The organism is Brevibacillus agri (genome assembly GCF_004117055.1).
GTDB lineage: Bacteria > Bacillota > Bacilli > Brevibacillales > Brevibacillaceae > Brevibacillus > Brevibacillus agri.
Genome location: NZ_CP026363.1, coordinates 1,059,045 through 1,115,665, shown reverse-complemented (window position 1 = coordinate 1,115,665; position 56,621 = coordinate 1,059,045). Strand labels below are relative to the sequence as shown.

60 protein-coding genes, 2 pseudogenes and 1 riboswitch (2 of these 63 cut by a window edge) are annotated in these 56,621 nt (G+C 51.8%); of the genes and pseudogenes, 9 read left to right on the top strand and 53 right to left on the bottom strand.

Annotated features, from left to right (window positions below):
- The 12 genes from BA6348_RS05580 to BA6348_RS05525 all read right to left on the bottom strand — a co-directional run.
- Positions 1-394: the beginning of an argininosuccinate synthase gene (locus BA6348_RS05580; RefSeq protein WP_005829883.1), read on the bottom strand. Its footprint begins 866 nt before the window's first position; only the first 394 of its 1,260 coding nucleotides appear in the window; its start codon is at positions 392-394; its stop codon lies beyond the left edge, outside the window.
- 54 nt (positions 395-448) lie between these two features.
- The gene (locus BA6348_RS05575; RefSeq protein ID WP_141333637.1) at positions 449-745 is read right to left on the bottom strand and encodes a hypothetical protein; all 297 of its coding nucleotides are present in this window, start codon (positions 743-745) and stop codon (positions 449-451) included.
- Positions 746-859: 114 nt separating this feature from the next.
- On the bottom strand, positions 860-2,197 hold the full coding sequence (locus tag BA6348_RS05570) for an HD-GYP domain-containing protein (RefSeq protein ID WP_025844290.1): 1,338 nt from the start codon (positions 2,195-2,197) through the stop codon (positions 860-862).
- Positions 2,181-2,732, bottom strand: a complete 552-nt coding sequence (locus tag BA6348_RS05565; RefSeq protein ID WP_025844288.1) for a DUF5317 domain-containing protein — start codon at positions 2,730-2,732, stop codon at positions 2,181-2,183. Before BA6348_RS05565 ends, BA6348_RS05570 begins: the two co-directional genes overlap by 17 nt.
- Positions 2,733-3,165: 433 nt before the next feature.
- Positions 3,166-4,137, bottom strand: coding sequence for an ornithine carbamoyltransferase (gene argF / locus BA6348_RS05560; protein WP_005829874.1), 972 nt, complete (start codon positions 4,135-4,137; stop codon positions 3,166-3,168).
- Positions 4,082-7,324: a carbamoyl-phosphate synthase (glutamine-hydrolyzing) large subunit gene (gene carB / locus BA6348_RS05555; protein ID WP_122952582.1), complete on the bottom strand. Its 3,243-nt coding sequence runs from the start codon at positions 7,322-7,324 to the stop codon at positions 4,082-4,084. The genes argF and carB overlap by 56 nt, the downstream gene beginning before the upstream one ends.
- Positions 7,317-8,423, bottom strand: a complete 1,107-nt coding sequence (locus BA6348_RS05550) for a carbamoyl phosphate synthase small subunit (protein WP_025844280.1) — start codon at positions 8,421-8,423, stop codon at positions 7,317-7,319. Before BA6348_RS05550 ends, carB begins: the two co-directional genes overlap by 8 nt.
- Positions 8,424-8,628: 205 nt before the next feature.
- The gene (locus BA6348_RS05545; RefSeq protein ID WP_007777983.1) at positions 8,629-9,810 is read right to left on the bottom strand and encodes an aspartate aminotransferase family protein; all 1,182 of its coding nucleotides are present in this window, start codon (positions 9,808-9,810) and stop codon (positions 8,629-8,631) included.
- A gap of 13 nt (positions 9,811-9,823) precedes the next feature.
- Positions 9,824-10,624, bottom strand: a complete 801-nt coding sequence (gene argB / locus BA6348_RS05540) for an acetylglutamate kinase (protein WP_122952581.1) — start codon at positions 10,622-10,624, stop codon at positions 9,824-9,826.
- 13 nt (positions 10,625-10,637) lie between these two features.
- Positions 10,638-11,678 (bottom strand): N-acetyl-gamma-glutamyl-phosphate reductase, encoded by a 1,041-nt coding sequence (gene argC / locus BA6348_RS05535; RefSeq protein WP_007777988.1) that lies wholly within the window; start codon positions 11,676-11,678, stop codon positions 10,638-10,640.
- Between the two features lie 189 nt (positions 11,679-11,867).
- Positions 11,868-12,233, bottom strand: coding sequence for a cytochrome c551 (gene cccB, locus BA6348_RS05530; RefSeq protein WP_025844275.1), 366 nt, complete (start codon positions 12,231-12,233; stop codon positions 11,868-11,870).
- A gap of 81 nt (positions 12,234-12,314) precedes the next feature.
- Positions 12,315-12,584 (bottom strand): YciI family protein, encoded by a 270-nt coding sequence (locus tag BA6348_RS05525; RefSeq protein ID WP_005829860.1) that lies wholly within the window; start codon positions 12,582-12,584, stop codon positions 12,315-12,317.
- A 140-nt stretch (positions 12,585-12,724) separates the two neighbouring features.
- Here BA6348_RS05525 and BA6348_RS27155 point away from each other — a divergent pair, with 140 nt between their 5' ends.
- The 3 genes and pseudogenes from BA6348_RS27155 (at position 12,725) to BA6348_RS27145 (ending at position 13,720) form a co-directional block, all read left to right on the top strand.
- Positions 12,725-12,877 (top strand): PAS domain S-box protein, encoded by a 153-nt coding sequence (locus tag BA6348_RS27155; RefSeq protein ID WP_235694635.1) that lies wholly within the window; start codon positions 12,725-12,727, stop codon positions 12,875-12,877.
- Positions 12,878-12,915: 38 nt separating this feature from the next.
- Positions 12,916-13,296: pseudogene (locus BA6348_RS27150) on the top strand (histidine kinase dimerization/phospho-acceptor domain-containing protein); the annotation flags it as partial.
- Positions 13,297-13,339: 43 nt separating this feature from the next.
- Positions 13,340-13,720: an ATP-binding protein gene (locus tag BA6348_RS27145; RefSeq protein ID WP_235694634.1), complete on the top strand. Its 381-nt coding sequence runs from the start codon at positions 13,340-13,342 to the stop codon at positions 13,718-13,720.
- A 6-nt stretch (positions 13,721-13,726) separates the two neighbouring features.
- Here the strand turns inward: BA6348_RS27145 and prfB are convergent.
- The 4 genes from prfB to hpf all read right to left on the bottom strand — a co-directional run bounded on the left by prfB (position 13,727) and on the right by hpf (position 19,029).
- Positions 13,727-14,840 (bottom strand): peptide chain release factor 2 gene (gene prfB, locus BA6348_RS05515; RefSeq protein ID WP_122952580.1). Its coding sequence is split into 2 segments (ribosomal slippage): positions 13,727-14,758 and positions 14,760-14,840, totalling 1,113 coding nucleotides; the frame shifts between segments, so codons are not numbered across the junction.
- A gap of 136 nt (positions 14,841-14,976) precedes the next feature.
- Positions 14,977-15,426 (bottom strand): hypothetical protein, encoded by a 450-nt coding sequence (locus BA6348_RS05510; protein ID WP_005829851.1) that lies wholly within the window; start codon positions 15,424-15,426, stop codon positions 14,977-14,979.
- A gap of 334 nt (positions 15,427-15,760) precedes the next feature.
- On the bottom strand, positions 15,761-18,280 hold the full coding sequence (gene secA, locus BA6348_RS05505; RefSeq protein ID WP_005829848.1) for a preprotein translocase subunit SecA: 2,520 nt from the start codon (positions 18,278-18,280) through the stop codon (positions 15,761-15,763).
- 194 nt (positions 18,281-18,474) lie between these two features.
- Positions 18,475-19,029 (bottom strand): ribosome hibernation-promoting factor, HPF/YfiA family, encoded by a 555-nt coding sequence (gene hpf / locus BA6348_RS05500; RefSeq protein WP_005829846.1) that lies wholly within the window; start codon positions 19,027-19,029, stop codon positions 18,475-18,477.
- A 207-nt stretch (positions 19,030-19,236) separates the two neighbouring features.
- Between hpf and BA6348_RS05495 the strand changes: the two genes are divergently transcribed.
- Positions 19,237-20,289, top strand: coding sequence for an HD-GYP domain-containing protein (locus BA6348_RS05495; protein WP_005829844.1), 1,053 nt, complete (start codon positions 19,237-19,239; stop codon positions 20,287-20,289).
- Between the two features lie 59 nt (positions 20,290-20,348).
- On the opposite strand, the gene BA6348_RS05490 is transcribed toward BA6348_RS05495, so the two are convergent.
- The 5 genes from BA6348_RS05490 to BA6348_RS05470 all read right to left on the bottom strand — a co-directional run bounded on the left by BA6348_RS05490 (position 20,349) and on the right by BA6348_RS05470 (position 24,131).
- Positions 20,349-20,546 (bottom strand): cold shock domain-containing protein, encoded by a 198-nt coding sequence (locus BA6348_RS05490; RefSeq protein ID WP_005829843.1) that lies wholly within the window; start codon positions 20,544-20,546, stop codon positions 20,349-20,351.
- Between the two features lie 92 nt (positions 20,547-20,638).
- Positions 20,639-21,313 carry an amino acid ABC transporter permease gene (locus BA6348_RS05485; RefSeq protein ID WP_007778010.1) on the bottom strand — a complete coding sequence of 225 codons (675 nt, stop codon included), beginning with the start codon at positions 21,311-21,313 and terminating at the stop codon, positions 20,639-20,641.
- An 81-nt stretch (positions 21,314-21,394) separates the two neighbouring features.
- The gene (locus BA6348_RS05480; protein WP_007778013.1) at positions 21,395-22,216 is read right to left on the bottom strand and encodes a basic amino acid ABC transporter substrate-binding protein; all 822 of its coding nucleotides are present in this window, start codon (positions 22,214-22,216) and stop codon (positions 21,395-21,397) included.
- A 303-nt stretch (positions 22,217-22,519) separates the two neighbouring features.
- Complete coding sequence (locus tag BA6348_RS05475) at positions 22,520-23,329, bottom strand: OmpA family protein (protein WP_005829838.1); 810 nt, start codon at positions 23,327-23,329, stop codon at positions 22,520-22,522.
- Positions 23,322-24,131: a motility protein A gene (locus BA6348_RS05470; protein ID WP_025844263.1), complete on the bottom strand. Its 810-nt coding sequence runs from the start codon at positions 24,129-24,131 to the stop codon at positions 23,322-23,324. Before BA6348_RS05470 ends, BA6348_RS05475 begins: the two co-directional genes overlap by 8 nt.
- 150 nt (positions 24,132-24,281) lie before the next feature.
- Here BA6348_RS05470 and BA6348_RS05465 point away from each other — a divergent pair, with 150 nt between their 5' ends.
- A complete protein-coding gene (locus BA6348_RS05465; protein WP_005829834.1) occupies positions 24,282-24,473 on the top strand; it encodes a putative motility protein in 192 nt (63 codons plus the stop codon).
- 54 nt (positions 24,474-24,527) lie between these two features.
- Here the strand turns inward: BA6348_RS05465 and BA6348_RS05460 are convergent, their stop codons facing one another.
- The 28 genes from BA6348_RS05460 to BA6348_RS05325 all read right to left on the bottom strand — a co-directional run bounded on the left by BA6348_RS05460 (position 24,528) and on the right by BA6348_RS05325 (position 51,628).
- Positions 24,528-24,773 (bottom strand): helix-turn-helix domain-containing protein, encoded by a 246-nt coding sequence (locus BA6348_RS05460; protein ID WP_005829832.1) that lies wholly within the window; start codon positions 24,771-24,773, stop codon positions 24,528-24,530.
- 89 nt (positions 24,774-24,862) lie between these two features.
- Positions 24,863-25,159 carry a flagellar protein FliT gene (locus BA6348_RS05455; RefSeq protein ID WP_005829831.1) on the bottom strand — a complete coding sequence of 99 codons (297 nt, stop codon included), beginning with the start codon at positions 25,157-25,159 and terminating at the stop codon, positions 24,863-24,865.
- A gap of 93 nt (positions 25,160-25,252) precedes the next feature.
- Positions 25,253-25,633 carry a flagellar export chaperone FliS gene (gene fliS, locus BA6348_RS05450; protein WP_005829829.1) on the bottom strand — a complete coding sequence of 127 codons (381 nt, stop codon included), beginning with the start codon at positions 25,631-25,633 and terminating at the stop codon, positions 25,253-25,255.
- 21 nt (positions 25,634-25,654) lie between these two features.
- Positions 25,655-27,208: a flagellar filament capping protein FliD gene (fliD, locus tag BA6348_RS05445; RefSeq protein ID WP_122952579.1), complete on the bottom strand. Its 1,554-nt coding sequence runs from the start codon at positions 27,206-27,208 to the stop codon at positions 25,655-25,657.
- Positions 27,209-27,224: 16 nt separating this feature from the next.
- Positions 27,225-27,584, bottom strand: coding sequence for a flagellar protein FlaG (locus tag BA6348_RS05440; RefSeq protein WP_025844246.1), 360 nt, complete (start codon positions 27,582-27,584; stop codon positions 27,225-27,227).
- 152 nt (positions 27,585-27,736) lie between these two features.
- Positions 27,737-29,431, bottom strand: a complete 1,695-nt coding sequence (locus BA6348_RS05435) for a flagellin N-terminal helical domain-containing protein (RefSeq protein WP_122952578.1) — start codon at positions 29,429-29,431, stop codon at positions 27,737-27,739.
- 232 nt (positions 29,432-29,663) lie between these two features.
- Positions 29,664-30,554 (bottom strand): hypothetical protein, encoded by an 891-nt coding sequence (locus BA6348_RS05430; RefSeq protein WP_122952577.1) that lies wholly within the window; start codon positions 30,552-30,554, stop codon positions 29,664-29,666.
- Positions 30,554-31,345: an ImmA/IrrE family metallo-endopeptidase gene (locus BA6348_RS05425; RefSeq protein WP_122952576.1), complete on the bottom strand. Its 792-nt coding sequence runs from the start codon at positions 31,343-31,345 to the stop codon at positions 30,554-30,556. Before BA6348_RS05425 ends, BA6348_RS05430 begins: the two co-directional genes overlap by 1 nt.
- A 20-nt stretch (positions 31,346-31,365) precedes the next feature.
- Entirely contained in the window at positions 31,366-31,752 is a 387-nt protein-coding gene (locus BA6348_RS05420; RefSeq protein ID WP_005829806.1) for a hypothetical protein, read from the bottom strand.
- A gap of 180 nt (positions 31,753-31,932) precedes the next feature.
- A complete protein-coding gene (gene csrA / locus BA6348_RS05415) occupies positions 31,933-32,172 on the bottom strand; it encodes a carbon storage regulator CsrA (protein WP_122952575.1) in 240 nt (79 codons plus the stop codon).
- 7 nt (positions 32,173-32,179) lie between these two features.
- Complete coding sequence (gene fliW / locus BA6348_RS05410; RefSeq protein ID WP_122952574.1) at positions 32,180-32,599, bottom strand: flagellar assembly protein FliW; 420 nt, start codon at positions 32,597-32,599, stop codon at positions 32,180-32,182.
- Positions 32,600-32,615: 16 nt separating this feature from the next.
- Positions 32,616-33,197 (bottom strand): DUF6470 family protein, encoded by a 582-nt coding sequence (locus BA6348_RS05405; RefSeq protein ID WP_005829801.1) that lies wholly within the window; start codon positions 33,195-33,197, stop codon positions 32,616-32,618.
- Positions 33,198-33,221: 24 nt separating this feature from the next.
- Positions 33,222-34,115, bottom strand: a complete 894-nt coding sequence (gene flgL, locus BA6348_RS05400) for a flagellar hook-associated protein FlgL (RefSeq protein WP_039970915.1) — start codon at positions 34,113-34,115, stop codon at positions 33,222-33,224.
- A gap of 37 nt (positions 34,116-34,152) precedes the next feature.
- Complete coding sequence (gene flgK / locus BA6348_RS05395; protein WP_005829797.1) at positions 34,153-35,688, bottom strand: flagellar hook-associated protein FlgK; 1,536 nt, start codon at positions 35,686-35,688, stop codon at positions 34,153-34,155.
- A gap of 12 nt (positions 35,689-35,700) precedes the next feature.
- Complete coding sequence (locus tag BA6348_RS05390; protein ID WP_025844215.1) at positions 35,701-36,192, bottom strand: flagellar protein FlgN; 492 nt, start codon at positions 36,190-36,192, stop codon at positions 35,701-35,703.
- A 37-nt stretch (positions 36,193-36,229) separates the two neighbouring features.
- Complete coding sequence (gene flgM, locus BA6348_RS05385; RefSeq protein ID WP_007778085.1) at positions 36,230-36,505, bottom strand: flagellar biosynthesis anti-sigma factor FlgM; 276 nt, start codon at positions 36,503-36,505, stop codon at positions 36,230-36,232.
- A 132-nt stretch (positions 36,506-36,637) separates the two neighbouring features.
- A complete protein-coding gene (locus tag BA6348_RS05380; RefSeq protein WP_025844210.1) occupies positions 36,638-37,069 on the bottom strand; it encodes a TIGR03826 family flagellar region protein in 432 nt (143 codons plus the stop codon).
- 85 nt (positions 37,070-37,154) lie between these two features.
- Positions 37,155-38,273 (bottom strand): ComF family protein, encoded by a 1,119-nt coding sequence (locus tag BA6348_RS27140; protein ID WP_242507451.1) that lies wholly within the window; start codon positions 38,271-38,273, stop codon positions 37,155-37,157.
- Positions 38,270-40,450, bottom strand: coding sequence for a helicase-related protein (locus BA6348_RS05370; RefSeq protein ID WP_122952573.1), 2,181 nt, complete (start codon positions 40,448-40,450; stop codon positions 38,270-38,272). The genes BA6348_RS27140 and BA6348_RS05370 overlap by 4 nt, the downstream gene beginning before the upstream one ends.
- Positions 40,451-40,594: 144 nt before the next feature.
- Positions 40,595-40,975, bottom strand: a complete 381-nt coding sequence (locus tag BA6348_RS05365) for a hypothetical protein (RefSeq protein ID WP_005829786.1) — start codon at positions 40,973-40,975, stop codon at positions 40,595-40,597.
- Positions 40,976-41,042: 67 nt separating this feature from the next.
- Complete coding sequence (locus BA6348_RS05360; protein ID WP_005829784.1) at positions 41,043-41,750, bottom strand: response regulator; 708 nt, start codon at positions 41,748-41,750, stop codon at positions 41,043-41,045.
- A 34-nt stretch (positions 41,751-41,784) separates the two neighbouring features.
- Positions 41,785-42,927: a sensor histidine kinase gene (locus BA6348_RS05355; protein WP_007784919.1), complete on the bottom strand. Its 1,143-nt coding sequence runs from the start codon at positions 42,925-42,927 to the stop codon at positions 41,785-41,787.
- The gene (locus tag BA6348_RS05350) at positions 42,924-43,940 is read right to left on the bottom strand and encodes a polysaccharide deacetylase family protein (RefSeq protein WP_005829780.1); all 1,017 of its coding nucleotides are present in this window, start codon (positions 43,938-43,940) and stop codon (positions 42,924-42,926) included. Before BA6348_RS05350 ends, BA6348_RS05355 begins: the two co-directional genes overlap by 4 nt.
- A gap of 145 nt (positions 43,941-44,085) precedes the next feature.
- A complete protein-coding gene (gene metK, locus BA6348_RS05345; RefSeq protein WP_007784923.1) occupies positions 44,086-45,297 on the bottom strand; it encodes a methionine adenosyltransferase in 1,212 nt (403 codons plus the stop codon).
- A 132-nt stretch (positions 45,298-45,429) separates the two neighbouring features.
- A riboswitch (SAM riboswitch) is annotated at positions 45,430-45,530 on the bottom strand.
- A gap of 204 nt (positions 45,531-45,734) precedes the next feature.
- Positions 45,735-48,302 (bottom strand): S8 family peptidase, encoded by a 2,568-nt coding sequence (locus tag BA6348_RS05340; RefSeq protein ID WP_007784924.1) that lies wholly within the window; start codon positions 48,300-48,302, stop codon positions 45,735-45,737.
- 291 nt (positions 48,303-48,593) lie between these two features.
- Positions 48,594-49,589, bottom strand: a complete 996-nt coding sequence (locus tag BA6348_RS05335; protein ID WP_007784926.1) for an SLAP domain-containing protein — start codon at positions 49,587-49,589, stop codon at positions 48,594-48,596.
- Positions 49,590-49,632: 43 nt separating this feature from the next.
- Positions 49,633-50,592 (bottom strand): SLAP domain-containing protein, encoded by a 960-nt coding sequence (locus BA6348_RS05330; RefSeq protein ID WP_005829772.1) that lies wholly within the window; start codon positions 50,590-50,592, stop codon positions 49,633-49,635.
- 88 nt (positions 50,593-50,680) lie between these two features.
- Entirely contained in the window at positions 50,681-51,628 is a 948-nt protein-coding gene (locus BA6348_RS05325) for an accessory Sec system S-layer assembly protein (protein ID WP_007784928.1), read from the bottom strand.
- Between the two features lie 472 nt (positions 51,629-52,100).
- Between BA6348_RS05325 and BA6348_RS27805 the strand changes: the two genes are divergently transcribed.
- The 4 genes and pseudogenes from BA6348_RS27805 (at position 52,101) to BA6348_RS26510 (ending at position 53,127) form a co-directional block, all read left to right on the top strand.
- The gene (locus BA6348_RS27805; protein WP_025844201.1) at positions 52,101-52,304 is read left to right on the top strand and encodes a hypothetical protein; all 204 of its coding nucleotides are present in this window, start codon (positions 52,101-52,103) and stop codon (positions 52,302-52,304) included.
- Positions 52,259-52,603, top strand: a pseudogene (locus BA6348_RS05315) (spore germination protein); the annotation flags it as partial. The gene BA6348_RS27805 and the pseudogene BA6348_RS05315, both read left to right, overlap by 46 nt.
- Before the next feature lie 115 nt (positions 52,604-52,718).
- Entirely contained in the window at positions 52,719-52,940 is a 222-nt protein-coding gene (locus tag BA6348_RS05310; RefSeq protein ID WP_007784930.1) for a hypothetical protein, read from the top strand.
- 40 nt (positions 52,941-52,980) lie between these two features.
- On the top strand, positions 52,981-53,127 hold the full coding sequence (locus BA6348_RS26510) for a hypothetical protein (protein WP_155808553.1): 147 nt from the start codon (positions 52,981-52,983) through the stop codon (positions 53,125-53,127).
- 108 nt (positions 53,128-53,235) lie between these two features.
- Here the strand turns inward: BA6348_RS26510 and BA6348_RS05305 are convergent, their stop codons facing one another.
- From BA6348_RS05305 to BA6348_RS05290, 4 genes are all read right to left on the bottom strand, one after another.
- Positions 53,236-53,403 carry an aspartyl-phosphate phosphatase Spo0E family protein gene (locus tag BA6348_RS05305; RefSeq protein ID WP_005836716.1) on the bottom strand — a complete coding sequence of 56 codons (168 nt, stop codon included), beginning with the start codon at positions 53,401-53,403 and terminating at the stop codon, positions 53,236-53,238.
- Positions 53,404-53,491: 88 nt separating this feature from the next.
- Complete coding sequence (locus BA6348_RS05300; RefSeq protein ID WP_005836714.1) at positions 53,492-54,202, bottom strand: YjjG family noncanonical pyrimidine nucleotidase; 711 nt, start codon at positions 54,200-54,202, stop codon at positions 53,492-53,494.
- Positions 54,203-54,380: 178 nt separating this feature from the next.
- On the bottom strand, positions 54,381-55,676 hold the full coding sequence (locus BA6348_RS05295; RefSeq protein ID WP_005836712.1) for a glycosyltransferase family 2 protein: 1,296 nt from the start codon (positions 55,674-55,676) through the stop codon (positions 54,381-54,383).
- Positions 55,677-55,851: 175 nt separating this feature from the next.
- On the bottom strand, positions 55,852-56,621 hold the 3' portion of the coding sequence (locus BA6348_RS05290; protein ID WP_122952571.1) for a GGDEF domain-containing protein. Its footprint extends 106 nt past the window's final position; only the last 770 of its 876 coding nucleotides appear in the window; its start codon lies beyond the right edge, outside the window; the stop codon is at positions 55,852-55,854.

The window sequence follows — 56,621 nt, the reverse complement described above, 5'->3', positions numbered from 1 at the left end:
AGGACACGTCGAAGCGCACCTGGTCGTTTCCTTTTCCTGTGCAACCGTGCGCTACCGCTACCGCGCCTTCTTTTTCCGCGATCTCAACCAGCACGCGGGAAATCAGGTAACGCGACAAAGCCGATACGAGCGGGTATTTGCCTTCGTACATCGCGTTTGCTTTCAGGGCCGGCAGAACGAATTCTTCTGCAAAAGCTTCCTTGGCATCGACGACGATCGATTTGAGCGCGCCTACTTGCAACGCTTTTTTCTGGACGAAATCCAGGTCTTTCCCTTCGCCTACATCGAGCGCAACTGCGATTACGTCGAAATTGTAGGTGTCTTGCAACCATTTAATTGCTACCGATGTATCTAAACCGCCAGAATAGGCCAACACAATTTTATCTTTTGCCATCATTCTCTCTCCCCGTTTCGAAGTATCTCTCATGTGAGTAATTATACAAACGAGTTAATAAAAATACAACCACTTTTCTTGTTTATTCGCGATATTTTCGCAGACAAAATCAGGAAGCGCTTTCCTGAGGAAAGGACGGTATCCCTTCTGGCGCTTTTGCTTTTCCGAGTTGTCGTGTTGATTGCAAGGGGGCTGGTTTTGGCGTGTAGCAAGGCTTAGCTGATCTTGCAATACCGCTTCCGCGTCGTTGTTTGCCAGCCAAAATTCTGTTGATTCTCCGTCTGTATTGTCCTTTATGCAAGCCTTTTTCCCGGAAGGATCATAGTGGGTTTTCATTGATTGAACGCGCAATCCAGTACCTCGTCCCATGCATAGAAACGTTTTTATGCAAAAATTGAATGGCCGCTATCCAAATCTGGCCGTTGCTTTGCAAGCGTCCAAACAAAAAACAGTTACAAGAGGCAGCTAGCTGTTTGCCTCCTGTAACTGTTTTTTTGGATTTAATTCTTGTCCAATAATGCACTGCAGTTCCTCTCGCGGCAGTCTTTCCACTATCGCAACGAAATGGCTGGCCAGCTCCGGATCGAACTGCGTTCCTGCTCCTCTGCGTATTTCCTGAAGGGCTTCCTCGACCGGCAACCCTTTTCGATAAGGCCGATCTGCCACCATCGCATCGAACGAATCGGATATGGCCAAAATTCTCGCAATGAGCGGGATCTCATCCCCCATCAAACCATCAGGGTATCCTCTGCCGTCCATTCGTTCATGGTGTGATCGTATCGCAGGCAGAAGCTCATGAAACATACCTGCCTGCAAAATAATTTCGTATCCTATCACCGTATGCTGTTTAATCGTATCGTATTCCTCAGGTGTTAATTTTCCTTTTTTATTGAGAATCTCATCTGCGATGCCAATCTTGCCGATATCGTGCAGGATGCCTCCAACATACACTTCCTCCACTTTATCCGCAGGCAATCCGATTTCTTTGGCAATTTCTTTTCCCCAGTGAGCAACCCGTTGAGAATGTCCGCTGGTATAGTGATCGCGGGCGTCGATGGAGGCTGCCATGGCTGTAAGAAAATTGTGGTTAAAAGATTTGACCTCTTCAACCTTTTGTTGAAGCCTTTGAAGATTCTCGTAGTAATGATGAAAAACATGATTAATTGTAAAAAATGCAATCATCATCGGAATCAATGTCAGTGGTCCGTAAGTCTCTACCAGCCTGGAACCTACGCCTGCTAAAATCATAAGCAACAAATAAGTAGAGGTGAACCCCTTGGCCATCGCCTTCACTGTTTGGACCCAACTGTTTTGATAGAAGTAAGATATCCCCAATCCACATAACATAAGGTTTACAAACCAGTAAACTACTGCTAAAAATATATCCGATATGATGGGAGAGATTGTACCGAAACTGTTAATCCACTCATTCAAAGCAGCTACTACCCAAATCGTCATTAGTAGCTGCCCAATGTTAATAGCTGCTTTTAAAGGATGAAACCTCACCAGAAAAGCAATGATAACGGATTCAATTAACGCAGTCCATACCCCTACCCAAACACCGTATAACAAGATCCCCGAAAAAATGACAGCATTATTTACTGTCAAAATAGTGTTGGAAATTCGCACAGGTGTAAAACAGGAAAAGATAGTGAGGAGAGTATAGGTAAACAATACTCCCCAATGTTCTCTGGGCTCCCATTCCGATATTGAGCTGTAAAAAATACAGATTGCAGCTATAACAAAGCCAAACTGCACTACAATGCCCTTTATCAGGTTAGAGAGATTAATTTTTTTTCGCATATCTTTTACCTTCATGAAGCTGTAATAGCGAGATAGGTTTATTCATTAAGCGCTGAACAAGCAAAAAGGCTCCTAACATAATAAAGATATCTCCAATACTGATTACCCTTGGAATGATCACGGGCATATAAATTACATCTGTTAAAAATGGCAAATTGGAACTTTCCGTCAAGACACTGTGCTTAAAATTCGTCCCATTGATAACGGGCTCTAGATCATATGGTAACTTTTTTGCTTGCTCTAAATCTATAGGCATTTTTCCATTGTTTGTCCAAATAGCAATTGCATTAAGAAACCATCCGATCAAAAATATGCGCATGTCTTCGAACTCTCTGTTAAACATCAAGAATGCCAATATAAATACATACGCGATAGAAATGAAAATGCCTCCCATTGTTGGGAAAAATGCAGCGCAAACTTGGAGAACAATCGTAATGATGAGCAACGCAACTTTATTAAACTTAGGAAATTCCTTTATTCTCCCCCCTCGTATTAAAGCAACAATAAAAGATAAACAAATTACATCCAAAAGCATCTCGCTTGCCTCCAAAGGTTTAAGAAAAAACACCACTCAAGCAAGCGGTGTTTCCTCGAAAATTTATTATCCGATATGGAAGTTTGCAGAAGTAGCAGCCACGATCGCTACCACCATCAAAATCGCCGCGAACCATTTTTTCATCTCTATTCCCCTCCTTACGTGCATAGTGGAGAAAGCTGGCTTCGCTACTGGTTTTCAAGTCAGAGGCCAAGCGACCAAGTACAGCCTCTGCTCCGTCTTTCCTTCCGCACTGGTTGCGAGAAGGGTGGATTCGCTACTGGCTCCATACAGACCAAGCGACCAGATACAGTCTGTACTTCTTTGCGACTTTCCTAGCTATATTTTACACATAAGTGACAAAATTCGGCAATCACAGTTTCATAGTCTATTGGATTTAATTCCGGTTAGTTCTATTTGACTAGAACCTTGTTCATACCAGCGCTGCCAGAATCGCCTTCTGGGCATGCAAGCGATTTTCAGCCTGATCGAAAATGACGGAGCTTGGTCCGTCGATGACGCCTGCGGTCACTTCCTCGCCGCGATGCGCCGGCAGGCAGTGCAGGAAAAGGTAGTTGCGGTCTGCCTGTGCCACCAGTTGCTCGTTTACCTGGTAATTCGCGAATGCTTTCAGGCGCACTTCGTTTTCCTCCTCGAAGCCCATGCTGGTCCAAACATCTGTGTAAACAGCGTCGGCCCCCGCGACTGCTTCTTTTGGATCATGCGTCACCATCATTTTTCCGCCGCTCTTTTTCGCGTACTCGACAGCTTTTGCCACGATGGCAGCATCCATCTCATAGCCGACAGGCGTCGCCACACGCACTTCCAGGCCGAGCAAAACGGCAGCGAGAACGAGCGAGTTGGCTACGTTGTTCCCGTCGCCCACGTAGGCGAGCTTGACGCCTTTGAGCTTGCCTTTGTGCTCCCAGATGGTCAGCATGTCAGCCAAAGCCTGACATGGATGGTACAGGTCGGTCAGGCCGTTGATGATCGGGATGGAGGCGTGCTCGGCCAGCTCTTCCACATAAGAGTGGGAGAACGTGCGGATCATGATCGCGTCCACGTAGCGGGACAGCACCTTTGCCGTGTCGCTGATCGGCTCTCCGCGGCCCAGTTGCAGCTCTTTTCCGCTCATGAACATGCCAAGCCCGCCGAGCTGGTGCATCCCTACTTCGAAGGAGACGCGCGTGCGCGTCGACGCCTTGTCAAAAATCATTCCCAGCGTCTTGCCCTGCAAAGGCTGGAACGGCTGTCCCAGCTTTTGCAATTGCTTGATGTGAGCGGCGAGATGGAGCAACTCCATCAGTTCGTCGCCGTTAAATTCGTCGACACGCAGAAAATCTTTTCCTTTATGCTTTTGCAGGGGCAAGTTTTGAAAGTGTTCCAATATCTTCACTGGCTGCATGAGAGCCACCTCTTTTCATCATAATGGACTTCACATATAACGAGAATGTATCCGTTGCACAGAACAGCGGGATTCCTTGCTGCACCATCCGGCTGCGCAAGGCAAACCCTCTTCTGCCCTGTTGATTTCCTTTTGTTGCGGTGACCAGCGCAAAGGCTGCCTGCTCTTTTTGCAGCAATTGGTTCCAGGCTGCTTCATCTTCCACGACATGCTTGACCGCAACGCCGGATGCTGCCAACCAACTGGCCGTGCCCGCCGTCGCTGCGAGAGTAGCACCATCTGCCTGAAGCTGCCCGATCAGTTGGCCGATCTCTTCCTTCTTGTCCGCATCCGCCAGGGAGATCATGACAAGCTGACCGTTTTTCCAGTCGCCGTACAGGTTGTCTTTGAAGGCAAACGCTTTTCCGGCCGCTTCCTCAAACGTCCGTCCAAGTCCGAGCACTTCTCCGGTCGACTTCATTTCCGGTCCGAGTACCGGGTCGACGCCGTTCAGCTTGATGGTCGAGAAGACAGGAGCTTTGACGACTGCAAAAGGAATCTCAGGCAGCAGCCCGGTTCCGTACCCCATGTCCGCCAGCTTTTCCCCCAACTGGGCGCGCACAGCCAACTGGACCATCGGGATGCCCGTCACTTTGCTCGTGATCGGCACTGTCCGCGATGCGCGCGGGTTAACCTCCAGCACATAGACGGTATCGGTGTCGATGACAAACTGAATGTTGATTAGGCCGACCGCTTCCATTTCCCGTGCGATCGCTTCTGTGTAGCTGGCAATTTTGTGCTTGATCTCATCCGACAGCGCCGGAGCCGGGAACAGCGCCACGCTGTCGCCAGAGTGAATGCCCGCTTTCTCCACGTGCTGGAAAATGCCCGGGATAATGACAGACTGCCCGTCGCAGACCGCATCGACCTCTGCTTCCCGGCCCGGGACGTATTTGTCCACGAGAAGCGGGAAAAACGCTTCGCTCTGCGGGTGGTGGAGCCAGTCGTTGATCGTCGCTGTCAGCTCCTCGATGTTGTGTACGACTACCATGCCTTGCCCGCCGATGACGTAGGAAGGCCGCATCAGAACCGGGAAGCCGATTTCCTCCGCTATCGCTGTCGCATCTTCCAGGGACGATACGCCTTTGCCCGGGATATGCGGGATGTTCAGCTTGCGCAGCATCGCGTAAAACAGCTCGCGGTCCTCTGCCCGCTCAATCGCGGTCAGCGTCGTGCCCATGACCTTCAGTCCGGCCTGCTCCAGCTTTGCCGCCAGATTGATCGCCGTCTGTCCGCCAAACTGGACCATGACGCCCTCTACCTGTTCGCGCTCGGCGACATGCAGCACGTCTTCTACATGCAGCGGTTCAAAATAAAGGTGGTCGGCTGTTTCGTAGTCCGTACTCACCGTTTCCGGGTTGTTGTTCACCACGATGGCCGCGATTCCGCTTGCTTGCAGCGCTTTGGCGGCATGCACGGAGCAGTAGTCAAACTCGATTCCTTGCCCGATGCGGATTGGCCCGGAGCCGAGCACGAGCACTTTTCGCCCGGCCAGCGTCTCTACTTCGTCTACTCCTTGCCAATCCGAGTAGTAGTATGGAGTCTGCGCATCAAATTCGGCTGCGCACGTATCGACAATTTTGTAAGTTGGCGTGATGCCTGCTTGCTCGCGCTGTTTTTTGATGGCAAGCGGAGTGGTTCCCACCAGCGAAGCAATCGTTTCATCCGCAAAGCCGCTGCGCTTTGCGGCAAGCAGCAGCTCTCTGGATAGCGTGCTGCTGTCGTGTGCGGACAGCTCCGCTTCCAGATCGACGATTTTGCGCAAGCTGCGCAGGAAAAACGGATCGACGCCTGTCAGGCTGTGCAGCTCTGCTTCTGTGAAGCCTTTGCGGATCGCTTCGGCAAAAACGAACAGGCGGATGTCGGTAGCGTCCTGCAACGACTGCGCAAGCTGCTCGCGCGTCCAGGAAGCAAGCTCCGGACGGGACAGGTGCGTGCAGCCCTGCTCCAGTGAGCGAACGGCTTTCAACAGTCCCGCTTCCAGATTGCGGGCAATCGACATGACTTCGCCTGTCGCCTTCATTTGCGTGCCCAGCCTGCGATCGGCATGCGGGAATTTGTCAAACGGGAAGCGTGGAATTTTCACCACGATATAGTCCAGAGCCGGCTCAAAGCTGGCGTAGGTGTAGCCTGTAATCGGGTTGATGACCTCGTCCAGCCCGTAGCCCAATGCCAGCTTGGCCGCAATCCGCGCGATCGGATAGCCGGTCGCCTTGGAAGCCAACGCGCTGGAGCGGCTCACCCGCGGATTGACTTCGATCAGCACGTAGCGATCTGAGTGCGGATCGAGCGCAAACTGAATGTTGCAGCCGCCGACGACACCGAGCGAGCGAATCACTTTTGTCGAGGCGCTGCGCAGCATTTGATACTGGCGGTCTGTCAGCGTCTGCGACGGCGCGACGACGATGCTGTCTCCCGTGTGAATGCCTACAGGATCGAGATTTTCCATATTGCAGACGATGATGCAGGTGTCGTTCGCATCCCGCATGACTTCGTATTCGATCTCTTTCCAGCCTTTTACGCTGCGCTCGATCAGGACTTGCCCGATGGGGCTGGCCGCAATTCCGCCTGCCGCGACCTTGCGCAAGGCTGCCTCGTCTTCGGCGATACCGCCGCCTGCGCCGCCCAGCGTGTAAGCAGGACGGACGATGACGGGATAGCCGATGGTGTTGGCGAACTGGATAGCCGCCTCGACTGATTCCACGGTATCGCTCTCGGGAACAGGCTCGCCGATTTGCTGCATCAACTGCTTGAACAGCTCACGGTCTTCCCCGTTTTGAATGGCAGCAAGCGGCGTGCCCAGCAGTTGAACGTTGTACGCTTCCAGCACGCCTGCCTCTGCCAGAGCAACCGCAAGATTCAGCCCCGTCTGCCCGCCAAGCGTGGGCAAAAGTCCGTCGGGACGCTCTTTGGCGATAATCGCCGTCACGGATTCGACCGTGAGCGGCTCCAGATAAACTTTGTCTGCAACCTGCTCATCTGTCATGATCGTCGCCGGGTTATTGTTCACCAGTACGACCTGCACGCCCGCTTCCTTCAGCGAAAGGCAAGCCTGCGCTCCGGCGTAGTCAAATTCTGCCGCCTGGCCGATGACGATCGGGCCGGAGCCGATCACCAGAACTTTATGAATGTGTGGCAATTTAGGCATATCTCTTCGCTCCTACTACACGCATCGATTGCAAGAATTGGTGGAATATATGGGAAGTATCGCTCGGTCCGGGATGTGCCTCCGGGTGGTACTGCACGCTGAAAACGGGCAGGCTCACATGGCGCAGCCCTTCGACAGAGCCGTCGTTTACATTGCGGTACGAGACGGCGAGCTGCCGTTTGTCCAAAGACTCTTCCTTGACGACGTACCCGTGGTTTTGCGAGGTCATGTACACCTTGCCTGTCACCAGGTCTTTCACCGGGTGATTGCTGCCGCGGTGACCGTACGCCAGCTTTTCTGTTTTGCCGCCGTACATCAGCGCCAGCACCTGATGTCCCAGACAGATACCCAAAGTCGGGTACTGCTCAACCGCTTTTCGCCATTCGCTGCAATACGCCAGCAGGTGCTCCGGGTCGCCAGGGCCGTTGGAAAACAGCAGGCCGTCCGGTGCGAGCGCGTTAATTTGCGCAAAAGAAGTGTCGAACGGCACGACGGTCACACGGCAGCCCAGCTCCAAAAGCGCATCCAGAATCGATTTTTTCATCCCGAGGTCGACCAGGACGACATGCTCCCCGGTTCCCGGGTAACGCTCGATCTGTTGGGTGGATACATTCGCTACCAGCGATTTTTTCGCGTGCTTGTAGCGCAGTGACGCAACCTCCGCCGCCTGCATAGGCTGATCGGAAATCACCCCGAAAACCGGACCATTTTGGCGAACTCGCTTCGTAATGGTTCGGGTGTCGATTCCGGCCAAAATCGGGAAGCCAAAGTCTTCCGCCGCCTGGGCCAATGTTTTCGTCGATTCGTAGTGACTCGGCTCTGTGCACAGCTCGCTGACGATCATCCCCGTCAGAGCCGGCTTTGCCGCCTCGTAGTCGTTTTCGTTGATTCCGTAGTTCCCGATCAACGGATAAGTAAAAGTCACGATCTGACCTGCAAAGGAAGGGTCTGTCATTACTTCCTGATAGCCGGTCATGCCTGTATGAAAAACCACTTCGCCGAAACCGTTAATAGGCGCTCCGTAAAGCTGCCCTGCAAATACCTCCCCGCTCTCCAGCGTGAGGTAGCCCGTTCCCAGCGATTGCTTATCTCTATCCATCTATGAAGCCACTCCTCTCCAATAGGCAAGAGCCAACGCCATTTGGCGCATCTGTTTAGGTGAATAAGTCATTCACGTTCATGCCGTTCATACCGAGAATTTATGCAACTCTTTGTATTAATATACATTCAACATTATAAAAATGCAACGAGTTTTTTGACTTTCCGGACTCGTTGCATTTTCACAAATCATGGAATATTTGCCGTTACGCCTGGGCCAACGCTTCGCCGAACACGGCCATTGCCTGCTTTACTTCTTCATCCGTCGTGACGAAGGATGGCAGCAGGCGCACTACTTGCGGACCAGCCGTGAGCAGAATCACGCCTTTTTCCCGTGCATAAGCAACCACGTCGCCTGCCGGAATCGTCAGCTCCACGCCCAGAAGAAGTCCTTTGCCCCGAACCGCGACGACCTTGTCGGGATGCTCAGCATGCAGCTTTTCCAGCTCCTGCATCAGCACGTCGTGAATATGGGCGACCTGCTGCAAAATCTGCTCCTCTTCCATTGTCGCCAAGGTAGCGATTCCCGCGGTCGCTGCCAAAGGATTGCCGCCAAACGTCGTTCCGTGCGTCCCTGGCGCAAAGGCTGCGGCCACTTCCTTCGTGGCGACTACAGCGCCAATCGGGAACCCGCTGCCCAATCCTTTTGCCAGCGAGATCGCGTCCGGCTTCACCCCGTATTGCTGAAAAGCGAACCACGTGCCGGTGCGGCCAATCCCTGTCTGAATTTCGTCCACCAAAAGCAGCAAGCCGTGCTCGTCGCACAAGTCGCGCAGCGCTTTGACCCACGCTTCCTCTGCCGGATGCACGCCGCCCTCGCCCTGAACCAGCTCCAGCATGATCGCGCACGTCTTGTCTGTAATCGCCGACTTGACTGCTGCGAGATCGTTGTACGGCACGGTGACAAAGCCCGGCGGCAACGGCGCGAAGCCATCCTTGACCTTTTCCTGCCCGGTCGCCGTCAATGTCGCCAGCGTCCGTCCGTGAAAAGACTGCTCGAACGTGATGACTTCGAAGCGGTCCTCTCCTTTCACCTTTTGCGCGTAGCGTCGGGCCAGCTTAATCAGGCCCTCATTGGCTTCCGCCCCGCTGTTGCAAAAAAACGCCTGATCGAGCCCGGACAAGCGGCTCAGCTTTTCCGCCAAAATCTCCTGCTGCGGAATGTGCACCAGGTTGGAGCAGTGCCACAGCGTATCGAGCTGTTCGTGCAGCTTGGCTGTCACTTTTGGCGGGACATGCCCCAAAGACGTCACCGCAATCCCTGAAGTAAAATCGAGATACTGTTTCCCCTGGTCGTCCCACACCTGATTTCCTTGGCCTTTTACCAGACTGATCGGCCATCTCGCATAGTTATTCATCACATGCATAGGCGCTGTCACTGTACTCATGTCCATTCCCTCCTTAGTTCGCGTGATTCACGTTCATTCTGACGGTCGTTCCGACTGCTTCCCCTGTGCACACGCCGAGCAGATCCTCGGCCGTCCCCCGGCAAATGACCACCTGGTCCACTCCCTGGCCGAGCGCGTCCAGCGCTGCCTGAACCTTCGGAATCATTCCGCCCGTGATGATCTCGGACTGGATCATGTCCTGAATCTCCTCTGCGCTCGTTTGCGCAACGACTGCCTTCGTGCCGTCTGCTTGCGGGCGCAGAATGCCGGGAACGTCCGTGACCATGATGAGCTTTTCCGCCGCGAGCGCCGCTGCAATCGCTCCTGCGGCCACATCGGCATTGATGTTGTACGTATTCGCCCCATCCTCGCTAATGGAAAGCGGCGCGATCACCGGGACGTAGCCTTGCGCCAGAATCGCTTGCGGTATCGCCGTATTTGCTTTCGTAATTTCCCCTACCCAGCCAAGCGGCTTCGCCGTTTTCTGCGCGATCAGCGTCTGACCGTCAATTCCGCTCACGCCCCATGCCTTGGCGCCTGCCTGCGTCAGCCGTCTCACCAGCACCTTGTTGATGCTGCCGCACAAAACCATTTCCACGACGCGCAGCGTATCCTCGCAAGTCACGCGCAGCCCGTCGACAAACTGCGGAGTAATCTGAACGCGGTCGAGCATGCCGTTAATCGCCGGTCCGCCTCCGTGCACGATGACGATCTGCCTGCCTTCCTGCTGCAGCTTCGCGATCGCCTGAAAAAAAGAATCCGGCAACTGATCCATCGTGCTTCCGCCGCACTTGATGACTACTATCCCCTGCATCGCTTCTCCTCCTCTACGGATATACCGGAACGAGCGGCAGCCCCGTTTTCTCGGGCAGTCCGTACATGACGTTCATGTTTTGCACAGCTTGGCCTGCTGCGCCCTTCATCATGTTGTCGATCACCGACAGCAAAACAACGCGGCCAGTGCGCTGATCCACATGAATCGCAATGTCGCAGTAATTCGAACCGTAAACCTCTTTTGTATGCGGATGGCTTCCGGCTGGGCGCACACGGACAAACGGCTTGTCGGCATAAGTCGCTTCATACAGCTCCTGAATTTGCGCCTGCGTCACCTCTGCGGACAACTGTCCGTAAGCAGTGACCAAAATCCCGCGCGTCATCGGCACCAGATGCGGCGTAAACTGGACGACCGTCTCCACGCCGCTCTGCTTTTGCAACTCCTGCTCAATCTCTGGCGTATGCTGATGGCTTCCCACCTTGTATGCGTGAATGCTTTCATTGATTTCGCTGTAATGCACGCCAAGCGATACGCCGCGTCCCGCTCCGGACACGCCCGACTTGGCGTCGACGATCCAACTGTTCGGTTGCACCCATCCGCTTTTCAGCAAAGGGATCAAGGCAAGCAAGGTCGCTGTCGGATAGCAGCCCGGATTGGCAATGAGGCTGGCGCCTGCCACCTGCTCCTGATTCCATTCCGTCAGGCCGTAAACCGCCTGTTCGACAAAGTTGGCGGGCGCAGGCTCTTTTTTGTACCACGCCTTGTACACCTCGCCTTTTTCCAGGCGAAAATCGCCGGACAGATCAATGACCTTCACGCCGTTTGCTACCAGTTGCGGAGACAACCCGGCACTTACGCCAGCAGGCGTCGCGAGAAAAATCAGATCATTTGCGGCGCTCATGCTGTCAGCGTCAATCGGCAAAAGCTTTGGCAGTCCCAGTCCCGCTACGTGAGGAAAGGTTTTCTCCAGCCCCTCTCCATCTGCTGAACTTGAATAAACATTCGCTATTTCAACCTGAGGGTGGCCAGCCAGCAGACGGATCAACTCCGCACCGCCGTACCCGGTTGCCCCAACGATTCCGACCCGAACCATGCACCTCTCCCCTTCTTCCCATCATTCGTTTGTATTTTTATACATGAATAATAATAAAAATTCAAACGGAATACAACTAGCAAATCTGTTTCTGCTTCATTTGGCAAAGCGGGAAGTCGCTAGCAAGGGGCCCTTTTATACAAAAAAACGCCGGGTTCCATACCCGAGCGTCTTTTGTCCAACTCACCTTTATTTTTTGTCGGCCAGCCAAGCAGCGATGTTTTCCGCGTCTGTCCCTTTTACCAGGCCAGGCGGCATCGAACCTTTTCCGTTATTCAGCACTTCCAAAATCTGCTCCTTGCTCAGTTGGCCGCCAATTTTTTGCAAATTCGGCCCGACAGCACCTTCCAGCGATTGTCCATGACAGCCTGCACAGGTGTTTTTAAACAACGCCTCTGCCGTAGCCGCGTCATAGCTGCCAGATGGAGCGGTTGTCGAAGGTGTCTCCGTAGCCGATTTTTCAGCAGGGGGCTGGGTCTGCTGATTGCCGCCGCCACAGGCGCTGAGCGAGAATGCGAGTACAGCCGCAACCGTAAACAGTGGGATGCGTTTCAAAGCGGTTCCCTCCTTGTTGTAGAAATTCTTCGCTCAGTATGCCTCCGCAGCGGGCTATTCATTCCTGTGGCCCTGCGAATTTTAGGTCAAGGGCAGCTCAAGCGGATTCCACTCCCGCAGTTCCAGTGTCCGTGCGCCTTCCACCACAACCGGATCGCCTTCCGCCAGCTTGCGCGCTTCCTCCAGGGACGCGGCCTTGTAGATGACCATGCCTCCCTGCTTGTCCGTGAACGGCCCTGCCATAAACACTTTATCTTGCTTGTACAAATCGTTGATATACTCTAAATGAGCCGGTCTGATTTTCGCGTTCAATTCCTGATCGACAATCGGCAACAAAGCGACATACAACATGTGTGCGTCCTCTCCTTATTTTGCGTATTTGTTTGCAGTATAACATATTTGCCAATCGGGACTTTGGCACAGGTAGGATTTTTCCGATCTACAGCGAACGTTTGAAATGAAGCAAGAAGCGACAGAAAGGTGGGTCACGTATGGGTACGCAGTTGCAGTTATACACTTCTCTCTTCCAGAATAACCCCGATGCTGTTTACATTATCGACATGCATGGCAACCTTACTGGCGTCAACGCCGCAGCCGAGCAATTACTGGGCTATGCAGCTTCCGAGCTGTTGCGCATGATCTGAACGGCCACATTACATACGCTTCGCCCTCGATCCAATCCGTGCTCGGCTTGCCAGCCTCTCATATTTTGCTCCGGCATTTTTCCATCCTGATTCAGCCTGAGCAGAGAGAGGCTGCCAGACGTGACTTTTTGCAGATGATTGTGGAAAAAACACCTTTGGACGCTGAATACATCTACCCTCACCCGGACGGCCGCATGCTTCTGTTCGAGTTCAAAGGAACGCTCGACATCGGAGCAGATGGCGAAGTGAAAAATACAGTGATCGTCGCCCGCGACATTATAGAACGGCGCCATTCCGAGGAGCTGCTGCGCTACTCGGACAAGCTCTCCGCCCTTGGCGAGCTGGCGGCAGGGATCGCGCATGAAATCCGCAATCCGCTCACCTCGCTGAAAGGGTTTCTCCAGCTCATGGAGAGCGAGCCGATTACCAACCGTCATTACTTGCAAATTATGCTTTCCGAAATTGAACGAATTTCCCACGGCTACTTCGCTTATTTCCTGCGAGGAATACCAGATCAAGCAAGTGTTTATCAACATCATAAAAAACGGCATGGAAGCCATGCCGTCAGGTGGGATTCTCACGATCGCGGTAGTCGAGAACGATCAGAACGTCCTCATTCGGGTATCCGATCAAGGCGACGGGATACCCGAGGAGCTGCTTCCGCGATTGGGAGAGCTATTTTACAGTACAAAAGAAACCGGAACAGGTCTGGGGCTATTGGTTAGCACCAAAATCATTCGCGACCACGGCGGCTCGCTCGACATCACGAGCGAGCTTGGCGAGGGCACGACGGTCGTCATTTCTTTGCAAAAGCAAAAGCCTTGCAGCAGAGAGGGGCTGTAAACAGCTCTAGCGTTTGATCTGCGCGCGCAGATACGCGTCGATGAAGACGTCGATCTCGCCATCCATCACTGCCTGAACGTTTCCTACCTCCATGTTGGTCCGGTGATCCTTCACCAGACTGTACGGGTGGAAGACGTAGGAACGGATTTGGCTTCCCCAGGCGATATCTTTTTGTTCACCCTGGATGGCAGCCAATGTTTTTTCCTGTTCCTCCCGCTTTTTCTCGAACAGCCGAGCCGTCAGCATTTTCATGGCTCGCTCCCGGTTTTTAATTTGCGAGCGCTCGGTTTGGCATGTAACCACAATGCCCGTCGGCAAGTGGGTAATCCGGACAGCGGAGTCGGTCGTGTTGATATGCTGACCACCCGCACCGCTGGAACGGTAGGTGTCGATCTTGAGGTCTTCCGTGCGGATGTCTACGGCATTGTCGTCCTCGATTTCGGGGAGAACGTTGCATGATACAAAAGATGTATGACGGCGCCCGGACGCGTCGAATGGAGAAATGCGCACGAGGCGGTGCACGCCTTTTTCCGATTTCAGATATCCGTAGGCGTTGTACCCTTTAATCAGGAGGGTCACGCTTTTTACGCCTGCTTCATCCCCGGGCAAATAGTCCAAGGTCTCGACTTTAAAGCCTTTGGCATCCCCCCATCGTGTGTACATTCGCAAGAGCATGGAAGCCCAGTCCTGTGATTCGGTTCCACCCGCTCCCGGATGCAGCTCAAGAATCGCATTGTTTTTGTCGTACTGATCGCTCAAAAGCAGCTCCAGCTCGAAGCGTTCAAACGACTTTTTCAGCTCCTGGGTACTGTCATACAAGTCCTGGATGAACGACGAGTCACCTTCTTCGATGACCAGCTCCAGCATCAACTGGAGGTCTTCGTACTGGGAATCCAGCTTGCTCATCGTTTCGACGAGACTTTTGATGGCGTTCAGCTCGCTGATTGTTTTCTGCGCAGCCTCGTTGTCATCCCAGAAGTCCGGAGCCAGCATGCGCTCTTCCAGCTCGCCGATCCGCTCCTGTTTTACAGGGAGGTCAAAGAGACCCCCTGATATCCGCTAAACGTTTAGCCATACTGGACATCTCTTGTTTGACGTCCGCAATATCGATCAATGCCATTTTTGCGAGTCACCTTCTCTTTACGTAAGCTAAGTTTATTGTAACGTAATTCGCCAGATCCGCAAACCTGGCAACCTGCCGTGCGTAAAAAGCGTGATTCGCCGCTTGCCTGGCATCTGTCCTGCCTATGTAGCGCCTATGTAGCCATTGGCGGTGATGGCGAGGATCTCAAGTCTCGGATTTCATGTGGTTGTTTGCTCTCCGTCTGCGGCGCCGCAACCACGGACAGATGCGACTGGCGAATCCGCGCCTCACGCTTGCGGATGTTTTGCTTCATTCGCGCTTGCCTGAGCCTCCGCTCCCCTGCAGCCGCCGGACTTTGCTGCGGCTGATCCAGCATGCCTTTCGGCGAGATCAGCACGCCTGGCGTCCAGTTCGGCTCCGGTATCTCCGTTTTCAGTCGTTCTTCATAGAAGACAGGGTCTTCGGCTGTGAATACTTTAGGCTCCTCCCCTCTTTCTTCTTTGGTAATCCATTTTACTTTTTTATGCTCCGCTGCCGCTTTCAGTACAGCTTTCAATGTCTTCCCGATTCTCTCCATCATGTTTTTGGTTTGTATGCCCATCACGTTGACTGACGCTTTCATTGTTCATTCCCCCGTCCCCGTGTATTTGGTAAAAAGTGTTGTACTTATGATTCTATGGATTTTTCCGAACATTTCCACCTGAATCGTTCGATGACTTTTACCAGTGTTAGACAAATAGACCGACCATAACAGACGAGGAAGAACAGATCGGGACGAATACTGTCTAGGCGTCAGGAAACAGTAAGAAAATCTCTTGGGCAGGTCTACACAAACGGCGCAACCGCGCTGCAACGGAGCATCTGCTGTCGATTGGAAAAGAAAAAGCATCCCTCCCGCAGCGAAATGGCCGCTGTGCAGAGGAATGCTTTGATTGCTGGCTAATGTAGGCTATGCCTTACTGTTTTTTGTTTTGGCGACGGCGCTCCTGCTCCTGGGCACGGCGCTGCGCGCGGTTTTTCGGGTCGGCATCGCCAGACGTCTCAGGGTCCGGACGGTCGGATGGGCCTGACGTCTGCAGTTGGTTCGGGTCGATGCCCTGGCCGCGGATGACATCCTGGCGCTCCAGGTTTTGGCTCACTTCGGCCTTCATGATGTACATGGCCACCTCTTCCTGTACGGAAGCCAGCATCGCTTGATACATCTCGTAGCCTTCGAACTGGTACTCGCGCAGCGGATCGTTTTGCGCGTAAGCACGCAGGTGAATCCCTTGGCGCAGTTGATCCATCGCGTCGATGTGATCCATCCATTTGCTGTCGACAGCGCGCAGAATGACCACTTTTTCGAACTCGCGCATCATCTCGCCGATTTGAGCTTCGCGCTCTTTGTACTGTTTGACGACTTCGGCTTTCAGCAACTCGACGATTTCCTCTGCTTCCTTGCCTTTCAGCATGGAGACGGTAATGGTTTCATCGTGCAGGAAGCCGTTGTTCGCCGCATCGGCCAATGCTTGCAGGTCCCAATCCTCCGGTACCTCTTCTTTTGGGCAATGCTGCTCGACAGCACGCTCCAGCACGCTGTAAATCATGTTGAGCGCAACATCGCTGAGGTTTTCTTGCTCCAGGATGTCTTTGCGCTGTTTGTAAACGACGAGGCGCTGCTGGTTCATCACGTCGTCGTACTGGAGTACGCCTTTCCGTGCATCGAAGTTGGCTCCTTCGACACGTTTTTGCGCAGATTCTACCGCACGGGTAACCAGACGGCTCTCGATCGGCATGTCTTCTTCCATGCCCAGACGATCCATCATGTTCATGATATTGTCGGCACCAAAGCGGCGCATCAGCTCATCCTGCATCGACAGGAAGAACTGGGAGGAACCCGGGTCCCCTTGACGCCCGGCACGACCGCGCAACTGGTTGTCGATCCGGCGGCTCTCGTGACGCTCTGTACCGATAATGTGCAGGCCGCCCAATTCCGCTACGCCTTCGCCCAACTGGATGTCCGTACCGCGACCGGCCATGTTGGTAGCAATCGTCACCGCACCGTATTGACCTGCGCGCGCGACGATTTCCGCCTCGCGCTCGTGATGCTTCGCATTCAACACGCTGTGCGGAACGCCTTTTTGCTTCAGCATGTGCGACAGCCGCTCCGAGTTTTCAATGGAAATCGTACCGACGAGAATCGGCTGGCCTTTTTTATGACGTTCGACGATGTCGTTCACAACCGCACGGTACTTGGCAGCTTCGGTTTTGAAAACCAGGTCCGGCAAGTCTTGGCGAATGACCGGCTTGTTCGTTGGAATGACGACAACGTCCAGACCGTAAATCTTTTTGAACTCTTCTTCCTCTGTTTTCGCCGTCCCGGTCATACCGGCAAGCTTTTCATACATACGGAAGTAGTTTTGCAAGGTGATCGTAGCGAGCGTCATGCTCTCGCTCTGCACGCGCAGACCTTCCTTGGCTTCAATCGCCTGATGCAAACCGTCGCTGTACCGGCGTCCCACCATCAGACGGCCCGTGAACTCGTCGACGATCACAACCTCGCCCTCTTGCACCACGTAGTCTACGTCGCGCTTGAACAGGACCTGGGCTTTCAATGCCGCTGTAATGTGGTGGTTCAAGGTGATGTGTGCCGTATCGTACAGGTTGTCGATGTTGAAAGCTTTCTCGACCTTGCCCACACCTTCGTCTGTCAGGTTGACGATCTTCAGCTTTTCGTCAATCGTAAAGTCTTTTTCCGGCTCCAGCCGCTTCACAAAGTGCGAGCAGATGTAGTAGAGCTCTGTCGATTTGTTTGCCGATCCGGAAATAATCAGCGGCGTCCGCGCCTCGTCGATCAGGATGCTGTCCACCTCGTCGATGATGGCGAAAAAGAGCGGGCGCTGCACCATCTGTTCCTTGTACAGAACCATGTTGTCGCGCAAATAGTCAAAGCCGAACTCGTTGTTCGTACCATACGTAATGTCACAAGCATAAGCGGCCCGCTTTTCTTCCGGGCTCAGTCCGTTTTTGTTCAGGCCGACTGTCAGACCGAGGAAGTTGTACAGTTGGCCCATGATCCGCGAGTCGCGCTCTGCCAAGTATTCGTTCACTGTTACGACGTGAACGCCTTTGCCAAGTAGAGCGTTGAGGTAGGTCGCCAAGGTAGCCACCAAGGTTTTCCCCTCACCGGTTTTCATCTCGGCAATGCGGCCTTCCTGCAACACCATACCGCCAATCAACTGGACATCGAAGTGGCGCATGCCCAAAACCCGCTTCGATGCTTCGCGCACAACGGCAAATGCTTCGTTCAAAATTTTGTCCAACTGCTCCCCCTGGGCCAGCCGGGCTTTGAACTCTGCGGTCTTCTCCCGCAGTTGCTCGTCGGAAAGCGCTGCTATGCTTGGTTCGAGCGCGTTGATCGCTTCCACGCGCTTAAACATCTTTTTCACTTCACGTTCATTGCTGTCGCCAAATATCTTTTTAACGAGTCCTAACATGAGGACACCCCTTCCATATGCTTCCGGACAAAAATATCGCACCACCTGGCGCGCCAGAAAAAAGGATACCGATTCTACGAAAATAATACTTTCTAAAAAGCTATTTTAACAAATAGAAGCTCATATACACAAGTAAAGGGAGTTGCCAAAAGCAACTCCCTAGTCTTATACGAGTAAAGAAATGTAAAGTTTCGTTATTTCGGTTCAATCAAACCATAGCGTCCGTCGTTGCGGCGGTACACCACGCTGACGTCGTTGGTATCGCTGTTTTGGAAAACGAAGAAGCTGTGTCCCAGCATATCCATCTGCATGACGGCTTCCTGCGCATCCATCGGTTTCAGGTCAAAACGCTTCGTTCTGACAATATCAATGTCAACATCTTCCTCATCGACATCTGGTATCATCACAGCTACTGGCTGACTATCGCGCTGTCCGACTTTCGCAGCGGAATCAACCCGCAGCTTGCGCATCAGTTTCGTTTTATGCTTGCGAACTTGACGCTCCAGCTTTTCTGCCACCAGGTCAATAGCGGCATACATATCCTCGTGTGTTTCTTCTGCTCGGATAATCACCCCGGCAAGCGGGATTGTTACCTCGATTGTGCCTTCTCCACGATGTACATGCATGGTAACTTGTACATCTGCAGGCGTAGTTTCGAAATATTTTTCGAGACGGCCGACTTTCTTTTCCACATACTCTTTCAGTGCTGCGGTGACTTGAATGTTTTCTCCACGAATATTAAATTTCATGGTTCCAACCTCCTTCCGTCTATATATAGGTATTCGGCACCCCTGTAATTAATCCTGCTCCAAGCTAAAAAAAATCTTAGTGAAATTTTTACAATCCGGCAATAATCGACAGAATTTTACCAATACTCGCTAGTTTCCCTATGTTATAATAGAGAGGGTAGTCACTCAATCCTATATCGCGGTCGTCATCGCACTGGAGGAATCCTCATGGCAGAGGTGAAACCTTCTCATTCCATTATTGGTACTACGCTCGCGCAAGACGTCTACAATGAGTACGGCCTGCTTCTTTTGCCCGCCGGGGCAGTCCTTCACCTGAGTGACATTCGACTTTTGGAGGCACACCACATTCAAGCTGTGCACGTCACTTCTGCGTCGGAAGCTCCCGAGCAGCCTTTGCCCATTCTGCATTGGAACGAGGCAGAAGCTGCCCGCGAGTACATTGCAGCAGTCAAAGAAACCGAGCACCTTTTCAAACAGATCGCTACAGGTTCTGTTCCTCCCCTGCATCAGTTCAACAGCACATTTTATCCTCTGCTGGACCAAGTGCTCCAGCGAATGGGCTTCCTCCGGTTCCTCTACATCAAGGAAGGCACGGAAAATTACACCTATCGCCATTCTCTCAATGTCGGAATCGTAGCTGCCCTGATCGGTAAAATCGCAGGAAGACCCCAGGACGAAATCTACCGCTTGGGACAAGCCGGTCTCTTGCATGACGTAGGGAAGATGATGATTCCCGACGAGATTTTGTCCAAACCCGATCGCTTGAGCGATGAAGAGTACGAGATCATGAAGCTGCACACCCTCTACGGCAGCGAGCTGCTCCTGTCGATGGAGGACGCTGACGAGTGGATCGCCAGGTGCGCTCTCATGCATCACGAGCGCCTGGATGGCAGCGGCTATCCTCATGGCTGCCAAAAGGAAGACATCCCTCTGGAGTGCCAGATCATCAGCGTTGCTGACGTGTTCGACGCTATCTGCACAGACCGCGTCTACCGCCGCGGCACCTCTCCCTTTCACGCTGCCAACGTATTGTGGGAGCTGGCATGCCAAGGCCAACTGAACCCTTTGATCGTTTCGCGTTTTATCCAGTACATTATTTTGCTCTACGTCGGCTCTCAGGCGTTGCTCAGCAATGGAGACCACGTCGAAATCATTATGATTCATACCGATGAACCGATGCGTCCACTCGTTCGCCGAGGAGACGAGTTTTTGGATTTGCGCGAGCATCGCGCGCTTACCATCACCCGAATGATTAGCTAGACGTAAAAATCCCCCCGAGCCTGATGTTGGCCAGGGGGATTTGCTGTCAGCGATATGATTTACAGTTTGACGACATTGGCTGCTTGCGGCCCGCGGTCGCCTTCCACAATATCAAATTCTACAGCTTGTCCTTCTTCCAATGTCCGAAAACCATCCGACTGAATCGCGGAAAAGTGGACAAATACGTCGTCGCCACCTTCTCGCTCGATAAAACCAAAACCTTTTTCTGCGTTAAACCATTTTACTTTGCCTTGCATGAAACAGCACAACCCTTTCTCTTGTAAAAATTTGGATTACAAATCTTTGTGTGTACACCTCTAGTTTCTCCAAAATCAGAAGCTGCATTCTTCTATCTCGTTGAATATTTTTTCTCCAATCCTCTTACGACTACCCGCGACAGGAACAACGTGAGCACCAGGTACACAGCCGCCTCTGTCAAATACGGCGGGTAGCGCTCAAACGTGCTCTTCGCCACGTTCATGGCGGCGTAATTCAACTCCGGTGTCGCAATAACGGCGCAGAGGGAGGAGTCTTTTAAAAGGGCGATAAATTCGTTCCCGATGGCAGGAAGCATCCGGGTAAACGCCTGCGGCAAAATAATCAGCCGCATCGCCAGCCCCTTCGTCATCCCGAGCGAGCGTGCCGCTTCCATCTGTCCCGGATCGATCGATTGAATCCCTGCGCGAAAAATCTCGGCGATGTAGGCCGCTGCGTTGAGCGACAGCGCCACGAATCCGGAGTAGATCGCTTCCGGACTGCTCTCTCCCGAAAAAAACAGTCCCCAGATAGACGGGATGACGGCGAAGTGAATCAGCAAAATTTGCACCAGCATCGGCGTCCCCCGAAAAAGCTCCACGTAGATCGAGCATGTCCACCGCCAAAAGCGGTTCGACGACATTTTGCCCAAACTGATAAACAACCCCAAAAAGGTCCCGCAAACGGTAGCAACCGCCGTTAGTAAAATGGTATTGATAATGCCTCGGATAAACAGCTCGCGATATTCATAGATGACGCTCCAGTCCAATGGCAAGTCCTCCCTTCGTGTATGTCAGCACTGGAGTCACAAACACCGGGCACGTCCCGCGACGCACCCGGCTACTGATGACTAATTGCTGCCAAAGTACTGGTTGTAGATTTCCTGGAGCTTGCCGTTTTCCTTGATTTTCTTCAAGCCGTCGTTGATTTTGTTCAGCGCGTCCGTGTTGCCCTTTTTCACCATGATTCCGTAGTATTCTTTTTCAAACGAGTCGTCTTTTATCAGCTTGAACTTCTTGTCTTTGATTTTATTTACGTAATATTGCAGCACGCCATTATCCCCGACAACTGCATCGACACGGCCATTGAAGAAATCGTCCACGGACGAAGGCATGTCGTCATAGCCCATCAAGCCTTGATACGTATCGCCAAACGCCTTTTTGACCACTTCTTCCCCTGTAGTCGCGGCCTGTACCCCGATCTTTTTGCCTTTCAGATCGGCCAGCTTGGTCACCTGAGAGTCTTCCGCTACGAGAATGAGCTGATTCGCTTCGAAGTACGAATCCGAGAAATCGTATTTTTCCTTGCGCTTGTCCGTGATCGTGATCGACGAAATCCCGATGTCCACCGTCCCTTTGTCCAATCCGTCGAACAGCGGGTCCCAGCCTGTGTTTTTCCACTCGATCTTGAATCCTCCCGCTTCTGCGATCGCATTCATCACGTCAATGTCATGGCCGCTGATTTTGTCGGCCTCCAGCATCTGGAACGGCGGATAAGCTGCATCTGTTCCTACCACGTACACTTTTTCACCCGAGCCGGAGCCTGACCCTGAGCCGCTCGCGCCAGTTCCGCTTCCCGAGCTTTGCTGGCCACCCGATCCACAGGCTGAGACCAAAAGCCCCACGCCTACGACCAGCACAAGAGACTTGAACCACTTTTTCCCGATACGCATTAAAAATCCCCCTTGTTTCTCTCTGTGTATGCTTACTTTTCCCCAGCACTGTCCACATGGAAATCATGTGTTTTTTGCGTTCTCCACAAAGTTATCCACATTATCCACATGACGTTGTGCACAAGCTGTGTATAACTATTTTCCTGCGCGTTCTGCGGCTCTGGTACTATGGTTACGGAGTCGAGTTTTGGTATAGAACTGGAATTAGCAGCAAAAAGGCAGGATTCGTATACACCGGATATACTTCTATCCTGTATATAAAAATCCTGCCTGAAAACGATCTATTTATCTGAAAAATACGAATTATTCTTTTTCCGCCAAAATAATAACCTCTACCCGGCGGTTGCGCGCGCGGTTCTCTTCGTTCGAATTGTCCACGAGTGGCCTGTATTCTCCCAATCCTGCCACCGTAAAGCGCGACGCCGGCAAGGAATATGCATCAACCATTTCCCGCATCACCGCAATAGCGCGGGCAGAGGACAGCTCCCAGTTGGACTTGTATGCGCTGCGCGAGATCGGCACGTCGTCTGTGTAGCCTTCGATCCTCACTTTGTACTCGTAGCGCTGCAACACACGTGCTACAGTGCCTACGACCTCTTTCCCCTGCTCCTGGAGATCAGCAGAGCCACTGGCGAACAAAATTTTCTCCGGAAGGCGGATGCGCAATCCCTCTTCGGTCTCCTCGTAGTCCAGATTCAGCTCGGCCAAAGCGGACGAGAGCTGGTTGTGCACCGTCTCCATATCGCGCTCACCCGTGTCCGGCATGCCGACAGGCGGCTTTGGCACGCTCTTTTGCGCCTGCTCTTGCTCCTGTGTGCCTTTTTCATCCACGGTGCCTGTGAGCGCCTTTTTTTGCCCCTCCAGTTGATGAATCTCGCGTTCTAGCTCCAGCTTTTGCAAATTCAACAGATCGAGGCTCTCATGCACCTGCTTCAGATTGGCCTGCTGTTCAGCTTGCTCCTTTTTGGCGGCTTCGCGCTGGGTCTGAATCTTCGTCATTTGCGTCGCCGCGATGATAATGACGATGACGAACAGTAGCGTAATCAAGTCGCTGTAGCTGATGAGCCAGCTTTTCTCCAGCTCTTTCTCATCGTACAACCGATCGTCATGCATAGCGATCCTGCCTTTCAATCGTGCCCTTCATGCTACCAGGCTCTTTGACGAGCACCAGCTTCTGGTCGCCTGGCAAAAACGAGTTGAGCTTTTCAAACAACAGGCGCGGCGTCTCCATCCGCTGCAAACCGACGCAGCCCTCGATATACAGCCGTTTTTCAAACATTTCCCGGTCATACAAATCCATCATCCGGTAGTAGCACGGCAGCGCGAACAAGTTGGCAAGGAGCGCACCGTAGAGCGTGGCGACAACGGCTGCGCTCAGGCTGTGCCCTGTGAGTGCCATGTCTTCCAGCGATTTGAGCACCCCTGTCATCCCGAGCAGCGTCCCGACCAGCCCCATCCCTGGCGCAAGCAAGCTGATAAGCCGAAAGAAGCCTGCTGCCTGTTGGTAGCGATACTGCTCGCCTTTCAGCTCGTTCTCCAGGATCATTCGCAGTTCTTCCTCAGGCACACCCTCGATCGCCAGCAAGCTGCCGCGCTGCACGAACGAGTCCCGCTCCTGCTGCAACTCGCGCTCGAGCGCGATATATCCCTGTTCTTTCTGGACGAGCGCGTAGTAGTAGAAGCGCTTGATCGTCTCCTCGACGTTGCTGTCCCGCCCGTGAATCAGCAGGCGGATCATTTTTTTCAGGTCGAGGTGCTTGCGCTTGATCGCGTAGGAAACCACTACAGCGAGCGCGACCAGCTCGATGGCGGTCACGTTCAGCAGATCGGCGAGGTTGCCGTTCATGTAAACGGCGTGTATGAAAATGAGGACGACGGCTCCGATCAAGACGAGTGAGCGACGTTTTGTGGACAATGGTGTCACCTTCCTAACGTTCTTTCCTGGTAAAGCAGGTTGAGGTTTTCTATTGGTGTATCGGTTGATTTGAATTCCATTATTATAGCAGAGGTTCGCTCTGCCGATAAATGTAAAGAATGGACATGGCAGGAGAGGAGGAAATTCGATATGGATATCAGTTCCATTATGGGCGCGCAAGTAAGCCAGCTCCAGCAAACCGTAGGCCTGAGCATGCTGAAAATGGCGCAAGCTACCCAGGCAGCAGGCGCGATGGTAATGCTCCAGGATTTTACCAATGCCCAAGCAACGACACAGGCTCCCCACCCTACACTTGGGAAACAGATTGATATCAGCGTGTAATTAGGCAAGAAAAAAGCGAAGAATCCCTTCTTCGCCATCGGCTTTAACCAGACCTCATCCCTTTCTTTCGGGGTGAGGTTTTTCATTGGAGAGCCTTGCTGCTTTTCCTCTGCGCTCTGTGAGCCCCTCGATCCCATGCTCCCGGTAATTTTTGACCCATCTTCTGATATAAGAGCTACTGATTAAATTCAGCTCTTTCGTCACCCGGTTGTAGCCCATTCCTTCTTCCAAGTACATGTTTACCGCTTTCAGCTTGAATTCGGTTGTGTAACTCGTAAATTTCTGGCCTTTTACAGGCATAAAAATCCCTCCTGAATCGAACAAGTACGGCTAATTGACGCACGCACCTATTCAGTCAAGAGGGAGCTTATCCAAATGTATCATGACCGTTATTTCTTGGTGTCAAAAAAAGCGCCATATGCCGGAGATCCGCTATAGCCTCCGTACTGTTTGTTAGCCGTTCGACCGCGTTGGATCTGGTTGATTTTCTCGGACAGTTCGTCCTGCTTCTCCTGCATAACCGGAAGCAAGCGCTGGTCAATCTCCAAAAATGGCGTGGCGTACTGCAGATTCCATTCTGGCGGCAGAACAAATCCCCGATCGATTGCATCAGCAATTTGCCCCAGTACCTCTTCGCGTTTGTCCAACAGCTCGAGCCATTCCTCCGGCTCTGCTTCTTCCTTCAAGACGGCTTTCTCCAAATCATGAGAATGAAGCAATAGCTGTTGAAATAGCGGCTCGACTGTCTCTCTCGTTAGTTGAAATGACATCTCCATCCGCTACCCTTGCGTTTTTGCCAAGACCATGGCTTGCTTCCATGTGTCGCGGAATTGGGTGAGAAGTCCTTCTACCTCATCCAGAATGGAGGTTTCCTTTTTGAGGTTGGCTTCGATCAGTCTTGTTTGCATATATTCGTACAACGACATCATTTGCTGGGCGATCGGGTATTTTTGGTCCAGCGTAACCATCAGCTCGCCTACGATATCTTGCACGCGTTTGTTGTACTCGTTGGCTTTGTCGAATTTTTTTTCGGCAATCGCTGCTTTTGACTGCTTCAGAAATTTCAGCGCTCCGTTGTAGAGCATCAACGTCAATTCCCCTGGATTGGCTGTGTTTACCGAGTTCGTTTGGTAAGCTTGTAACGATTGTTGATAGGCCATCATATCCGGCTCCTTTCGATCCTACCTGCCGCTGCTGAATTGCTGGGCGAGCCAACTACTCTGCGAATTTGCCTTGCTCATCGCTTGTTCCATAGCGGTGAATTGGCGGTAGTAGCGCTCCTCCATGTTCTTCATGCGCAGCTCCAGAGTGCTGATGTTTTTCGTGAGAGTTTTCATTTGTCGGCCCATGGAGTAGCTGTCGGAGATATCGCCCATGGAAGAAGAACCGGCAATGTCTGTAATTTTAGACATCATGCCAGTCAGACTGTTATACAGTCTTTTGGCGATTCCCGTTTCTCGTAGCATCTGGTCTTTGTCTGTCGTTGTCTCCGCCGGATTTTTGGTAAACAAATCCATTACCTGTGTGCCGTTTTCACGAATGGCTTTGCGCAGCTTCTCTTCGTCGATGTACAGCTTCCCTTTTTCCATGTAGTTGGCATAGCTGAACTTGGCATCCGCTTTTGCTGTGCTGATCCCGATATCAGAGAGAGTGTCAAAATTTTCATCGCCCATGCCTGCTACAACCGTAGAGAAGATTTGGCGCATCTCCGTCAGCGCGGATGACAGGACAGAATCGCGAAGGAGGACACCGCTTTTTGCTTTTTCTTCCCACTTCTCAATTTGCTTCTCATCCAAAGCGCTTTTCTCTTCCTCGAGCAGAGGTTGGTAGTCTTTATAGCGAGGCTCGCTAATTTTTTTATTAATCTTGTCGATGACTTCGTTGTACTTATCAATGAAGCCTTTAATGGACTTGAAGATGGCCTCGTCGTCCTGCATAGAGTTTACGGTAAACGATTCTGCTTTTTTCAGTTCGAACTCGATGCCGTCAAAGGTAAACTTGTTGCTGCTGATCGCAGTAGTCACGCCATTAATGGTAACAGATCCATCTATACTTTTTTGACCCTGAGCTTCTTTGGTTGCCGGATCTCCTGCTGTAACGCCGCTATCAAACAGGCCAAAAACTTTCGCGTTGTCATCGTTTGTGTACTCGAGCTTGATTTTTGCATTTTCCCCAGCGGAAGTGGAAGAAAAAATCAATTTACCGTTAAAGAAAGTTGCTGCTACCCCTGTCTTGGAGGTCTGTTCATTGATTTTTTTAACAGCGCTCTCCATGGAATCGGTATCGTTGATCGTAATTTTCGTACCATTCACCGTCAGTTCGAAAGATCCGCTCAAACCCGCAGTAGATAGATTTTTCGCAGAATCGGCTGCTGCCACTGTCGTAGTCGTATCCATTCTAGCTGGCTCGGCTTCTGTAGCCAGGGTGTTTACCGTCACTTTGTAGGTAGGCAAATTAGGCATTCCTACTTGCTTGATCGAAGCCGCACCTTCATTATCTGATACGAGCTTTTTTTTCAGGTATGGACCTTGCAAACGCATGTCGCTTACTGTGTTCAGGCGGAAATCCAACAGCAGTGCGTTCATTTCGCGGTAAGCGTCGCGCTTCCATGTTTCCAATTGCTTTTTCTGCAGCATCTTGTTTAAAGGTGCGCGCTGGGCTTTCATCAATTCCTTGACCATGCTGTCCGTATCCAGTCCGGAAACGAGACCAGAAAAACGAATCGGACTAACCATGTCAATCCCTCCTTCTCTATCGTTTCTCGTCAACCAACAACCCGATCATTTCTTGCATTTTGGCCGCTATGTCCATAATTTTTTTGGAAGGAACCTGGCGAATGACTTCTTTAGTCGAGTCGTTGACGATTTCCACATAATATTCTTTGAGTTGCTCGTGCAGACGAAACTGCAGATGCGTGCTTTGCGTTTGCTGCATCCATTTGTTCAGGTCGTCTACCGCTTTTCCGAGTTCTTTTTCAGAGTACTGCTGAGTGGCTGTCTCTGCCTCCGGTTTGCTTTCCTTTGCCGCTGGTACACCTGCAGACGCTGCCTGTACAGGCACTCCCGCTGCCTTCGTCCCTAATCCTGATTGACTATTGATAGATACGTCCATGTATTAACCTCCATTCCGGTTTCTCCTTATTGTATGTATCGGAAAAAATGGAGGAGGATTTAAGGAGGATATACCTCGAATGAGAGATTTCTTTCGGTAGGAATGACAAAAAAGAGACCTTAGAATATCTAAGGTCTCCAGGGGTATTTCGATTAGCGGAGCAGTTGCAGAACGCCTTGTGGCTGTTGGTTAGCTTGAGCCAACATAGCTTGGGCGGCTTGAGCCAAGATGTTGTTCTTGGTTTGTTCCATCATTTCTTTCGCCATATCTACGTCGCGGATACGGGATTCAGCGGCTGTCAGGTTCTCGGAAGCAGTACCCAGGTTGTTGATGGTGTGCTCCAGACGGTTTTGAACAGCACCCAGTTTCGCGCGTTCGCTAGAAACTTTGTTGATTGCTTTATCGAGAACTTCGATTGCATTGGAAGCATCTTCTTTGGTGGAGATATTCAGAGCTGCTTCGGATTTGATGTCATTAGTACCGTTAGTCACGGAATTTGTTTTTGTGAAGCCTTTTTGACCAGCATTACCAGTGATACCCAGTGCAGCGGAACGCATGTCGCTAATATCCAAGGACATGGATTGACCTTTGTTAGCGCCGATTTGGAACTTCGTAGTAAAGCCGGAACCTTGAACCCCAGGCCCTACAACTTGTTCAACGTTTTGTGGGGTAAGAGCATCAGTAATTCCAGTATTAGTTAAACCAGTTACCGATCCAGTTACAATATCCAGATCTTTACCGGTCTCAGATATCAATTGAATTTCATTATTCGCAGACAAACTAGCTGTTACCTGACCATCCAGACCAGCCTTTTGAAGTGCTGCATTCAAATCTTTTACAAAATCTGCGCGGCCTGCATCGTCATTTGTATATGTTTTAGCATCATCGAATTTAACTTCAACTTCGTTTCCGCCACCCACTGTCAACTTAAATCCACTATTAGCTGAAACAGAAATAGCTGCTGTTACTGCTGTTCCTTGCAGACCTGCACGCTCAATGGTAGTTGGGGTTCCTTTTACTTCTCCAATACCTGTCAAGGTTGTTTCGTCAGCATAACCGAGCATTATCGCTGCGTCATCATTACCAGTACCTACTTTAACCTCAAGTGTGCTAGCAGCACCTTCAGATTTCGCAGTAAATTTCAGGCCATTACCCGCAGCATTCTTTTCAATGTTTACAAGATCAGAAAGCTTGGTTCCACCAGAAGTAACATTTTTCAACTCATTGATAAAGTCGTCTATTGTACCATCTGAACCAGATCCTTTATAATCTGTCCAGTTTTGATTCAAGACGGAAGTAATATCAAAAGTTTGACCATCTACCTTGATTGAACCAGTCTGTCCACTTGTATCAGCTGCCACCCAAGCCGTACCGCCATCAATAACAGCACTAGTTGCTTTTGTAATTTTCGCTCCATCGTTGCTACCAATTCCACCATTCAGCAACTTCTGAGTGTTGAACTCAGTAGTGTTACCGATACGGTTGATCTCGGAAGTCAATTGGTTCATTTCATCTTGCAGAGCGGCGCGGTCAGCGTCTGTGTTCGTTCCGTTTGCAGATTGGTTAGCCAGTTCGCGCATACGTTGCAGGATGCTGTGCGTTTCGTTCAGGGCACCCTCAGCCGTTTGGATCAGAGAGATACCATCTTGCGCGTTTTTGGAAGCCATGTCCAAACCGCGAACTTGGGAGCGCATTTTTTCAGAGATTGCCAGACCAGCCGCGTCATCACCAGCACGGTTGATGCGGAGACCGGAAGACAGTTTCTCGATGTTTTTGTTTGTTGCAGCTTGGTTACCAGTCAACTGACGATAAGTGTTCAAAGATGCGATATTGTGGTTAATACGCATGAATATTTTCCTCCTTGAGTGTGCCCTCCACGTCCCTGCGGAAGGTTTGGGTAATGTTTCGGAAAAGCCGAACCCAATCGCGCGCTTAGGCCGTTTTTCCCCTACAGTTTTATTATCGGTGGGAGATTCATCCTTGTTTAGTCTTTTTTCTACTTTTTTTTGCAAAAAAACTGTGCGACGATTTTGCCAATGAAGATCCAACAAAAAAGAGCCATTCTCGCCTGGCTCCTCCTCAAAATGTTATCTGTATTCGTTTCTGAGCCAAAAGCTCCGCAAAGCGTTCGTGCGAAAGCTCGTCGTTTTCCGCCAAGCCGTCTATGGAATAGAGAACATTTTTTTCGGAAGGTCGACAACGCCTGAGCAGTTCCATCGTTTCTTGCTGCGTACATTCCACCTCGTATACCGCCTTTTGCAACAACCGGTCAAACGACATAAGCTGGAACATCTCCCGAAATTCGTCTATTCCCCCAACACCGATCCACTCTCGCAACTTCTCGTTCTTTTGATAGGCTTTATAGGGGGTGTAAATCCCCTTTCTATCGTCGCTGCATACAAAAATCGGACCGAAATACTCGCCTATCAACAGGAGCGCCATCAAATTGACGATTCTCTCGCCGCCATCCCGACCGGTCGCCTGCATGCAGGCACTGAGCTTGCCCACATCTTCTTTGGCGTGCAGAGCCAAGCTTTGGATCTCAGCCTGGATCACCGGATTGGTCGGCACGGATTCGATAGCTATACTGCGGATTTTGTGCAAGGCCGCAGCAACTGCCGTCGATTCGCAGACGATCTCGCAAATTCCGGTCAAAGCAGTCACATAGATTGTTTTGTGTCGAGACAGTTCCCGAAAAAAATCGTAGTATAGCTCCTCGACTCTTTCTTTGCCCGGCAGGTTTTTTCCGGCTTCCAGCAACACTTCCTCAGGTATCAGGATGATCGCAGATTCACTCATCCCTTGGAGCAATCTCGGCAGATCGGGAATGCTTTTTTTCAGGGAGGTCATGAACTGGTTATCCAGTATATAGCAAGCTTTTTCTTGCGTTAATGATCCGTATAGCTTTTTCGTATCCAGATTCAGGAATGGGCGAATCGATTCCCATTTTGGATCACTGGCGGCAGACATCAGATACCCTCCCTGCATACCTCTTTCCATTTCTTGATCTTTTTTAGGTGGCTCGCGAACTGGGCCTGGATGGCACGCAGGTCATCGTCATGAAGGCCTTCCTTTGCAGCGTCCAACAATTGTTCAAAACTGTCAATCAGTATCGTCCTCGTAGGCTCTAACAAGGATGAACTCACATCATCCGGAAGAAAGTCTCGATAAGAAAAATCAACAACTTCCTTTGCTTGTTCGATTGAAATAAGCTGCTCCTGAGCCAGCTTGACAACGAGCGCCTTGTAAGGAACTTCAAAAGTCGGGATCAATCGAATAATTTGCAGGGCAAGGGATTCGTTTGCAAATGCTTTTTGACTATAGGCAAACTTCCTTCGCAGAATATGATTGTCGATTAAAAATTCAGAGGCAAACAAATGAGGAAGTCGCTCGTCTGGATCAAGTATTCCATCCGTGAACATATAGTGGTGGTTTCGATCACGCAGTTTATCACGATCGAACAGAAAATGGTAATATTCATGAGCCCACATAAAGTTCTCATATACTTTAGGCTGACCTGTATTGATATGAATATAAAATCTGCCGTTCAAATAATAGACCAGTCCGCCATAGCTGTCATGAGGAACAGGAAATTCTATGACATTCGCTTCTTCTCTTAAAACGGTCTTTACGTACTCTAATGGCTTTTGGGCCAGCAACGGGTCCGGGTTCATGCGAATCGCCATTAGTTTTTCACGAATTTCCGGCAGCAAGCTTTCGTTCAGCTTTAACAAGCTTTCCAAGTTTTTTTGAGTAATCACGGTGGCAACCTCCGTGCCTATTAGTTACGATTCCCTGTCTCTTCGTTTATGGAGTGAAGAACATCGAGCATATTTATCAAATCGGCCAAGACTTCCATTGACTCTGCAAAATCTCTGGTTTGTTCTCCATGAAATGACATAGCAACAGATTTCGTAAAGCTGTAGCGATCTTCGATTTCTTGCGGCGGGGTTGGCTCTTTAAAATGCGAGTAGAAAAATAAAGGGTCTTTAATCCGAAAAAGATCACTGATTTTCTCAATGTGTTTGTCTACATTGCCTTCCCCTCGCAATAAATCGTAAAAGGCTTTTTTACTGATGCCCGTTCGCTCCATTACCCAGCTATGCTTGACTCCTTTCGCATCCAAATACTTTTTGATGTTGGTTCCAGCAATTTCTTTCGCATTCAAGGTTATAACACCTCCCTATACTGTTATTATATGCAAGGATTCTAGAAAAAACCAATGTAAGTATCTGATTTGGATACAAAAATCAATAATCACAACGGTCAACAACATATTCACCAGGCCTTTCTTTTATTTTCGCATCCAAATAAAATACCGAATACCTGCACAAAAAAATCTGACACGCTATAGCGCATCAGATTTGGTTCCAAACATTTTCGTCAGGCTCGACAGATCGATCTTCGTCTGCGAAGCCAGACGGTTTTCTTCTTTAATCGCCAGATAGATTTCCTGGCGATATACGTCTATTTCCCTCGGCGCTTCGATGCCGATTTTCACCACGTCGCCCTCGATCGCAATGATCTTGATTTCAATCTGGTCGCCAATCATCACCGACTCGTTCTTTTTTCTCGACAAGACAAGCATAGTTCACCTACTCACTGGCCGCTTTGGGCCGCTGAAAGAGCGGCTGGCGGATTCCGTAGTTTTCGTCGTTCAAGATCACTTGCTTGGCCAAAGCCTTTTCCTCGTTGATGATGATCGGCGCCTTCAAATTCACGGTGACATCGCCTTCATTGCGGACAGTGATGACGGTGCGGACGGACAGTGGCGTTCCTTCCTCGATTTGCAGTTGTTTTTTCACGGCTTCAGCCAAAGTAAACTCATACTGAGGAAAAAACGGAAACGGGTCTATCATCCAGAAGCCTACCTGCTCGTCTTCCAAAGATTTCAAGCTAAAGAACGGCTGTCCCGCTTCTTCCTGCGTCATCTGAAAGCGCGAAAGCTGCGGAAAACCGGGAACTCCATCCGGAAAAGACAGCTCCATGCTCTGTATCGCCTGGGATTGTGTCATGATCTTCTCTCCTGCCTCACATCTTTTGATCTACATACAATCCTACCACATCAAACTCGACACGATTCCATTGTCTCATGTAGCCTTCCACTTTTCCCGGCGTATAATTGTGAACAGGCCGATGAATAACCGGGTCCATTTTCTTGCCGCGCACCTGTACGTTGATCTGGGCCGGCTGGAGGTCGTACCTGATCTCAATACCGTCTCCGATAATCGAGCCTTCCGCAATGATCTCCCTGCTCTGATAAATAATGCTTTCTTCAAAGGAAATATCGACGATCGGGTTTGCCCCTTTGTTCTCGATGGCGGCCAAACGGTCGCCTTCCATACTGATCTGGGCAATCGCCTCCAGCACTTTCTGGCGTCCGTAGTCTGCATTGTTTCTCGTTCGCTGTGCCGAGCTGCGCAGGTCCAGGTTCTCCCGCGCCTCACTGGTATCAATGGATAGCTGTCCTTTCGCCTGCTTGATATCCAAAATGGCAGGCTCCTGACGCAAATTCAGTTCGGCCTGCGGCTGGCGAATTTCCTGAACGGGCTTTGTAATTTTCAGCCCTAGTTGCGCGTAAGTTTGGCGAATCTGGATTTGCGGGAGTCTCATTTTTTGATCGTCTCCCCTATTTTATTAGCGCAGGAAATCGAGCAATGTTGGCTGAATGATTCGCGAGCCTGCCCCCAACGCCGCGCGGTGGACGTTTTCCTGCATCTTCAGGTTGGTAATGACCTGCGCCACATCGGCATCTTCGTTTTGCGACATGAGCGAGGTCACGCTAATTTCTTCATTTTCCAATCTGCCTTTTATCAGTTCGATCCGGTTGGTCCGCGCACCAAGCGTGGCTCGCTCCGCAAGCAGCTTGTCGATTTGTTGGTCAATGTTTCCAAGCTCTGTGTTAACAGGCTTGCCGTCGTTCAAATCCGTTACAATCTTTTTCAAGAGATCAAAGACGTTATTGCCGTCTGTTCCTTTGAAATCGAACACATCGGCTCCGATGACATTAATGGGCAAATGGATTCCTTTGTTTACCTCCAGCAGAATTTCATTTCTGTTTGTAAACGTTAAAGTATCACTGGCCTTGTCATATGGTGGGGTTAGCGTATCCGTTCCTGCAAAAATGTAACGTCCCCCCACCGTCTGGTTGACAATGTTACCTAAATGATCTCGAATTTCTGCGATTTCTTTTCCCATCGCTTGCAAGGAATCTGCCCCAAGCCCACCGTTGCCTGATGCTACGGCCAACTCACGCACGCGCTGCAAAATCGTCCCGGCCTCTTCCAACGACTTGTCAGACAACTCCATCCAAGACTGCGCTTCGTTCACGTTGCGCTGGAACTGCTCATTCTCAATCAAGGAAGAGCGGTAAAACATCGCCCGGCTCGCCGCCACCGGATCATCAGAAGGGCGGGAAAATTTCATTCCCGAAGAGAGCTGTTCCTGGAGCTTGTCCATTCTGCCCATGGAGTTGGACAAGTTTCTCATCATATTATTGTTTAACATGGTCTGGGTTACTCGAACGGCCATGAAAATGCTCCTTTCAGATGTTCACGCGCAGGCTAGACTAGAGGCCCACACGTCCCATCCCGTTAATCACTTTGTCCAAAATCTCATCCATGCTGGTCATGACCCTGGCAGAAGCGTTGTAAGCATGCTGGTATTTCACCATTTCGGACATTTCTTCGTCGATAGAGACGCCCGAAACGGATTGGCGGTTCGTATCGACTTGCCCGACCAGAAGTTCCGAGTTCTTTTCCATACGAGTCGCTTCCTGGCTGTCTACCCCAAGCTGGGCAATCGTGTAACGATAAAAGTCGTCCAAGGTCGTGGACTCGATTTGTCCGGATGAGCCTGTCAACAGTTGCAACGGCTTGAACTTGATGCTGGCGATTGCGAGCGCATTGCGTCCGTCGCCGTAAAAGGAAGTTCCCGATCCCGTATTTGGGTCTTCTACCTGCGCCGCCGCGATAGAATTCAGGCTGGCCAAAATTTTCGGGTTGACCTGTATATTCGCTGCAGTAAGCGGCAAGGCGTCATTCTTTTTCACAAAAAAGTCCAGCTTCTCCAAATCTGCCGTCGGGTTAGTCTTTCTGTTTTCAATGTCAGTCAAGTTCATTCCCGTGGAATGCAACTTGTTTACTTCTGTCGCGATATTTTCTGCAAGCAGGTTCAGCTTTCGGATCATGTCAGGCACCGGGCCTTGCATGGTTGGCTGGCCATTCGCATCCGTACCAGGGATGCCGCGCGCCTCAAACGTTCCGAGCAAACCGCCCGACTGCGGTATAAACGGTGCTCCGCCCAGCGTAATGTTATTGAAACCGGTCGTGGCATCCTTCTCCACCGCCATCGTCACCGCTGTCCGGCCGTTCACCAGTTCCTGTCCGTCAATCGTTACCTGAATCATGCCGCTGTTCAGATTGGTCACCTTGACATCGGTCAGCTTCGCGAGCTTGTCCAGCAGCACATCGCGCTGGTCGTACAAATCATTTGGCTGATAGCCGTGCGGCACCACATCCCCGATCTGTCTGTTCAGGTTCGCCAGTTGCTGCGCAATGGAGTTGATGTCAATGACCTTGGTCGCCACGACATTGTCCAAATCACGCTGCAATTCGGTCAGTGATGTATTCAGGGCGGCAAACGTCTCTGTCACGGCAATGGCCCGTTGACGAACGACTGCACGAGCGGACAGGCTTTCGGGATTTTGCGACAGGTCTTGCCACGATTTCCACAGCTCATCCATCACTTTTTGCATCCCGGTATCGGAAGGCTCGTTCATAATGCCCTCGACCTTTTGCAAAACGTCTCTTTTCGCTTCCCAATATCCGTAGTGCTTGTTCTCCGTGCGCAGTTGCACATCGAGAAATTCTTCGCGAATCCGCTGCAAGCTGACAACGTTGACACCTGTTCCGAGCAAGCCCGGCTCTGTGCTGTTGCTGAGTCCCGGATACGGAATGCCCGGGGTCGCCTGCATGTTCGCCCGCTGCCGCGTGTACCCTTCCGTATTCGCGTTCGCGATGTTGTGTCCGGTCGTATTCAAGGCGGACTGCTGGGCGAACAGGCCGCGTTTGCTTACTTCGATTCCATGAAAAGTCGAGCGCATGTCAGCACCTCTTTACGCTTTTTTGTTGAAAAATGTTCGGCTCGCCTGGCGGTATGTGTCCGTGCTCGGGTGGCCGTAGATGAAGTCGTCCTCCGGCGTGTCCGTAATCAGGTCGAGCGTCATGTTTACAAAAGAAAGGGATTGCTCCAGCAACTGCTGATTCAGCTCGTTTGCCTCACGCAGTTCGGTGACAATCCGCACAAGCTCGTCGCGATAGGACGCAAGCCGCGTCTTCTCTTCCGCACTGGTCGTCAACTTGATCAATTCAGCCAGTGTGCCTTCCTGGAGCGCCAGGCCTTTTTGGACGGTCAATTCCTGTACCAGACTTTGGCGGGCTGCTTCTGCTGCTGTGACGCCCTTGATTAGCTTTTGTTCCTGGCGGGTAATCACCACCAGCTCATCCACATTTCCTTTCACCAGCACATCTTTTTTCTGTGTGGCCAAGGTGTACAAGGCTTTGTGCAACTGGATCAAGTTGTCGAGCAGATCGTAGAGTCTATCCATGTTCGCGTTTCTCCTCGTCTTCCCCTAGAGAACTGGTTTATTGCTTTTTCCAAAAAGACAGTAGTTTATCGGCAATCCGCTCGCTTGGGACGCGATACGTGCCTTCCTCGACTTGCTTTTTCAACTGCTCCACTTTTTCGCGGCGCTGTGGCGCGTTCGCGTCTTCGATCTGGCGCTGCATTTCCAGCGCTTCCGTGGAAATGTTGACCTCATCCTTGCCCATCGGGATTTTTCCGCTTTTGCTTACCTGGTTGTTGGCCGTCTTGTTGTAAGCATTAATCATCCCGACACGGTTTGGTTCATTAATCCGCATCTGATTACCATCCTCTCAAACCACCGGACATTTTCGCGGGAACGGGTCCCCTAATAAAAAGAAAAACCGATGATACCTCTTAGTAGTATCATCGGCAATTTCCTGTTTGACGATTAGTTTTTTTGCGCAAAACTATTCGTCACGATTCTGCTTTCTTCGATAGACGGCCGCTTCCGCCTGACGTGCACGCGCCTCCTGCTCCAAGCGCTGATCCACTTCAAGCTGCTGCGATATCTCGTGCTTCAAGCCCTTCATGCAGGCGTCACACATGTTGCCAGTGCGGATTAAAATCCCGCAAATCTCGCATGGGTAACCAAGGTTCGGGTTACCATCTACAGAAATGCGCCCTTCCTTGATAAACCTCGTAATTTGCTTCACGCTCACCCCTGTGGCTTCGCTCACCTGGTGAATATTGGCTCCGCGATTTTCGCGCTTGCGCAAAAACCGGGCGCATTTTTCATATTCCTGCTCCACCTCTTGATAGCATTTGGGGCAAATGTCACGAACTGTTTGTACAAATAAAGCATCACACCGCGAGCAGTTTGCCAGCTTGCCCAGAGACATAAAAACAACCCCTTCAACATCCAGAAAGTTCATTCAGTTCCCGACTGCTGTATACTTCCATGATATCGTAATTTTTCCAAACTGGCTATCTGTATATTGTCAAGGAATAAATTTCACAAACTGTCCCCAAATGTGCTCGCAATGTTCTTGCGCAGGAGCGGAGAGTCGATCCGGTTGTGTAAATATCGTCGATGAGAAGGATTTTGGGGGGAGTGGCGGGTAGGGGGATGCGGTTATTTGGGGGCGGAGCGGTATTGGGTTGTGTAGCTCTGTCGTGGCTGTTCGGGTTCGGATTGAAATTGGCATAGGCTGCTCTGTCGCCGCTATTCGAGTTCGGGGCGGTATTGGCGTGCGCAGCTCTGTTGCGGTTGTCCAGTTTCGGAACGGGATTGGCTTGCGAATCTCTCTCGCCACTTTTGGCTTCATGAGAAGTATGCGAGATGGAAGAACGCAGGCTGAACCAATTGCCAAACAAGAAATGAATCCCGGCTGCAAGTATGCTGGTCAGATTCCTATGATCGGCGCCCCGGCTATCAGAACGGCCACGGGCAAACCCAGGAAGCACCGCCCCCTCATTCCACGCAAAAGCCTCTCGCATGCTTTCCTGCCGGGATGCGCGTCCCCCCTGCTTGCTCAGCTTCTCCGTCTCTTTTATGCGTGTGAGCAGGGGCCTCACCGGAATCCCGGTTGCACTCCCCAAATAGGCTGCCAGCAAGTCCACCTGGTTGAATCCGCGCTCCTGCAGCCGCCTGGCATGAAGCGGGACAGTGGTGATGCAGGCAAAACGGGACGGAGTGTAAAAGCGAAAGGCCGCGATTGCCAAAAGCGTTCCGTAATAGCCAGCCAGGCGCTCATCTCCGCGGTATTTGAACAGGCTGAGCAGACTTTTGCCGTCTTGCTCGTACCGGAGCAGGCTGCGATTTTCCTTCAGGGGCTCGTCCACTTCCCTGACACAGTCGCGGCAGCGGCCCTCGCTGCTGTACGGCTCCGCTCGCATGTCCCGCCCGCACTGTCGGCAAAACTGCTCCCCGATGAACGGCAACGCTTCAATACAGCTTGCGCAGGCCGGGAGGTCGTGCAGCAAGCGATAGATCGCCGGATAGCTGACGGGACGGGATAGCCAGCTTGCACGCGCGCGGACAACGCCTTCTCTTTTGGGCGTATTTACACGCCCGCCGCAACTGACACATGTACTCCCCCTCATGAGTGCCCCCTTCTTTTTGCAAGCCTGCTCGCCAGTTGATTCATCCGCGTAATTTGCCTGACCGCCAGCTTGGGTGCCAGAGCGCGTTCTGTCTGCAAAAACAACACGGCGCCTGCCGGATCGTCGAACGCTCGGCCCACGCGGCCAGCAATCTGCACCAGAGAAGCTTCGTCAAAGACAGCGGCCTCCGCGCCGACGACAACGACATCGCTCTGTGGAATCGTTACCCCCCGCTCCAAAATCGTCGTCGTCACCATGAGGGTGTAGCGCTTTTGCCGAAAGCCGAGCACCTTTTCCTCGCGCATCAGGTCCGCAGCATGGACACCTGCCATCTGCTCGGCACGAGACGGCAGCCACTTTTGCAAATAGGCGAGCACTACCTCCACGTCATCTATGCGCGGAACGAAGACAAAAACTTGCCGTCCTGCCTCCAGCGAACGCTGCACCGCATCTGTCAATGCAGGCACTGCTCGATTCGCCCGAACGCGCTTGTGCAGTCCGCGGACCGTTAGAACCTCGGGAACGGGCAGGGGAAAGCCGTGATAGCGACCCGGCAAAAGGACGTGGGTGGCAGAAAAAAGCGGGTTGGCCGCCGTGCCATGCCGAGTTGAACGAGCGTTTGAAACGAGTCGTTTTTGCAAATAGCGGGGTGGGGTCGCGCTTAAATAAAGCAGCTTCCCCGCTTGATGTACAGCTCTGGCCAGCGCCCGGTAGAGGACGGGATTATTGTGGTACGGAAACGCATCGGCCTCGTCGAGTACGACCAGCAAAAAGCGGCGATAATAGCGCAAAACCTGATGGGTCGTCGCGATCGTGATGTCGCTCTCCTCCCATTTTTCAGCGCTGGCGCCGTGGACAGCAATCACCCGCGCGTGGGGGAACACCCGTTGAATGCGAGGAGCCAGTTCCAGCACTACGTCTTTGCGCGGGGTAGCTATCAGCACGCGGCCTCCCGCCGCAAGTCCCTCTGCTACGGAAGGAAACAGCAGCTCGGTTTTGCCTGCTCCGCACACGGCCCAAATCAAAAACTCGGAAAGACCGGGGCGCGGATTCGCTACAAAACGCCGAGCGCGCTCAGCAGCCCTCGCCTGGTCGTCCGAGTAGCTGCCTGTCCACTCCAGCCGCGAAGGCTCCTGGCCTGTGCCCTTGTTGCTCCCGACAGGCAGAGAACCGCTTGCCGCAAGCAAAATATACGGCGTGCAGCACTTGCTCCTGCCCATCCCAAGGCACGTCGTACAGTATGCGCAGCCTTGCCCGCACGTATGGCAGTAGGTCAGCTCAACCTCGCGCCCCGCGCTTCCGCATCGCTCACACGTCAGTACAAAGCGACTCTGCCGCCAGTTGCTGCACATGTCCATTCGCACTCCGGGAAGCCACCGCGCTCTGCCAGTCAGCACGTACCTGTGCAATACAGCAGCAAGATCGTCCACTTCCACTCCGCGTTTCTGCAAAAGCGTCTCGACTTCATCCCAGAAAAGAGCGCGGCCATCCAGCAGTTCTCTCAAGGCAATGTCGTTTCTGTCTGCTGGCGTAGCGGGATAGGGTATAGCTTGCAGCCCATTATCCCGAGATAGGAATGGCTGCCTTGCCTCATGAGCCTGAGATGGAGATCGAGAACTTCTCCTGCTGCAATGGACAGACGTATCCGCGAGCCGATGTTGCAAAAACGGAGAGGCAGTTCTTCCAGAAACATCCACCCTCTCGCTCACACAATGAGCAGACTCGCGACTGAAAAGCTGTTCATCCCGCTCGCCCGCTTGCCTCACTTCCACGCTGCACGCTATCGCCTCCCACGCAAACCACGCTTCATGCTGCACGGATTGGCGCGGGTGTGGCTGATGCTCCCGGCTCCTGTGCCCTGCCTGCCTTCTCTCCACTTCCCGCCCGTATAGCGCGCTCGCCTCCCTGACCTTCGCCACAGCCAGCCCCCGCAGCTCCGCGACCAGCGCATCTGTCAGCTTGCTCCGCTCTCCCACGCGCTTGCGCAACCGTTCGTTTATTTTTTCACGCAAGGAAAAGGCCAAGGCAAGCGACGACGTCTTGCCGATCACATGCAGCACACAGCCCTCCCTCTCCTGCCAAAAAGCCCGATCGACAGAAAAGCTCGGCGTCACATACGTTTGGACTGGCGCCACTGCTTCTGTGCCGCATTTGATATACAGCAAGTACTCGCGCATTTGCCTCCCCCATTTCCGCTTGTGTTTTCTGCCACCATTGTGCAAAAAGACAAGGCAGGCCGGCAAATTTTTTTTTGCAGCGAACACAAAAAGGCCGCCGATTTGCTCGACAGCCCTGTACGTTTATTCAATTGCCCGAAAAAATCAGGCTCCTTCCCGCTTCTCCCGCAAGTCAATCACGATCGCTCCCGTCGCCAGCTCAGGCTGGCCGTCTGCCGCGCCAAAGCCGCAGCCGTACGGCTCTCGCGCCAAAATCGCCAGCATCCGGGGCGTATCGTCCGTAGACCCTTCTTCTATCAAGGTAATCCGGATAGGCTTGCCACTCCAGTATGAGCGAAACAAAAGCTTTCTTACGGCACGCTCCAGCACCTGCTCCGAATTGTGTACCAACAAACGGTAGTGCTCTTGCGGGAGTTCGGTCATGCTGTTCATCCGACTGGTCCATCGCTCAGCTACCATCACCAGCAGTGAGGAGCAGCCAAAAGCCGCCAATAGCCATACAACCAGTTCTTCCATCACGGTCATACCCCCTCCTATACAAAGGTATGCCGAATGGCTTGAACAGGGTGCCAACCGGACGCGCAGCCTCGCCTTACAGCTTCACCCAGCCGTTTTTAATCGAAATGACAACCGCCTGTGTGCGGTCCTGGACATTCAGCTTTTGCAAAATGCTGCTGACGTGGTTTTTCACTGTCTTTTCGCTGATGAACAAAAATTCTCCGATAGCCCGGTTGCTTTTTCCTTCCGCCATCAACTGCAGCACTTCCCGCTCGCGGCGGGTCAGCGATTCGATCACTTTTGGATCGATCGTTTGCGATTCATCAACAGAGAAGCTGCGCTCTGCCGTACCCTCATTTTCGCTCAGGCGACGGAATTCCTCGATCAGCTTGCCCGTCACCTTCGGGTGTATGTAAGCGCCGCCGCTGGCTACCACGCGTACGGCATCCACCAGATCGCTGGTGCCCATCTCTTTCAGCAGGTAGCCGGACGCGCCGGAACGCAGCGTGCGATATACATAGCCCTCGTCGTCGTGGATCGAGAGCATGATAACTCGCGTGGAGGGACTCACGGAAATGACATTTTCCGCAGCAGAGACGCCATTGATGTTCGGCATGTTGATATCCATCAGCAGAACGTCTGGTTTGTGCTCCTCCGCAAGCAGAGCAGCCTCTCCGCCGTCCGCCCCTTCGCCGACGACCTTGAAGTCCTCTTCCATTTCCAAAATACGCTTAACGCCCTCGCGGAACAATTGGTGGTCGTCCACAATCACGATGCGGAGCTCTTGCTGTCTTTTATCCATGTTTCATCCCCCTGTGTACATAATCTGTATCGGTTCATATTTTTAACGGTATTTGGAAAATTACCTTTGTTCCTTCGCCAGGAGTTGATTGCAGATCCACACTGCCTTCCAGCAGTTGCACGCGCTCACGCATTCCCAAAAGCCCAAAGGAGTTGCCGTTTGCCATGCGCTTTTCCAGATCGAATCCGACTCCATCGTCTTTGACGACGAGACTTAGCGACTCCTGCAGAAACTCCAGCTTCACTTGTACCGAAGAAGCTCCAGCGTGCTTTTCCACGTTGTTCAAGCATTCTTGAACGAGGCGGAAAATCGCAGCTTTGACAGAGCTGCGCAGCGGTGGCTCCACACCAAATACTACCAGATCAATGGAAGCACGGATACGTTCTTCGCACGTCTGGATATATTTTTGCAGAGTGGGCACCAGTCCGAGGTCATCAAGAGCCATTGGGCGAAGGTCAAAAATAATCCGTCTTACGTCAGCCAGGCTCAGGCGAACCATTTCCTTCAGCTCGTGAAGCTCCATTTGCGCTTCCAGAATGCGCTCGTTTTTCAGCATCCGCTCCACGATTTCAGAGCGCAGCACGACGTTTGCCATCGATTGGGCCGGTCCGTCGTGAATCTCGCGTGCGACACGCTTGCGCTCCTCTTCCTGGGCCTGGATGATCTTCAGCCCCATCAATTGAGTCTGTTTGGCCGATTCCAGCGCTTCTCCGATCTTGCTCAGGTCGCCAGTCAAGTAGCCGAGCACGACACTCATCTGGGAAACGAGCTTCTCGGCGCGGTCGATCGTTTCCTCCAGCGTTCGCAACTGTCGCTCCAGGTCGTTGCGACGGCGCTTCAGGTTGTTTTCCCGCTCGCGGTAGATGGACAGCTCCACCTGTATCCGGCTCGCTTCCTCGTAGGCGATGCGAATGTCGTCTTCCGTGTACATGTGGAAGTTGCGGCTTACCTGAACGAGCCTGTTGCGCGACTTTCGATAGGCCAGCTCCAGCGCATCGACCTTTTGGATGACCTTCGAGATTTCCTGCCGAAGCTCGTGCAAGTCAAACTTCAACGAGTTGCCTTGCTGTCTGGCACTTTCGGCTATATCAAAAATTTGGGTTTTACTCGTTTCCACAGTTTCAATGGTTCTCTTAATCACCCCATCCAGCACGCTGATGTCGATCACTTTGTTCATGATTGCTCTCCTTCGAACTCTTTTTTCGCTTTCGTGAACAACTGATGGAGTTTGACCTCATCTACATCTCGCAGGCCCACATCATTTCGTGGAATGGCGAACGGATCTACTCCCCTTTTGACAAAACCGGGTGTAGAAGTAAAGACATATCCGTAGCCTGCCTGTCGCGCTGTCTCCAGTACGATGGGATTCGTGTAGCCAAAAGGCAATGAAATCGTTTTTATCTCCCGGCCCATCCATTTGTTCAAGCCTGCACGAGACATACTGAAATCAACGTAGAGCCGATCCCTGTATTCTTTCTCATTTTCTAGTCGTTGTAAATCCTGCAAATAGACGGGAGCCGTCTCTGGCCCCATCTCTCCCCATTCATTCCGCGCTTCCTCTTCGTGCAGGCTGTACGTATGCGAACCGATATCAGCCAGCCCAGAGTGAAGCATTTCCATGACTTGTTGACGCGTAAGTGGCGTCGTCATGTTCTCCCGTTTTCGATCGGCTACATCTCGCAAGCGCCCTGCGATCACGAAGTTCACTGACGGGTAGCCGTATGTACGTAAGGTGGGAAAAGCCTTCGTGTAATAACTCTCATAGCCGTCGTCAAAGGTAATCAGGACAGCATTTTCGGTCGGCAAGCTCCCTGTATCCACAAAATGCAAAAACTCATCCAACGAGATCGGCTGCAAGTCGTTTTCGTGCAAAAACGACATATGTTTTGCAAATTGCTCAGGCGAAATGACGTAGCGCTGGCCTGATGCATCCGTGACATGGTGATACGTCAGGACGACTACCTGATTGTTATACCACTTTTTCGGCTTTACCGTTGCTTTTTCGTTCTGCGTGACGTTTGGCTCAGCAATTTCCGCCTCGCTTATGCTTATAGACGTATCTACTTGGGGAAAAGGTTGCACTTTTTGGGCATTCTTTTTTGATTGGTAAAATTCACCAATCCCCAATGCAGACATAACCAGCAATAAAGAAATAACAAATACGGTCAGGAAGAGCCTTTTGTTCGGCAAAGAAACCCCTCCTCTACTTCCTCACTAGGAGATTCGACACAGTCCTACATTTTCCCTTCGCTTAAAGCCCACCAATAACTGGAAAATTTTTCCCCGTAATAAAAAAAGAGCCCAGTAGCTTTACCAGGCTCTTTCTTTGTCGTTCTTATTTTGCCAGTTGCGCAGCTTCTTGCTTCAGAACTTCTGCTTTGTCTGTTTGCTCCCAAGGAACATTCAGGTCATTGCGTCCAAAGTGGCCATAAGCCGCTGTTTGTTTGTAGATAGGGCGACGCAGGTCGAGCTGCTTGATGATGCCAGCCGGACGCAGGTCGAAGTGTTTGCGCACCAGTTTCACCAGATCTTCTTCGGAAACGGTTCCTGTACCAAAAGTATCAACAGCGATGGATACAGGCTGCGCTACACCGATTGCGTAAGCCACTTGCACTTCGCATTTGTCAGCCAGGCCAGCAGCCACAATGTTTTTCGCTACGTAACGAGCAGCGTAAGCGCCGGAGCGGTCTACTTTTGTCGGATCTTTACCGGAGAACGCGCCGCCGCCGTGACGAGCGTAGCCACCGTAAGTGTCTACGATGATTTTGCGGCCAGTCAGACCAGCGTCCCCTTGAGGTCCGCCGATTACGAAGCGGCCAGTCGGGTTGATGAAGTATTTGGTGTCAGCGTCCAGCAGCTCAGCCGGAACAACTGGTTTGATAACTTGTTCGATGAGGTCTTGCTTGATTTGCTCCAAGGTAGTCTCAGGAGCGTGTTGAGTCGAAATCACGATGGTGTCGATGCGAACTGGCTTGTCTCCATCGTACTCAACCGTTACTTGCGTTTTGCCGTCAGGACGCAGGTAGGCGAGTGTGCCGTTTTTGCGAACTTCAGTCAAGCGGCGAGCCAGCTTGTGAGACATGCTGATCGGCAGCGGCATCAGCTCAGGTGTTTCGTTGCAAGCAAAGCCGAACATCAGACCTTGGTCACCTGCACCGATCGCTTCGATCTCAGCGTCGGTCATTTTGCCTTCGCGCGCTTCCAAAGCCTGGTCTACGCCGAGAGCGATGTCAGCGGATTGCTCGCCGATCGCAGTGATTACGCCGCAAGTGTCAGCGTCAAAGCCGAACTTCGCACGATCATAACCGATCTCACGGATCGTTTCGCGCACCAGCTTTTGGATGTCCACATACGTGTTGGTGGTGATTTCACCGGCTACGAGAACCAGCCCGGTAGTTACGGAAGTTTCGCAAGCTACGCGAGCGTTTGGATCCTTGGCCAAAATGGCGTCCAGGATGGAGTCGGAAATTTGGTCACAAATTTTATCCGGATGTCCTTCGGTTACAGACTCAGATGTGAACAGACGACGACCTTTTTGCAAAGCCATGAGAAAATACCTCCTTTGACCTCATACAAATAGTTTGGTAGCCGAGTCAGGATTTTATCGACGTAAACGCAAATAAAAAACCTTTTCCATCTTTTGGAGGAAAAGGTTTGAGCGCTTTTAGCTTCCTTCATCCTCTTATCGGCCAGAACAGATTTCCGTCCTGCTGGTTAGCACCGCTCCAGACGGTTGCCGGGCTTCATAGGGCCAGTCCCTCCGCCTGCTCTGGATAAGAGTATCCATTACGGATTATAGAATAATTGTTTTTTGAGGTGGTGTCAATAGACTTTTGCCAGAGCACCTCTTTGGCCGAAATCGCCCTGTACAAAACGCTGTTGGAATCGCCTGCGGGAAGCGTCTGAGGTGATCGAAGCCGCGTTTTCACAAGGACGATATAGCCATGCCATGCGTCTGTCGAACGCAAAGCGGAAAATTTTTTCTTACACTTGATACGATTTGGCGATTAATACAACAACCTCGGCCCGCGTAGCGCTGCCCTGTGGCTTGAAGAGCGAACCGTATCCGTTTAGCCAGTTTCTTGCCGTCAAAGCGCCGATCGCCGGTGCTGCCCAATGGCCGGCCGGAACATCGCGATAGCTCGGTGCGCTGCTGCTGTTCAGAGCCACGCCCTTCGCCCTGGCGATCATCGCGGCCATTTCCGCCCGCGAAACAGCTTGGTCAGGCTTGATCTGACTGTTTGGATACCCCTTCAAGACTCCGAGCTGATAAGCCACTCCAAGGGTGTTGTACGCCCAGTGCTTTTTTGGCAAATCAGAAAACACTTCCCGTCCGGAATACGCGCTGGCTACCTTCGAGCCGGTTGCGCGCATCGCCTGCAGCAGCATTGTGGCAAACTGCGCACGAGTTACTGCCTCGTTAGGCTTGAACGTCGCATCGCCGAAGCCTTGGACAATTCTTTTGGAGCTCAGCCTGGCGATCTCTGTGCGCGCCCAATGGTCGGAAATATCCCGATACCCCGAAACGAGGGGCTGCTGCGTGACTGTCAATTTGTACGCATCGTACTTGAACGGAATGCCGCTGTTCAGGCGCACGTAATACTTGCCTTTTGGCAACCGCAGGCTGAAAATCTCGCTGCCCCGATCGGACAGCTCAGCCACTTCGTTTGTCGAAGCGAGCGCGTAGTTCATGTTTTTCTCGCTGTAAAGAGCGATGCGAAAACCGCTGGATACCGGAATAAACGGGGCTCGAATCGTGACGTACGAGTCTGTATTGAGCGTAAATTGAAACCAGTCTGCATCCGAAGCCGTCGGAATCGTTCCGGTCATGACCCCTCCGGCGGCTAGCGGCGACGCCCTGCTGTACGTATCATTCGGCTCGTTCAAATCTTTTTTCAGCGGGGTGAACCCGAGATCCAGACGATATTCGCCGTTCACCGCATTTTGCTGATACTCGCTGACCCGAATGTAGTATTTTCCCGGGGAGACTTCCTTGCTCGCACGCTCGGACGGATTATCGCGATCGACGTTGTCGTAGAGCGGGTCCCAAACCGTATTTTTTCCGGTTTCCTGCTTTCCTATGGCAAGCACCAGGTCCACCCGCTTGTTGTCGGGAGTCACCGTCACATCCATATGCCCGTATTCGCGGACGTAGTAGGAGAACCAGTCCTGGTCGCCCTCCTGGTGGAAGTTGCCCGTGACGCTGATCTGGTTGCCTACCAGCGGCCTTGCCGTCGCCATCGTATCGTTTGGCTCATTGCGGTCCGGGTTGATCGTGAACTTGCTCGTCAGCACGTAGGCAAACGAGTTGACGCCGCCGTTTCGCATCAGCTTGATGTTCATCCTGCCCGCTTTTGCCGGGACGGTAACGGTATCCCCGTTTCCAAAATACTGCGTAATCGGCGTTCGGTTTTCCGGGTAAAAGGTAGCCGCCATGGCGGAGGATACCCCGGAGTTAATCGTCGCCGTAAAGCTGACTTTTCCGTCATACGGCACATCCATTTTAAACCAGTCTACCGTGTCGTTTGGCCCCAGGTTGCCGCGTATTTGCTGTTCGATAGGGAATGCTTTGGCTCGCTGCAAAGAGTTGTTCGGCTCCAAAAAGTCGCCGGAGAGCGCGCTGCGCACTGCCTTGTTCACGTCCAGCAATCCGTAGCCTGTTTGCCGGTCCCAGCCGCTCTCGCCGAGGTCTGTAGCCGTCTGGTAAAGCATTTGCCTCACATCCAGCGCCGTCAGCTTTGGATAGCGGGCCAAAATCAGGGCCGCCGCTCCCGCCACTTGAGGCGCTGCCGCTGACGTACCGGAAAACGATCCGTACTTTCCGCCCAGCTTCGTCGTATATACGTTAAGCCCCGGCGCCACAATGTTTAACTCAGGCCCCGTGTTCGATTGATAAATCGCCTGGTTTTTCCCATTCACGGCCCCAACCGCAACGACTGTCGGGTAGGCAGCCGGATAGGCGACGCGGCTTGCTTCGTTTCCGCTGGCAGCGACGAGGACGGCTCCGCTTCTCTCCGCACGGTCAATGGCCTCTTTCAAGGAGCGGGAATAGGACAGGCTGCTGAACGACATCAGGATAACTTTGGCTCCCCTGTCGAGCGCTGTATTGATCCCCTTCGCAATCATGTCCACATTCGTCACTGCATCTTTGTTCAAAATTTTGATCGGCAAAATCCGGGCGTTCCAGACTACCCCTGATACCCCGATCCCGTTGTTGCCTTTTGCAGCGAGAACCCCGATGACTTCTGTCCCGTGCCCGTTGTCATCCTGCGCCGATTTCCCCGGGTTGACCAGATTGACACCCGGCAGCAGATTCCCTTTCAAGTCAGGGTGATTGTAGTCCGCTCCGGAATCGAGCACGGCAATCGTAATCGCCTGGTTGCTGTTGACTACAGGCCACGCCTTGTCGGCCTTGATCTGGCTGATGTGCAACTGATTGCTCAGATAGCTGTCATTGGAAGCAGGCGCGGCAGCGAGTGCAGGCCGCACGCCCAGCGGTACAAGCGTGAGCAGCATCGCAACTGACACGGCTATTTGAATCGATTTTTTCATAAACACAGTCCTTCCTTACTTTCCCCTGCAACTAGCGCAGCAAGAAAACCTCTATCGCCGCCCGCTCAAACAAAGGGGCATGCGCTGTCGTGGAAGGTTTTCTTAACGTATCGAAATGAATAAATGTTCGCGCTTATCCATTTCAGTACGTTCAAAAAGGTATTCAAGTATTATGCTTCTCGTCCTAGCATAGCGGATAAAAAGGGCGAAAAGCAACCCTGTTTCCCCAAGATTTGGAACGTTATGGCAGGAGAAAAACCCTTTTCACCATTGGCAAAAAGGGTTCATCCATTACTGCAGCAGGCCTTTGTTGTCTTCGGTAGCAGGCTCTACATATGCTTTTTCTTTTTTGCGTTGACGCGCCTGCGGAATGTAGGCACTCAGTTCGTCCGGGTTTACTTCTGCTTTTTTAATCGAAGAAGACGGGATATCAAACGCCCAGATGCGCTGACTGTTTGCTTCCACCTTCATGTTTTCGAGCGTGTAGCTGACGCGGGCAACCGCATCGCCTTCCTTGTCGTGAACGATGATCGGCACCTCGGTAAACTCCAGGCGCTTCTCCAGTCCGTTGCGGAATACGACGACAACCTTCAGGCCGTTATCATCGGTAGGCTTGATATCGAGGACCTGCAAATCTACCTTTCCTTTTTCCACCGGAGCTTCCTCCGCCGCTTTTTGCGTATAGTGGCTTTGTTCGTCCGCACTCAGGCCCATATTCAGCTCCTGGGTCTCCTCGATGCGGCGTTTTTCCGGCTTTTTATAGGTCAGAGTCAGCGGCACTTCCTTCTCAGGAATGCGGTCGAACTCTTCCCAGCGGAACATAAATTCCATCGGACGGCTGGCCATGTGGCCCACAGGACCGTTTGCCATCAAGTCAAACGTCTTTCTCGCCACCTCTTCGCCGTCAGCAGTCACGAGGGTCAGCGGCAGCTTTTGCAACAGCACGTTGCGGTTTGTCGCGTTGCGAATGTACGTCAGCACCAGGTAGCCTTCATCTGTCACCTGTGTGTAGAACGGAATAATGCCGACCTCGTCGCGAACGACCGGAGGCAGCTCATCGTGGACGTACTGCAGCAGCTCCTGCTCCGCCTCCTCCAGTTGATTGTCCCAAGGACCGTTCATCGTCAGAAACAGCTCTTTGGCCTCAACCCGGTTCGCCGATTGCTGCGGGTTGTCGATCCCCGACACCCCCAGGTAAAACTCTTTATGCAAATGCTCATGAATATCTTCACGTACTTGCTCCAGGCTTTCCTTGGAGCCAAACCAGTTCTCCAATAACCAACTCATATGTCAACCTCCTCCTGATTTCTGCGATCGAGAGCTCTTGCGCCTATTCTACGTCAAGAACCCATCTGCGCAGATTGGCATCCGGTTTTTTCACGAATTCCGGCGGGAACACGATCAGCCACGGACGGCTGTTTCCCGGCTTCACGCGAATCTTGCTGGCATCCACAACGCCTCGCGCCACGACATCGCCGTCCGTATCGGAAATCGTGATTTTCAGCTTGTCAGGACGATAATCCGTAGACAGGCCGTTGCGGAACAGCAATGCGGCAACCAGTTGCCCTTCTTTCGTTTTCCCGATATCAAACCCGGTAATTTGCACCGAGTTGACCGGAATCGGCGGCAAAGAGTACGCGAGCGACTCCAGACGGTCTTTTTGACGCTGTGTCATGCGTCTTTCCATTTCCGGGTCCAGCTCCAGCGTACTTGGCCAGATGTGCGATCTTTTTCCTGCTTTCATCACGACTTTCCAGCGGCTGAACATGAAGTTGTCGTGCAGGTAGCTCTCTTCCGGGAACAGCACTTCCCACGGACGGCTTGTATGCGGAGGAATAGCGCCCATATCAGACAGGTCGACTCTCATCCGCGCGAACGGCTTGTCGTCCAAGTAAATAGCCAGGCCGATGTTTTTGAAGCGCACAGGCTTATCTGTCGCATTGCGGAAAAACATCGTCACGGTCATGCCGTTCGGCTGGGGAATCATGCTGAAGCCCGTTACGCTAATCAAGCCTCGTGCCATCTCAGGCAGTTCTGCTTGCAAGAATCGCAGCGTATATTTTTTCTCCGCATCCAGCTCCTGCTCCCACATCGGATGCAGGGACAGCTCTGTGCGCACTCTGTCAGGCTTGCCGGAAGTGCTCGCTGCGGGCTGGTTTTCCACTTCTACTTCCGTATCTTTCAACTCCGCAATGTCAATCGCAGACTCTTCCTGAATCTCTTTTTTCAAATCCTCTAGGGCCTTGTCACCCTGCTGTTTTCCAAACAAATTTTTCACAAAAGAAAACATGTGTTACCTCCTCACACGTCCGGGCCCGAACGAAGTTTCTCTCTCCTCATGATATACATTTCCCCATCGCCCATGCAAACCAGACTCTCTACGCTTGCTGCGGAACACTCACTTTCCAGCGCGACAGGTCCGGCTGCTCCACCAAAATACTTTCCGGAGGGTAAATAAACAGCCACGGCTTGCTCGTATTGGCATTCACGGTCAAACTGCCAAGCTCAAACATTCCTTCTGCCACCTTTGCCCCTGTCGCATCGTAGAGAGCGAGCGGCAGCTTTTCAAAGGAGAGCGACTGCGTAGAGCCGTTGCGGATCAACAGCATGACGTGAAGGGCTCCTTCCGGGGAGCGACGAATTTGCACACTCTGGATATTCACTTCTCCCTCTTTTAAGGCAGGGAGATTTTTCGCCAGTTCGATCAAGGAGTTTTTCTGCGCATCCGACAGCGCCTTGATCCACGACTCTTCCAGCTCCAACTGTTGCGGCAGCACCATTTTTTTCTGCGCCATCTCGAATGCGACCTTCCAGTTAGCCAAAAGCACGTTTACCTCCAGGAAGTGCTCGCGTGAAAATACAAACGACCACGGTCTGGCTGATCGCGGCGGAATTTCCCCTATCTCGCTCAAGTCAAACGCTTGGCGGGTAAACAACTGCTGATCCCCGAACAATACCACCAGCGTCATTTCCTTCAGGCGGATCGGACGGTCCGAGCTGTTGCGGATAAACGCCGTCACTTCGATTCCATCATCATGCGGAACAAGCGCTGTTCCTGCGAGGGAGATATTCCCTTCCGGCAGCGGTTCCAGCTCCTGAGCCATAAAGGAAAGCGCGTATTTCTCCTGCGTACTCAGCTTCGCTTCCCACGATTCATGCAAGGACAGCGTTGTTACGACGCCGGCAGATGCCTCTTTTTGCTTTTGTGCTTCCTGATGAGACTGTTCGGTATCAGAAGCGGACAAAATGGATTCCTCCTGAACCTGCTCTCGCACCTCTTTGGTGGTAGGTGTCTTCCCCATTAAATTCTTCAAGAAGGATAACATAGCACCGCTCCCAACTTTTCTCTACATCTATATAGAGTTTGCGTTCGTCATTCACTATAGCATAGTGACATCCTTTTGCAACATAGAAAACTTGGCATTCTCCCGCCTGTTACGGCCTTTTGATCGAGAATGCACGGTGTGGCAGCCAGCCGGCTGACCTGTCTGCGTCAGAGACGGGTAATATTTGTAAGGATACCTGTAGGCATTAGGGATGTCAAGGAATGGAAGGGTGCCTCTTCTCCCCGATTAAACTTCCATTTGGTGAGAAAGTTTACATTATAATTCGTTGTTGATAAAATAGAAGTGTCTAAACAAATAACTTGGGGAATATCTTTTGAGCCAACTGACCGTTTCAGTTGGTTCTTTTTTGCAAAAGCGTTGAAAAATACTGACAATTCCACTGACAACAGATTAAAAAATTCATAATTGGGCAAACTGTGGAGTAACAACTATACACAAATGCTCTGACGTCGTGTTCCGCCCTTTTTTTATCGGCAAGACGACCAAGGCGTATCTCGTGTTCATCAGCGGCCTCTGCACCGCCCAGGACGTCGACCAGCAGGTGCTGATGCCGCTCATGCACGTGACAGAAAGCGATTTTCCCGATCTCGGAAGGATGGCCGAGCAAGTGCCTATATGGAGGGACTTGTCGACTACACTCTTGTCGAAGAAGTGACCGCCCGGCTAAAACGGATCAAGATCGACGGAGTTTTGGAGAGCGGATATATAGAAGAAATGATTGAGGACAACCCCGCCTCGCCCTTTCCGCAATTAAAAGATACCGAACGGCCAGACACAGCCTGTTCGGCCTTGCTGGAGGGCAGAGTTGTCATTTTGATCGACGGGACACCGTTTGTCCTCATTGCGCCGATCACCTTTTTCGCCCTGTTTCAAGCGGCGGAGGATTATTACCAGCGCTTCGTCATCGGTTCGGCGATTCGCTGGCTGCGCTACCTGTTTCTCGGGATTTCGCTCCAATCTGAACATGAGCAGTCCCGAGCTGGTCAAACTCGTGGATCGAGGCGTTTATCCGCCGTCCCGGTTTGGTCACGGTTCCAGGCGGCATACCGGAAGATGAGGTGAGACAAAAGTGAGATGGGGCGTCACAATAGGCGTTACGGTGCTTGTGATTTTGATTGTCCTCTTTGAACTGCCTGCCCTGAGACAGAAACCGCTGAGAGACAAAATCGCTTTTTTCTCGCTCTTGTTGTGCGGATGGGCGCTGGCTCAATTCGATTTGCCCAATATGGCAGGACCGATTACATGGCTGAATACACTGTTCAAGCCTTTGGAAAAATGGATGGAAAAATAATCGACGGGTACTACGTTTAGCCAGAGGTGAGCATTCATGCTTGAAAAAGGAAAAATATCTGCGTTTCGACATGACTTCGCTCCCCTACTACGGCTTCTTGATGCAAGTCGTGCTGCCGCTCCTGCTGCTGCTGATTGCGGCCACGCGAAAAAAGGAGCGAGTGCGAATGAAGCTGCCTAGCTTTTGAGCAACGCTAAAAAAGCTGGCTCAAAACTGGGGCAGACCTAATAAAATAGAACTATTCAGACAATTAGTAACAAGTTTATCCACAGAGTGTGGATAACTTCTTCCTGCTTTATGTGTGTAACTGGAGGCATTTTTGATATTTCACAATGTACTCGTCCAATTGTTGCGACATATCGATCACAGTCGGATGCAGAAAACTACCTTTTTCCAAGACCAACTCAGACAACTCTTTACGCATGGTCTCGATACGCTGCAGAAGATCTGTTGTATGATCCATGGTAATTCCTCCAGAAACAATTAGATCATAAGTAATAGGATTATTATACCGCGCGAACATTCGTATATATAAGAAAAAAAGAATGAACTTATATGTGAATGATTTTCTCGACGCTGCTGCCGACAACTCCCAGCAAATTTGTCAGGTCGCGGATTTCATACGTCGGCGTGATCCCCAGATGGTTTTCCTTGCCGTGCGGATTGTACCAGCATGTATCAATCCCGTAGTTGTGTCCTCCTTGAATATCGGACGTTAACGAATCGCCTACCATCAGGACTTTTTTCTTATCCGTTAGCGCCAGCCGGGAAAACGCATAATCGAAAATTCTTTGGTCGGGCTTCTGGAACCCGGCCTCCTGGGAAATGATGATCTGTTCGAATGCGTCTTGCAGCGGAGACAATCGGATTCGCGACGTCTGCACCTCGGCAAACCCGTTTGTGATGATCGCCAGCCTACAGTCGGCGAGACGGCTGCATACGTCTACCGCTCCTGGCAGCAGATGCACTTCCTGCCCCAGATTCGCAAGGTAAAGCCGGTTAAACGCTTCCGCATCCCCGGAAAGCTCATGAGCCGCAAACAGCCGCTTGAATCGCTCCACCCCAAGCTCCGCGAGCGTAATGCCGCCCTGCTCCAGCTCGCGCCACAAGCCTTTGTTAATCTCGCGGTAGGCCGCTTCGTAATCGGTCATGCCTTCTGGCCACCCAAACTCGCGAAAAGCTTTGTCCAACGCATTTTTTTCCGATAAGTCAAAATCCATCAGCGTATCGTCCACATCAAAGAAAATCACGTCGTATTTCACTGCTCTCTCCACCCGTTTCCGTCTCCAGCGAGCCCGTTTATTTTTTCCTCAAACAATCTGTACTCGTATTATAACAGATTCACATAACGGTCAGCCCATCGACTGGAAAGATCGGAAGAAACAAGAAAGAGCCTGCCCTCCGCCGACAGACTCTGTGCAAACAAGCGAGCGCGCTCACTCATGTGAAGCGCTGCGTCTTGTACCACTTTCTTTTTCTTCTCGTCACCTTGTCCATCAACAACCCGAAAAACGCTTGGACAGAGATGATAATAAACAACTGCGCATACGTGAAATACGAGAGGCAGGACAAGACGAAGTTTCTCGTCGTGCTCTGGCCGATGTCCGAGGCCAGCGCGAGGTTGATTTGCAGCACGTACAAGTAATACATCAGCGCCCAGGCGACTACCAGATAGACGTAGATGTCTTCGGCAAACTGGAACGGCGAAACCACTTCGGGATGAAACAAGGAAATGATTTTGTAGACGAGATTGGTCACAAAAATAATATCCGAAACGATAATGGCTACCATGAACCAGAAGTAGCTGGCTGCGTAATACAAAAGCTTCAGCTTGATCCGCCAGCTCGTCCCGTCGAACAAATGCGTGATGTTCCCGAAAATGGACTGATAGTTGCCCATCGCCCACCGCTTGCGCTGCTTGATGTAGACGCCGAGCTTCTCCGGCTCCTGCTGGTAGGCCTCTGCCCGCGGCGCAAGCGCGATCAGTTGCCCCCGCTTCAATATTTCAAAGGAAATCGCCGTATCCTCCGTCAGCGACTCCTCGTCCCAGCCGCCAACCTCCTCGATCAGCGAGCGCTTGACGATGAAATTCGTCCCCGGAATCGAGCCAAGCTGAAAAAGCTCCCACAGCCCCGTATGGTAGACGCGATGCATAGTGACCAATTCCAAGTTAATGCATTGGGTGAGAAAATTTTGGTCGCGATTGCGCGCCTTGTTGCGACCGAACACCGCTCCGTACCGCTCTGGCTGCTCCATCGCCTTTTGCATTAAAAAAGCCAACGCGTTTTTCTCCGGTGCAGCATCGGCATCGTAAATGCAAAGCCATTCGCCAGTAGCCAGCCGCAACGCGTCATTCAACGCGCCGGATTTCCCCCCGGTGCCCGTCCGCTCCATCACCTGCAAATGATGTTGCGCAAATTCCGGTCTGGCGTGCACCGCCCGCACCATCTCTGCCGTGCGGTCCGTACAGTTGTCGGCGATGACGATCACCTGCAGCTTCTCGACCGGATAGTTCAACTGCAAAATATGCTCCACTGTCGCGGAAATGACCAGCTCCTCGTTATGCGCCGGCACCAATACCGTCACGGTAGGATATGATTCCATATTCGCCGGAATCACCAATTCCTTTTTACTTTGCCGAAAAACAAAGCGGATTGCCCCCAGCATAATGACAGCCGACTCAAACACCGCGATCCAAATACTGATAATCGCGAGCAGCAACAACAGTTCAGCCACTGATTTTCCTCCGATCGTATTTTTTGCTCACTCTGTCGCGAAAAACGAAAGTAGCGACCGTCAGAAAAAGAATGGCTACGGTAAAAATAACGCTGACCGCTATGCACAAGGGGATAAACCAGCTCGTGTACGACATCGGAAGCCCCCCTTTCCCCTCCTAGCTTGCTAGCCATGCTTAAATGTATTCACCGATCAGATCCAGCTCTGCGTTCCGTTCGAGCGCCGCGATCACGTTGTCGATTTGTTCATACTGGCTAAACTGGTCTTTTTGGAACACAAGCGCTCCCGAGCGAATGACCAGCTCCAGCGGCCGCCCTTTTTTATCGGTAAACGACACGTCCATCATCGCGTTTTTAATCCGGCCCGTCAGCCGTTGCAAATAGTCTTTGTTCGTCATCGGCAACAAAATGACAAACCGCCCTTCATCGAGCGAAAACTTGTAATCTTCGAAGCGAATCTGCTTTTGAATCGTATTCGACAATTCCAGCAACAACTGCGCATACCGCTCCGAGCCGAGCGCTTCCTGGACGAGCGGCAAAAACTCGATTTTGAACATCGCCATGCAAAAGCTGTATTTATCCTCATAGCGTTTGGCCAGATTGGACTGCTTGACTACCGTCTCCGCCAGAGCCTCTTTGTTGCCCAGCGTCGTGTCGAGATCAATAATCGGATTGATCTCCTTCAGCTCCTCTAGCCGTTCCACAATGCGTTTGCTGCGAATCAAATACGACCTGATAAATGCCGCAACCAGCACATTCGCCGGAATCACCAGCATCCAGGCGTAAACGATGACACTGGATTCCGCGTAGGTAGCCAGCCAGACCGTGTAGCTGACCATATAGACGAATATGAGAACAACCGATACCCCCATCGGCACCGTAAAGCCAAGCAAGAGCGCCAGCAGGATCGCCATGCTGAGAACAAACTCGGTCAAGGTGTACGCTT

Bases quoted from the DNA above. Each gene is read 5' to 3' on its own strand.
- BA6348_RS05570 (WP_025844290.1), bottom strand. From the start codon at position 2,197: ATGCGAAAAAAAATTAATCTCTCTAACCTGATAAAGGGCATTGTAGTG.
- BA6348_RS05565 (WP_025844288.1), bottom strand. From the start codon at position 2,732: ATGCTTTTGGATGTAATTTGTTTATCTTTTATTGTTGCTTTAATACGA.
- argF (WP_005829874.1), bottom strand. From the start codon at position 4,137: ATGCAGCCAGTGAAGATATTGGAACACTTTCAAAACTTGCCCCTGCAA.
- carB (WP_122952582.1), bottom strand. From the start codon at position 7,324: ATGCCTAAATTGCCACACATTCATAAAGTTCTGGTGATCGGCTCCGGC.
- BA6348_RS05550 (WP_025844280.1), bottom strand. From the start codon at position 8,423: ATGGATAGAGATAAGCAATCGCTGGGAACGGGCTACCTCACGCTGGAG.
- BA6348_RS05545 (WP_007777983.1), bottom strand. From the start codon at position 9,810: ATGAGTACAGTGACAGCGCCTATGCATGTGATGAATAACTATGCGAGA.
- argB (WP_122952581.1), bottom strand. From the start codon at position 10,624: ATGCAGGGGATAGTAGTCATCAAGTGCGGCGGAAGCACGATGGATCAG.
- argC (WP_007777988.1), bottom strand. From the start codon at position 11,678: ATGGTTCGGGTCGGAATCGTTGGGGCAACCGGGTACGGCGGTGCGGAG.
- BA6348_RS05525 (WP_005829860.1), bottom strand. From the start codon at position 12,584: ATGTTGTATGTCGCTTTGTTGCCGATTGTCGATCAGGAATTGAACGCG.
- BA6348_RS27155 (WP_235694635.1), top strand. From the start codon at position 12,725: ATGGGTACGCAGTTGCAGTTATACACTTCTCTCTTCCAGAATAACCCC.
- BA6348_RS05510 (WP_005829851.1), bottom strand. From the start codon at position 15,426: ATGAAAGCGTCAGTCAACGTGATGGGCATACAAACCAAAAACATGATG.
- secA (WP_005829848.1), bottom strand. From the start codon at position 18,280: ATGTTAGGACTCGTTAAAAAGATATTTGGCGACAGCAATGAACGTGAA.
- hpf (WP_005829846.1), bottom strand. From the start codon at position 19,029: ATGAAATTTAATATTCGTGGAGAAAACATTCAAGTCACCGCAGCACTG.
- BA6348_RS05495 (WP_005829844.1), top strand. From the start codon at position 19,237: ATGGCAGAGGTGAAACCTTCTCATTCCATTATTGGTACTACGCTCGCG.
- BA6348_RS05490 (WP_005829843.1), bottom strand. From the start codon at position 20,546: ATGCAAGGCAAAGTAAAATGGTTTAACGCAGAAAAAGGTTTTGGTTTT.
- BA6348_RS05480 (WP_007778013.1), bottom strand. From the start codon at position 22,216: ATGCGTATCGGGAAAAAGTGGTTCAAGTCTCTTGTGCTGGTCGTAGGC.
- BA6348_RS05475 (WP_005829838.1), bottom strand. From the start codon at position 23,329: ATGCATGACGATCGGTTGTACGATGAGAAAGAGCTGGAGAAAAGCTGG.
- BA6348_RS05465 (WP_005829834.1), top strand. From the start codon at position 24,282: ATGGATATCAGTTCCATTATGGGCGCGCAAGTAAGCCAGCTCCAGCAA.
- BA6348_RS05460 (WP_005829832.1), bottom strand. From the start codon at position 24,773: ATGCCTGTAAAAGGCCAGAAATTTACGAGTTACACAACCGAATTCAAG.
- fliS (WP_005829829.1), bottom strand. From the start codon at position 25,633: ATGGCCTATCAACAATCGTTACAAGCTTACCAAACGAACTCGGTAAAC.
- fliD (WP_122952579.1), bottom strand. From the start codon at position 27,208: ATGGTTAGTCCGATTCGTTTTTCTGGTCTCGTTTCCGGACTGGATACG.
- BA6348_RS05440 (WP_025844246.1), bottom strand. From the start codon at position 27,584: ATGGACGTATCTATCAATAGTCAATCAGGATTAGGGACGAAGGCAGCG.
- BA6348_RS05435 (WP_122952578.1), bottom strand. From the start codon at position 29,431: ATGCGTATTAACCACAATATCGCATCTTTGAACACTTATCGTCAGTTG.
- BA6348_RS05430 (WP_122952577.1), bottom strand. From the start codon at position 30,554: ATGTCTGCCGCCAGTGATCCAAAATGGGAATCGATTCGCCCATTCCTG.
- csrA (WP_122952575.1), bottom strand. From the start codon at position 32,172: ATGCTTGTCTTGTCGAGAAAAAAGAACGAGTCGGTGATGATTGGCGAC.
- fliW (WP_122952574.1), bottom strand. From the start codon at position 32,599: ATGACACAATCCCAGGCGATACAGAGCATGGAGCTGTCTTTTCCGGAT.
- BA6348_RS05405 (WP_005829801.1), bottom strand. From the start codon at position 33,197: ATGAGACTCCCGCAAATCCAGATTCGCCAAACTTACGCGCAACTAGGG.
- flgL (WP_039970915.1), bottom strand. From the start codon at position 34,115: ATGGCCGTTCGAGTAACCCAGACCATGTTAAACAATAATATGATGAGA.
- flgK (WP_005829797.1), bottom strand. From the start codon at position 35,688: ATGCGCTCGACTTTTCATGGAATCGAAGTAAGCAAACGCGGCCTGTTC.
- BA6348_RS05390 (WP_025844215.1), bottom strand. From the start codon at position 36,192: ATGGATAGACTCTACGATCTGCTCGACAACTTGATCCAGTTGCACAAA.
- flgM (WP_007778085.1), bottom strand. From the start codon at position 36,505: ATGCGGATTAATGAACCAAACCGTGTCGGGATGATTAATGCTTACAAC.
- BA6348_RS05380 (WP_025844210.1), bottom strand. From the start codon at position 37,069: ATGTCTCTGGGCAAGCTGGCAAACTGCTCGCGGTGTGATGCTTTATTT.
- BA6348_RS27140 (WP_242507451.1), bottom strand. From the start codon at position 38,273: ATGAGGGGGAGTACATGTGTCAGTTGCGGCGGGCGTGTAAATACGCCC.
- BA6348_RS05370 (WP_122952573.1), bottom strand. From the start codon at position 40,450: ATGCGCGAGTACTTGCTGTATATCAAATGCGGCACAGAAGCAGTGGCG.
- BA6348_RS05365 (WP_005829786.1), bottom strand. From the start codon at position 40,975: ATGACCGTGATGGAAGAACTGGTTGTATGGCTATTGGCGGCTTTTGGC.
- BA6348_RS05360 (WP_005829784.1), bottom strand. From the start codon at position 41,750: ATGGATAAAAGACAGCAAGAGCTCCGCATCGTGATTGTGGACGACCAC.
- BA6348_RS05355 (WP_007784919.1), bottom strand. From the start codon at position 42,927: ATGAACAAAGTGATCGACATCAGCGTGCTGGATGGGGTGATTAAGAGA.
- metK (WP_007784923.1), bottom strand. From the start codon at position 45,297: ATGGCTTTGCAAAAAGGTCGTCGTCTGTTCACATCTGAGTCTGTAACC.
- BA6348_RS05340 (WP_007784924.1), bottom strand. From the start codon at position 48,302: ATGAAAAAATCGATTCAAATAGCCGTGTCAGTTGCGATGCTGCTCACG.
- BA6348_RS05335 (WP_007784926.1), bottom strand. From the start codon at position 49,589: ATGAGTTGGTTATTGGAGAACTGGTTTGGCTCCAAGGAAAGCCTGGAG.
- BA6348_RS05330 (WP_005829772.1), bottom strand. From the start codon at position 50,592: ATGTTTTCTTTTGTGAAAAATTTGTTTGGAAAACAGCAGGGTGACAAG.
- BA6348_RS05325 (WP_007784928.1), bottom strand. From the start codon at position 51,628: ATGTTATCCTTCTTGAAGAATTTAATGGGGAAGACACCTACCACCAAA.
- BA6348_RS05305 (WP_005836716.1), bottom strand. From the start codon at position 53,403: ATGGATCATACAACAGATCTTCTGCAGCGTATCGAGACCATGCGTAAA.